The 57,671-nt window shown below is 50.8% G+C and carries 57 protein-coding genes, 1 other RNA gene and 1 other annotated feature (1 of these 59 running past the window's edge); of the genes, 33 read left to right on the top strand and 25 right to left on the bottom strand.

The features are described 5' to 3' along the window. Positions 1-401 precede the first annotated feature (401 nt). The 3 genes from clpB to rluD form a co-directional block, all read right to left on the bottom strand. Complete coding sequence (gene clpB / locus ACSIPU_RS17200) at positions 402-2,975, bottom strand: ATP-dependent chaperone ClpB (protein ID WP_004104610.1); 2,574 nt, start codon at positions 2,973-2,975, stop codon at positions 402-404. 127 nt (positions 2,976-3,102) lie between these two features. Further along, positions 3,103-3,834 (bottom strand): purine nucleoside phosphorylase YfiH, encoded by a 732-nt coding sequence (gene yfiH / locus ACSIPU_RS17205; RefSeq protein ID WP_004104612.1) that lies wholly within the window; start codon positions 3,832-3,834, stop codon positions 3,103-3,105. Next, complete coding sequence (gene rluD, locus ACSIPU_RS17210; protein ID WP_004104614.1) at positions 3,831-4,811, bottom strand: 23S rRNA pseudouridine(1911/1915/1917) synthase RluD; 981 nt, start codon at positions 4,809-4,811, stop codon at positions 3,831-3,833. Before rluD ends, yfiH begins: the two co-directional genes overlap by 4 nt. A 132-nt stretch (positions 4,812-4,943) precedes the next feature. Here rluD and bamD point away from each other — a divergent pair, with 132 nt between their 5' ends. The 4 genes from bamD (at position 4,944) to pheA (ending at position 7,710) form a co-directional block, all read left to right on the top strand. Beyond that, a complete protein-coding gene (gene bamD / locus ACSIPU_RS17215; protein ID WP_004104615.1) occupies positions 4,944-5,681 on the top strand; it encodes an outer membrane protein assembly factor BamD in 738 nt (245 codons plus the stop codon). A gap of 271 nt (positions 5,682-5,952) precedes the next feature. After that, positions 5,953-6,288, top strand: coding sequence for a ribosome-associated translation inhibitor RaiA (gene raiA, locus ACSIPU_RS17220; RefSeq protein WP_004104616.1), 336 nt, complete (start codon positions 5,953-5,955; stop codon positions 6,286-6,288). A gap of 106 nt (positions 6,289-6,394) precedes the next feature. Beyond that, positions 6,395-6,519, top strand: a sequence feature (Phe leader region). Further along, positions 6,396-6,443, top strand: coding sequence for a pheA operon leader peptide PheL (gene pheL / locus ACSIPU_RS17225; protein ID WP_101706155.1), 48 nt, complete (start codon positions 6,396-6,398; stop codon positions 6,441-6,443). Its footprint overlaps the feature before it by 48 nt. A 30-nt stretch (positions 6,520-6,549) precedes the next feature. Then, a complete protein-coding gene (gene pheA, locus ACSIPU_RS17230; RefSeq protein WP_004104617.1) occupies positions 6,550-7,710 on the top strand; it encodes a bifunctional chorismate mutase/prephenate dehydratase in 1,161 nt (386 codons plus the stop codon). Here the strand turns inward: pheA and ACSIPU_RS17235 are convergent. The 3 genes from ACSIPU_RS17235 to aroF all read right to left on the bottom strand — a co-directional run bounded on the left by ACSIPU_RS17235 (position 7,707) and on the right by aroF (position 10,849). Beyond that, entirely contained in the window at positions 7,707-8,579 is an 873-nt protein-coding gene (locus ACSIPU_RS17235; protein ID WP_196551315.1) for an SMP-30/gluconolactonase/LRE family protein, read from the bottom strand. The two genes, pheA and ACSIPU_RS17235, sit on opposite strands and share 4 nt — an antisense overlap. 68 nt (positions 8,580-8,647) lie before the next feature. Then, positions 8,648-9,769, bottom strand: coding sequence for a bifunctional chorismate mutase/prephenate dehydrogenase (gene tyrA, locus ACSIPU_RS17240; protein WP_004104619.1), 1,122 nt, complete (start codon positions 9,767-9,769; stop codon positions 8,648-8,650). 9 nt (positions 9,770-9,778) lie between these two features. Further along, positions 9,779-10,849, bottom strand: a complete 1,071-nt coding sequence (aroF, locus tag ACSIPU_RS17245; RefSeq protein WP_004104620.1) for a 3-deoxy-7-phosphoheptulonate synthase AroF — start codon at positions 10,847-10,849, stop codon at positions 9,779-9,781. Positions 10,850-11,193: 344 nt separating this feature from the next. Between aroF and ACSIPU_RS17250 the strand changes: the two genes are divergently transcribed. From ACSIPU_RS17250 to ACSIPU_RS17260, 3 genes are read left to right on the top strand one after another with little or no spacing between them, the layout of a single operon-like run. Next, a complete protein-coding gene (locus ACSIPU_RS17250) occupies positions 11,194-11,703 on the top strand; it encodes a YfiR family protein (RefSeq protein WP_004104622.1) in 510 nt (169 codons plus the stop codon). Continuing rightward, the gene (gene dgcN, locus ACSIPU_RS17255; RefSeq protein WP_004104624.1) at positions 11,696-12,919 is read left to right on the top strand and encodes a diguanylate cyclase DgcN; all 1,224 of its coding nucleotides are present in this window, start codon (positions 11,696-11,698) and stop codon (positions 12,917-12,919) included. Before ACSIPU_RS17250 ends, dgcN begins: the two co-directional genes overlap by 8 nt. Before the next feature lie 11 nt (positions 12,920-12,930). Next, the gene (locus tag ACSIPU_RS17260; RefSeq protein ID WP_004104626.1) at positions 12,931-13,413 is read left to right on the top strand and encodes an OmpA family protein; all 483 of its coding nucleotides are present in this window, start codon (positions 12,931-12,933) and stop codon (positions 13,411-13,413) included. A gap of 4 nt (positions 13,414-13,417) precedes the next feature. On the opposite strand, the gene ACSIPU_RS17265 is transcribed toward ACSIPU_RS17260, so the two are convergent. From ACSIPU_RS17265 to ffh, 7 genes are all read right to left on the bottom strand, one after another. After that, positions 13,418-14,788, bottom strand: a complete 1,371-nt coding sequence (locus tag ACSIPU_RS17265) for a PepSY-associated TM helix domain-containing protein (protein WP_196557985.1) — start codon at positions 14,786-14,788, stop codon at positions 13,418-13,420. Between the two features lie 53 nt (positions 14,789-14,841). Next, positions 14,842-15,279 carry a DUF2946 domain-containing protein gene (locus ACSIPU_RS17270; RefSeq protein ID WP_196557984.1) on the bottom strand — a complete coding sequence of 146 codons (438 nt, stop codon included), beginning with the start codon at positions 15,277-15,279 and terminating at the stop codon, positions 14,842-14,844. A 120-nt stretch (positions 15,280-15,399) separates the two neighbouring features. Then, positions 15,400-15,747 carry a 50S ribosomal protein L19 gene (gene rplS, locus ACSIPU_RS17275; RefSeq protein ID WP_004104634.1) on the bottom strand — a complete coding sequence of 116 codons (348 nt, stop codon included), beginning with the start codon at positions 15,745-15,747 and terminating at the stop codon, positions 15,400-15,402. Positions 15,748-15,786: 39 nt separating this feature from the next. Beyond that, a complete protein-coding gene (trmD, locus tag ACSIPU_RS17280; protein ID WP_004104636.1) occupies positions 15,787-16,554 on the bottom strand; it encodes a tRNA (guanosine(37)-N1)-methyltransferase TrmD in 768 nt (255 codons plus the stop codon). A 45-nt stretch (positions 16,555-16,599) separates the two neighbouring features. Next, positions 16,600-17,148: a ribosome maturation factor RimM gene (gene rimM, locus ACSIPU_RS17285; RefSeq protein WP_004104638.1), complete on the bottom strand. Its 549-nt coding sequence runs from the start codon at positions 17,146-17,148 to the stop codon at positions 16,600-16,602. A gap of 18 nt (positions 17,149-17,166) precedes the next feature. Next, the gene (gene rpsP / locus ACSIPU_RS17290) at positions 17,167-17,415 is read right to left on the bottom strand and encodes a 30S ribosomal protein S16 (protein ID WP_004104640.1); all 249 of its coding nucleotides are present in this window, start codon (positions 17,413-17,415) and stop codon (positions 17,167-17,169) included. A gap of 235 nt (positions 17,416-17,650) precedes the next feature. Continuing rightward, complete coding sequence (ffh, locus tag ACSIPU_RS17295; protein ID WP_004114506.1) at positions 17,651-19,018, bottom strand: signal recognition particle protein; 1,368 nt, start codon at positions 19,016-19,018, stop codon at positions 17,651-17,653. A 164-nt stretch (positions 19,019-19,182) separates the two neighbouring features. Between ffh and ACSIPU_RS17300 the strand changes: the two genes are divergently transcribed. Next, positions 19,183-19,974, top strand: a complete 792-nt coding sequence (locus ACSIPU_RS17300; RefSeq protein ID WP_004104642.1) for a cytochrome C assembly family protein — start codon at positions 19,183-19,185, stop codon at positions 19,972-19,974. 18 nt (positions 19,975-19,992) lie between these two features. Beyond that, complete coding sequence (locus tag ACSIPU_RS17305) at positions 19,993-21,282, top strand: HlyC/CorC family transporter (RefSeq protein WP_004104643.1); 1,290 nt, start codon at positions 19,993-19,995, stop codon at positions 21,280-21,282. Between the two features lie 64 nt (positions 21,283-21,346). Here ACSIPU_RS17305 and grpE read toward each other — a convergent pair whose 3' ends face one another. Next, a complete protein-coding gene (gene grpE / locus ACSIPU_RS17310) occupies positions 21,347-21,937 on the bottom strand; it encodes a nucleotide exchange factor GrpE (protein ID WP_004104644.1) in 591 nt (196 codons plus the stop codon). A 125-nt stretch (positions 21,938-22,062) separates the two neighbouring features. Here grpE and nadK point away from each other — a divergent pair, with 125 nt between their 5' ends. The 3 genes from nadK to bamE all read left to right on the top strand — a co-directional run bounded on the left by nadK (position 22,063) and on the right by bamE (position 25,178). Continuing rightward, entirely contained in the window at positions 22,063-22,941 is an 879-nt protein-coding gene (gene nadK / locus ACSIPU_RS17315) for an NAD(+) kinase (RefSeq protein ID WP_004104646.1), read from the top strand. An 86-nt stretch (positions 22,942-23,027) separates the two neighbouring features. After that, a complete protein-coding gene (gene recN, locus ACSIPU_RS17320; RefSeq protein WP_142447826.1) occupies positions 23,028-24,689 on the top strand; it encodes a DNA repair protein RecN in 1,662 nt (553 codons plus the stop codon). Between the two features lie 147 nt (positions 24,690-24,836). Continuing rightward, positions 24,837-25,178 carry an outer membrane protein assembly factor BamE gene (gene bamE, locus ACSIPU_RS17325; RefSeq protein WP_004104649.1) on the top strand — a complete coding sequence of 114 codons (342 nt, stop codon included), beginning with the start codon at positions 24,837-24,839 and terminating at the stop codon, positions 25,176-25,178. A gap of 71 nt (positions 25,179-25,249) precedes the next feature. Here the strand turns inward: bamE and ACSIPU_RS17330 are convergent, their stop codons facing one another. Both ACSIPU_RS17330 and ACSIPU_RS17335 read right to left on the bottom strand, forming a co-directional pair. Then, positions 25,250-25,540, bottom strand: a complete 291-nt coding sequence (locus tag ACSIPU_RS17330) for an RnfH family protein (RefSeq protein ID WP_004104651.1) — start codon at positions 25,538-25,540, stop codon at positions 25,250-25,252. Beyond that, positions 25,530-25,967, bottom strand: coding sequence for a type II toxin-antitoxin system RatA family toxin (locus tag ACSIPU_RS17335; protein WP_004104653.1), 438 nt, complete (start codon positions 25,965-25,967; stop codon positions 25,530-25,532). Before ACSIPU_RS17335 ends, ACSIPU_RS17330 begins: the two co-directional genes overlap by 11 nt. A gap of 149 nt (positions 25,968-26,116) precedes the next feature. On the opposite strand from ACSIPU_RS17335, the gene smpB reads away from it, so the two are divergent. The 4 genes from smpB (at position 26,117) to ACSIPU_RS17355 (ending at position 32,320) form a co-directional block, all read left to right on the top strand. Further along, on the top strand, positions 26,117-26,599 hold the full coding sequence (gene smpB / locus ACSIPU_RS17340; RefSeq protein ID WP_004104655.1) for an SsrA-binding protein SmpB: 483 nt from the start codon (positions 26,117-26,119) through the stop codon (positions 26,597-26,599). A gap of 143 nt (positions 26,600-26,742) precedes the next feature. Then, positions 26,743-27,106: a transfer-messenger RNA gene (ssrA, locus tag ACSIPU_RS17345) on the top strand. 204 nt (positions 27,107-27,310) lie between these two features. Continuing rightward, a complete protein-coding gene (locus ACSIPU_RS17350) occupies positions 27,311-28,552 on the top strand; it encodes an integrase domain-containing protein (protein WP_332942172.1) in 1,242 nt (413 codons plus the stop codon). Between the two features lie 138 nt (positions 28,553-28,690). Further along, positions 28,691-32,320 carry a DEAD/DEAH box helicase gene (locus tag ACSIPU_RS17355; protein WP_332942171.1) on the top strand — a complete coding sequence of 1,210 codons (3,630 nt, stop codon included), beginning with the start codon at positions 28,691-28,693 and terminating at the stop codon, positions 32,318-32,320. Positions 32,321-32,798: 478 nt separating this feature from the next. Here the strand turns inward: ACSIPU_RS17355 and ACSIPU_RS17360 are convergent, their stop codons facing one another. Next, positions 32,799-33,347: a TetR/AcrR family transcriptional regulator gene (locus tag ACSIPU_RS17360; protein ID WP_180264377.1), complete on the bottom strand. Its 549-nt coding sequence runs from the start codon at positions 33,345-33,347 to the stop codon at positions 32,799-32,801. 129 nt (positions 33,348-33,476) lie between these two features. Here ACSIPU_RS17360 and ACSIPU_RS17365 point away from each other — a divergent pair, with 129 nt between their 5' ends. From ACSIPU_RS17365 to ACSIPU_RS17385, 5 genes are all read left to right on the top strand, one after another. Beyond that, entirely contained in the window at positions 33,477-34,568 is a 1,092-nt protein-coding gene (locus ACSIPU_RS17365) for an alkene reductase (protein WP_252052510.1), read from the top strand. Positions 34,569-34,643: 75 nt separating this feature from the next. Beyond that, positions 34,644-35,426 carry an SDR family NAD(P)-dependent oxidoreductase gene (locus tag ACSIPU_RS17370; protein WP_252052509.1) on the top strand — a complete coding sequence of 261 codons (783 nt, stop codon included), beginning with the start codon at positions 34,644-34,646 and terminating at the stop codon, positions 35,424-35,426. Between the two features lie 132 nt (positions 35,427-35,558). After that, entirely contained in the window at positions 35,559-36,377 is an 819-nt protein-coding gene (locus ACSIPU_RS17375; RefSeq protein ID WP_332942170.1) for an oxidoreductase, read from the top strand. 2 nt (positions 36,378-36,379) lie between these two features. Beyond that, complete coding sequence (locus tag ACSIPU_RS17380) at positions 36,380-36,781, top strand: hypothetical protein (RefSeq protein WP_332942169.1); 402 nt, start codon at positions 36,380-36,382, stop codon at positions 36,779-36,781. Next, positions 36,778-37,797, top strand: a complete 1,020-nt coding sequence (locus tag ACSIPU_RS17385) for an NADP-dependent oxidoreductase (RefSeq protein WP_332942168.1) — start codon at positions 36,778-36,780, stop codon at positions 37,795-37,797. Before ACSIPU_RS17380 ends, ACSIPU_RS17385 begins: the two co-directional genes overlap by 4 nt. A 204-nt stretch (positions 37,798-38,001) precedes the next feature. Here the strand turns inward: ACSIPU_RS17385 and ACSIPU_RS17390 are convergent, their stop codons facing one another. The 4 genes from ACSIPU_RS17390 to ACSIPU_RS17405 all read right to left on the bottom strand — a co-directional run bounded on the left by ACSIPU_RS17390 (position 38,002) and on the right by ACSIPU_RS17405 (position 45,478). Beyond that, positions 38,002-40,200: a DEAD/DEAH box helicase gene (locus ACSIPU_RS17390; protein WP_159873020.1), complete on the bottom strand. Its 2,199-nt coding sequence runs from the start codon at positions 40,198-40,200 to the stop codon at positions 38,002-38,004. Next, positions 40,197-41,513, bottom strand: coding sequence for an ATP-binding protein (locus tag ACSIPU_RS17395; RefSeq protein ID WP_047058012.1), 1,317 nt, complete (start codon positions 41,511-41,513; stop codon positions 40,197-40,199). The genes ACSIPU_RS17390 and ACSIPU_RS17395 overlap by 4 nt, the downstream gene beginning before the upstream one ends. A 3-nt stretch (positions 41,514-41,516) precedes the next feature. Beyond that, complete coding sequence (locus ACSIPU_RS17400; RefSeq protein ID WP_332942167.1) at positions 41,517-43,826, bottom strand: TerB N-terminal domain-containing protein; 2,310 nt, start codon at positions 43,824-43,826, stop codon at positions 41,517-41,519. An 890-nt stretch (positions 43,827-44,716) separates the two neighbouring features. Beyond that, positions 44,717-45,478 (bottom strand): hypothetical protein, encoded by a 762-nt coding sequence (locus ACSIPU_RS17405; RefSeq protein ID WP_332942166.1) that lies wholly within the window; start codon positions 45,476-45,478, stop codon positions 44,717-44,719. 277 nt (positions 45,479-45,755) lie between these two features. On the opposite strand from ACSIPU_RS17405, the gene ACSIPU_RS17410 reads away from it, so the two are divergent. The 12 genes from ACSIPU_RS17410 to ACSIPU_RS17465 all read left to right on the top strand — a co-directional run bounded on the left by ACSIPU_RS17410 (position 45,756) and on the right by ACSIPU_RS17465 (position 54,019). Then, entirely contained in the window at positions 45,756-45,965 is a 210-nt protein-coding gene (locus ACSIPU_RS17410) for a helix-turn-helix transcriptional regulator (protein ID WP_032755279.1), read from the top strand. A gap of 227 nt (positions 45,966-46,192) precedes the next feature. Further along, a complete protein-coding gene (locus tag ACSIPU_RS17415; RefSeq protein ID WP_047058011.1) occupies positions 46,193-47,803 on the top strand; it encodes a YfjI family protein in 1,611 nt (536 codons plus the stop codon). 302 nt (positions 47,804-48,105) lie between these two features. Continuing rightward, positions 48,106-49,326: a hypothetical protein gene (locus ACSIPU_RS17420; RefSeq protein WP_224224984.1), complete on the top strand. Its 1,221-nt coding sequence runs from the start codon at positions 48,106-48,108 to the stop codon at positions 49,324-49,326. 277 nt (positions 49,327-49,603) lie between these two features. Beyond that, the gene (locus ACSIPU_RS17425; RefSeq protein WP_004114621.1) at positions 49,604-50,068 is read left to right on the top strand and encodes a hypothetical protein; all 465 of its coding nucleotides are present in this window, start codon (positions 49,604-49,606) and stop codon (positions 50,066-50,068) included. Positions 50,069-50,122: 54 nt separating this feature from the next. Then, positions 50,123-50,482, top strand: a complete 360-nt coding sequence (locus tag ACSIPU_RS17430) for a hypothetical protein (RefSeq protein WP_004136901.1) — start codon at positions 50,123-50,125, stop codon at positions 50,480-50,482. Positions 50,483-50,566: 84 nt separating this feature from the next. Then, a complete protein-coding gene (locus ACSIPU_RS17435) occupies positions 50,567-50,779 on the top strand; it encodes a hypothetical protein (protein ID WP_047058010.1) in 213 nt (70 codons plus the stop codon). Positions 50,780-50,885: 106 nt separating this feature from the next. Continuing rightward, the gene (locus tag ACSIPU_RS17440; protein WP_071067384.1) at positions 50,886-51,707 is read left to right on the top strand and encodes a DUF932 domain-containing protein; all 822 of its coding nucleotides are present in this window, start codon (positions 50,886-50,888) and stop codon (positions 51,705-51,707) included. Between the two features lie 79 nt (positions 51,708-51,786). Next, complete coding sequence (locus tag ACSIPU_RS17445; protein ID WP_075206252.1) at positions 51,787-52,266, top strand: antirestriction protein; 480 nt, start codon at positions 51,787-51,789, stop codon at positions 52,264-52,266. A gap of 240 nt (positions 52,267-52,506) precedes the next feature. Then, positions 52,507-52,989 carry a RadC family protein gene (gene radC, locus ACSIPU_RS17450; RefSeq protein ID WP_047058008.1) on the top strand — a complete coding sequence of 161 codons (483 nt, stop codon included), beginning with the start codon at positions 52,507-52,509 and terminating at the stop codon, positions 52,987-52,989. 13 nt (positions 52,990-53,002) lie between these two features. Next, positions 53,003-53,224, top strand: a complete 222-nt coding sequence (locus ACSIPU_RS17455) for a DUF987 domain-containing protein (protein ID WP_032938028.1) — start codon at positions 53,003-53,005, stop codon at positions 53,222-53,224. A gap of 22 nt (positions 53,225-53,246) precedes the next feature. After that, positions 53,247-53,606, top strand: coding sequence for a type IV toxin-antitoxin system YeeU family antitoxin (locus tag ACSIPU_RS17460; RefSeq protein WP_049101822.1), 360 nt, complete (start codon positions 53,247-53,249; stop codon positions 53,604-53,606). 38 nt (positions 53,607-53,644) lie between these two features. Next, positions 53,645-54,019 carry a TA system toxin CbtA family protein gene (locus ACSIPU_RS17465; protein ID WP_032938032.1) on the top strand — a complete coding sequence of 125 codons (375 nt, stop codon included), beginning with the start codon at positions 53,645-53,647 and terminating at the stop codon, positions 54,017-54,019. A 79-nt stretch (positions 54,020-54,098) separates the two neighbouring features. Here ACSIPU_RS17465 and ACSIPU_RS17470 read toward each other — a convergent pair whose 3' ends face one another. The 4 genes from ACSIPU_RS17470 to ACSIPU_RS17485 form a co-directional block, all read right to left on the bottom strand. Beyond that, the gene (locus ACSIPU_RS17470; RefSeq protein ID WP_223226960.1) at positions 54,099-54,554 is read right to left on the bottom strand and encodes a hypothetical protein; all 456 of its coding nucleotides are present in this window, start codon (positions 54,552-54,554) and stop codon (positions 54,099-54,101) included. A 3-nt stretch (positions 54,555-54,557) separates the two neighbouring features. Next, positions 54,558-55,547 carry a glycosyltransferase gene (locus ACSIPU_RS17475; protein WP_047058004.1) on the bottom strand — a complete coding sequence of 330 codons (990 nt, stop codon included), beginning with the start codon at positions 55,545-55,547 and terminating at the stop codon, positions 54,558-54,560. Between the two features lie 773 nt (positions 55,548-56,320). After that, positions 56,321-57,229, bottom strand: coding sequence for a kdo(2)-lipid IV(A) palmitoleoyltransferase (gene lpxP / locus ACSIPU_RS17480; protein WP_332942165.1), 909 nt, complete (start codon positions 57,227-57,229; stop codon positions 56,321-56,323). A gap of 202 nt (positions 57,230-57,431) precedes the next feature. Next, positions 57,432-57,671, bottom strand: partial view of a hypothetical protein gene (locus ACSIPU_RS17485; RefSeq protein ID WP_016247220.1) — the 3' portion only. The gene runs 33 nt beyond the window's last position; 240 of the gene's 273 nt are visible here — the last part of the coding sequence; its start codon lies off the right edge, out of view; the stop codon is at positions 57,432-57,434.

Consider the following 57,671-nt stretch of genomic DNA (forward strand, 5'->3'; position numbering starts at 1 on the left):
GAGACTTGGTATTCATTTTTCGTCCGAAGACGTTAAGAATCCATGTCACTTTGAGTGCCCACACAGATTGTCTGATAAATTGTTAAAGAGCAGTGCAACGCGGCTTTCGCTCACCGTTGCGAGGTCCCGTATAATACGTTTTCCTCATTCAGAGTCAAGCGTTTAATTTCGCTTTTCTCTGCCGGTATTCATCGCTGAATCCCGCTGACCCGGCGGGCTGTAAGCCGTTGTTCCGTGTCAGTGGGAGCGCATTATAGGGCGTAATTTCAAAGTGACAAGCGGTATTTTCAAAAAAAAACTCACCCGCTTAATTTTCAGCCAAATCGCCAGCAGGAAAGAGATTATTGCCTGGTTTTTAAACAAAAACGAGCCCCAGGGGCCCGTTTTTGCTGTTTTGTGATTTACTGCACTGCCACTATCCGGTCATCTTTCACAACCAGTTGCACTGCTTTACCCGGTATCAATTCACCGGAGAGGATCTGCTGCGCCAGCGGGTTTTCGATCTGTTGCTGGATAGCACGTTTCAGAGGACGTGCGCCATAAACAGGATCGTATCCATTTTCGCTCAGCAATTTCAGCGCTTCATCAGACATGTGGACTTCGTAGCCGCGTTCCTCAAGTCGTTTATACAACCGCTGCAGCTGAATCTGCGCGATAGAAGCAATATGTTTTTCACCCAGCGGATGGAAGACAACCACTTCGTCAATACGGTTGATAAACTCTGGACGGAAGCTTTGACTAACCACGCCCAGCACCATCTCCTTCATATGGCCATAATCCAGTGCCCCAAAGCGTTCCTGAATAAGGTCGGAGCCAAGGTTAGAAGTCATGATGACCACCGTATTACGGAAGTCGACCGTTCTCCCCTGCCCATCGGTCAAACGTCCATCATCCAGCACCTGCAGCAGAATGTTAAAGACATCCGGGTGCGCTTTTTCCACTTCATCCAGCAGGATGACAGAATAAGGACGACGACGGACCGCCTCGGTCAGATAGCCGCCTTCTTCATAGCCCACGTATCCCGGAGGCGCCCCAACCAGACGTGAAACGGAATGTTTCTCCATAAACTCTGACATGTCGATACGTACCATTGCATCGTCGCTATCGAACATAAAGTTGGCCAGAGCTTTACAGAGTTCTGTTTTACCCACCCCGGTAGGCCCAAGGAACAGGAACGAGCCAATCGGCCTGTTAGGATCGGATAAACCAGCACGGCTACGGCGAATCGCGTTAGATACTGCTTCCACCGCTTCGTTCTGACCAATAACGCGGCTATGCAAATCCTGCTCCATACGCAGCAGTTTCTCACGTTCACCTTCAAGCATTCTGGCCACCGGAATACCCGTCCAGCGAGCCAGCACTTCCGCGATTTCGGCATCCGTTACTTTGTTACGCAGCAGACGCATCGTTTTGCCTTCAGACTGCGTTGCCGCCGCCAGCTGTTTTTCCAGCTCAGGGATCTTGCCATACTGGAGCTCGGACATTCGCGCCAGATCGCCGACGCGACGCGCCTGCTCAATGGCGATTTTAGCCTGTTCCAGTTCAGCCTTAATGGTCTGAGTGCCGGAAAGCGAGGCTTTTTCAGCCTTCCACTCTTCCTCTAATTCTGAGTACTGACGTTCTTTATCCGCCAGTTCCTCATTTAGCATATCCAGTCGCTTAATGCTGGCGTCATCAGACTCTTTCTTCAGCGCCTGCTGCTCCAGCTTGAGCTGGATGATACGGCGGTCGAGCCGGTCCAGCTCTTCCGGTTTTGAGTCAATCTGCATCCGAATGCTGGAAGCGGCTTCATCGATCAGGTCGATGGCTTTATCCGGCAGCTGTCGATCGGCAATATAACGATGGGACAGCGTGGCTGCCGCCACAATCGCCGGGTCGGTGATCTGCACGTGATGGTGCAGTTCATACCGTTCTTTCAGACCACGCAAAATCGCAATGGTATCCTCAACAGTCGGCTCCGCCACGAATACTTTCTGGAAACGACGTTCCAGAGCGGCATCTTTCTCAATATACTGCCGGTATTCATCCAGCGTTGTGGCACCCACACAGTGCAGTTCACCGCGCGCCAGCGCCGGTTTCAGCATGTTGCCGGCATCCATTGCACCGTCTGCTTTACCTGCCCCCACCATCGTGTGCAGCTCATCGATAAACAGGATAACGTTACCTTCCTGCTTAGCGAGATCGTTCAGTACGCCTTTTAAGCGTTCTTCAAACTCACCGCGGTATTTGGCACCCGCCACCAGCGCGCCCATATCCAGCGCCAGAACTCGACGGCCCTTCAGCCCTTCCGGCACCTCGCCGTTAACGATCCGCTGCGCCAGCCCCTCAACAATGGCCGTTTTACCTACGCCAGGCTCACCGATGAGCACCGGGTTATTTTTGGTACGACGCTGCAGAACCTGAATCGTACGACGAATTTCTTCATCACGACCGATGACCGGGTCAAGCTTGCCCTGCTCGGCACGCTCGGTCAGATCGACGGTAAATTTTTTCAATGCCTGACGTTGATCTTCGGCACCCTGATCGTTCACGCTTTCACCTCCGCGCATTTGTTCAATCGCCTGACTCACGTTGGCGGTTGTTGCTCCGGCAGATTTTAAAAGGTCGGTCAGCGTACCGCGTGATTCAAGCGCAGCCAGAACGAACAGTTCTGACGAAATAAAGTTGTCCTTTCTCTTTTGCGCCAGCTTGTCGCAAAGGTTCAGAATACGCACTAAGTCCTGGGACGGTTGAACATCACCACCGGTACCTTCCACCTGCGGCAAACGGCTTAGCGCCTGTTCAATATTCGTGCGTAGCTCTCCGGCGTTGATGCCAGCCGAAGTTAATAAAGGACGTACCGATCCCCCTTCCTGATTCAGCAAGGCGCTCATAAGATGAAGAGGTTCGATGAATTGGTTGTCGTGCCCAAGCGCAAGGGACTGGGCATCGGCAAGAGCAAGCTGGAATTTATTGGTAAGACGATCCAGACGCATAACTCCTCCCATAACAGGTCAAATTTGCTACTGGAGATTAAATGAGGTCATCCCTCAATTATTCAAGGTTAAAGACCTGAACTATGCAAAAATAAGTTTGCCTTCTGGATCGTCTTAGTTCGGCAGGTTATATCAGCCAGATGAAACTTGCCATACGACCCGTCATCTTGTCGCGGCGATAAGAGAAAAAATCATCCTTTTCGCTGAGGGTACAGCGGTCACCGCCGTAAATCTGCTCAACGCCAACGCCCGCCAGACGCTGACGAGCCAGTTGATAAATATCAGCAAAATATTTTTCGCCCGCGGGACGAAATGCACGTTCCGCCAGGGCATCTTTTGCCATAAAAGCTTCCCGCACTTCCGGGCCGACCTCAAACGCATCCGGCCCAATGGCGGGCCCAAGCCAGGCCATGATATTTTCCGGTTTATCGGCGAAACAGGCGATGGTTTCTTCCAGTACGCCTTCGCACAGCCCTCGCCAACCGGCATGCGCAGCCGCAACTTCAGTACCCGCGCGGTTACAAAAAAGCACCGGCAGGCAGTCAGCGGTCATCACCGCGCAGACCGTCCCCGGCACATTGCAGTACGAAGCATCCGCTCGCTTTGACTCGTACGGCCCGCCATCGAGTCGCAAAACTGCCGTACCGTGAACCTGCTCCAGCCATACCGGATATGACGGCAGGCCGCCAGCGGCGAACATACGCCGACGGTTCTCTTCTACGTACTGTAGATTGTCTCCACAATGGGCGCCGAGATTAAGTGAATCGTATGGCGATAAACTTACCCCGCCAGCGCGCGTAGAACTACAGGCAGCCACGCCTTCCGGCATCGGCCATTGCGGTACAATCAGTTTAGTCATAGCCAGTCGATATCGTCTTTATGGGCTTCAAAATCCGCGCGCATGGCATCAATCAAATCCACCATGTCCTGTGGAATTGGCGCATGCCATTCCATCTCAATTCCGCTGATCGGATGGTATAAGCGTAGCATGGTGGCATGCAGCGCCTGACGATCGAACTTCCGCAGGGCAGCGATGAACTCTTCGGATGCCCCTTTGGGCGGACGCGGGCGACCGCCGTAGACCTGATCGCCCACCAGCGGGTGAGTAATGTGCGCCATATGTACGCGAATCTGGTGCGTACGGCCGGTTTCCAGGCGCAGGCGCAGCCGAGTATGGATGCGAAAATGCTCCATAATCCGGTAGTGTGTTACCGCCGGTTTTCCCATGGGATGTACCGCCATATGCGTACGCTTGGTCGGGTGGCGGCTAATCGGTTCTTCAACCGTTCCGCCAGCCGTCATATGACCAATCGCCACCGCCTCATACTCGCGGGTGATTTCGCGCAGCTGCAGGGACTCCACCAGTCGGGTTTGCGCCGGAATAGTCTTCGCGACCACCATCAAACCGGTGGTGTCTTTATCAAGACGGTGCACAATCCCCGCACGCGGCACGTCAGCAATGGCCGGATAGTAGTGCAACAGCGCATTCAGCACAGTACCGTCAGGGTTGCCCGCGCCAGGATGCACAACTAAATCGCGCGGTTTATTAATTACGAGGATGTCATCATCTTCATAAACGATATTGAGCGGAATATCCTGTGCCTGGAAACGAACTTCTTCTTCGATTTCAACATCGATAGCAATCGTCTCCCCTCCCAGAACTTTCTCTTTCGGCTTGTCGCTGACGCTGCCGTTTACCAGCACTCTCTGGTCAAGGATCCATTCTTTTATGCGCGAACGCGAATAATCCGGGAACAATTCGGCCAAAGCCTGATCTAAGCGTTGTCCGAGTTGATTTTCGGACACCGTTGCGTTGAGTTGTACTCGTTGTGCCATATACAGCTTCTTCGTTTTAACGTTGGGTTTTACGGCTTTGCCGTTTAATATAGTGTGCTATTGTAGCTGGTCTTAATCGGGAGCAGGAACAGAGATTCTCCCGCATAAACATTTTGAGGAAGTCAAAACGTCATGACGCGCATGAAATACCTGGTGGCAGCAGCCACACTGAGCCTGGCTTTGGTGGGTTGCTCTGGCTCAAAGGAGGAGGTGCCCGATAATCCGCCGAATGAGATCTACGCGACCGCTCAGCAAAAGCTGCAGGACGGTAACTGGAAACAGGCAATAACGCAACTGGAAGCGTTGGATAACCGTTATCCCTTTGGACCTTATTCCCAACAGGTGCAGTTGGACCTGATTTATGCGTACTACAAAAACGCAGACCTGCCGCTGGCTCAGGCAGCCATCGATCGCTTTGTACGCCTGAACCCTACGCATCCTAACATTGATTACGTCATTTATATGCGTGGTCTGACAAATATGGCGTTGGATGACAGTGCGCTGCAGGGCTTCTTTGGCGTCGATCGCTCCGATCGCGACCCACAACACGCGCGTGATGCCTTTAACGACTTCTCCAGGCTGGTCCGTGGCTATCCTAACAGTCAGTACTCTACCGATGCTTACAAGCGTATGGTGTTCCTGAAGGATCGCCTGGCGAAGTACGAGCTGTCAGTGGTCGATTACTATACCGATCGTGGCGCATGGGTTGCAGTGGTTAACCGCGTCGATGGCATGCTGCGTAATTACCCGGATACGCAGGCCACCCGTGATGCGCTACCGAAGATGGAAAATGCCTACCGTCAGATGCAAATGAACGCTCAGGCTGACAAGGTTGCGAAGATCATTGCGGCTAACAGCAAGAACACCTGATAGTCGGTCGCTAAACAAAACGGCAGCCCAAGGGCTGCCGTTTTTTTATTCGTTAAATAGTTTAGCTGAAGCGGTTTAGCCCCGAGTTAACTCATCAAATATGGCTCTCTTTCTGCCATTCGACAAGTAAAATCTCGCCTGTTCCTGTCCTTTCTCACAAAACAGATTCGTTGACAAAAAGTGACAATAAAATGTGATTTAAATCACGCTTTTTGACATTAGGCGAGGTATGCTGAATTCACCAAGACGGGAAAGACAAGAGGTAAAATTTATGACAATGAACATTACCAGTAAACAAATGGAAATTACTCCGGCAATTCGCCAGCACGTCGCAGACCGTCTCGCCAAACTGGATAAATGGCAAACTCACTTAATCAACCCGCATATCATCCTCTCTAAGGAGCCGCAGGGTTTTGTCGCTGACGCAACCATCAATACGCCGAACGGTCACCTGGTTGCCAGCGCACGGCACGAAGACATGTATGCCGCAATCAACGAATTGATCAACAAGCTGGAACGGCAGCTAAATAAAGTGCAACACAAAGGGGAAGCCCGCCGCGCCGCCACATCGGTGAAAGAGGCAGGCTTTGTGGAAGAAGAAGAGTAATCCTTAACTTAAGCTTGTGTCATGCCACGCGCCTTCGGGCGCGTTTTTTATTGACAGAGTGAAAACAGTACAGGTACTGTAATCCCCACTAACTCAAGGAATTCATCGTGAAACTCATCCCGTTCTTCTTCGCATTCTTTTTTACCTTCCCCTGAATGGGAGGCAATTCGTCGTGTGATAAAGAATGCGAAGACGAACAATAAGGCCTCCCAAAAGGGAGGCCTTTTTTATTGATAATCAATAACAAGAAAGGCAACACATATGACCGAGGAAAACCCATTACTGGCCCTACGCGATAAGATCAGCGCTCTGGATGAAAAACTGCTGGCGCTGCTGGCGGAACGCCGCGGCCTGGCCGTAGAGGTTGGAAAAGCCAAGCTGGCATCGCACCGGCCGGTGCGGGATATCGACCGCGAGCGCGATCTGCTTGAACGCCTGATGACGCTGGGAAAAAAACACCATCTTGATGCCCACTACATCACACGCCTGTTTCAACTCATTATTGAAGACTCGGTCCTTACCCAGCAAACGCTGCTCCAGCAGCATCTGAATAAAATTAATCCGCACTCTGCACGAGTCGCGTTTCTCGGGCCCAAAGGTTCATACTCGCATCTTGCGGCTCGTCAGTATGCCGCCCGCCACTTTGAACAGTTTATCGAAAGCGGCTGCGCTAAATTCGCGGATATCTTTGAGCAAGTGGAAACCGGTCAGGCTGATTACGCCGTCGTCCCTATTGAAAATACCAGTTCTGGCGGCATCAATGATGTTTATGACCTTCTGCAGCACACCAGCCTATCTATCGTTGGCGAGCTGACGCTGCCTATCGATCACTGCGTGCTGGTTTCAACATCCACCGATGCGCAACAGATTACGACGGTCTACAGCCATCCGCAGCCGTTCCAGCAGTGCAGCCAGTATCTAAGCCGCTATCCGCACTGGAACATTGAATATACCGATAGCACGTCTTCGGCGATGGAAAAGGTCGCTCAGGCAAAATCGCCAACCGTTGCCGCTCTGGGCAGCGAAGCAGGCGGAGCGCTGCACGGTTTGCAGGTACTGGAACATTGCCAGGCTAACCAGACGCAAAACATCACCCGCTTCCTCGTTCTGGCGCGTAAAGCGGTGGAGGTCTCCGATCAGGTGCCGGCGAAAACCACTCTGTTGATGGCTACCGGCCAGCAAGCCGGGGCCCTGGTAGAAGCGCTACTGGTGCTGAGAAACCATAACCTGATTATGACCAAGCTGGAATCGCGTCCTATTCATGGCAATCCGTGGGAAGAGATGTTTTATCTGGATATCCAGGCCAACCTGGAGTCAATGCCAATGCGTAAGGCATTAAAAGAGCTGGCCGAGATAACCCGTTCAATGAAAGTACTGGGATGTTATGCCAGCGAAAACGTGGTGCCGGTCGATCCGGTTTAACGTTCTGTAAACGGCAACTTCTTCATCCCTGCCACGGTCACCGGCAGGGTGAAGATCGCGCCGGAAAGCGGATATTTCGCCCGCTCTTCAGCATCCATATTCTCCCGCGTGGTCGTGATATAGAGCGTTTTCATATCCGCTCCGCCAAAGCACACCATCGTCGGGCAACGCACCGGTAGACGGTACTCCTCCAGTTGCTCGCCCGTCGGAGAAAAGCGCGCAATACGCCAACCGTCAAACATCGCGCTCCAGTAGCAACCTTCAGTATCGATGGCCGCGCCATCAGGAATGCCCTCACCGGGCTGAAAGCGACGAAAGACCTCGCGTTTACCCACCTCGCCCTGCTCATCCAGCGGTGTACGATAGATAACGGCATTGGGCGTATCCGAGGTATACATCCACCGCTTGTCTTCACTAAATGCCAGACCGTTGGCGCCATGAATGTCGCACTGGATAACCTGCGGAGAGAGATCGTTATCAACGCGCATCAAGAGCGCGCCGTTAAAATCTCCCGGTCCCCAGAAAGTCCCGACATAAAAGCGGCCATCGCGATCGGTTCCGCCATCGTTAAAACGGGCTAATTGCGGATTACTGGGGTTATCGCAGACTTTTCGCTGCAGTAATCCATGAACATCGGTGAGCCAGATACCGCTACGTAAAGCGACGATAAAACCGCCCTTTTCGCGTAGTGCAAAACAGCCGGGCTCTTCGGGAAACTGCAGTACCTGATGATCGCCCGTCTGCACGTCGTAGCGATGAATTTCGCACTCCATAATATCGGCCCAGTACAATGCCTGTTCGGCTTCGCTCCAGGTCGGACATTCCGGTAAATGCCCGGTGTAATCAAACAGCGGTTGTGGTTCAGCCATCGTTTTCATCCCTATAAAAAAAGCCAGCGGGTCACCCCTCTGGCTTTATTGTATACGTCTTTTAACACTTACTGCCGATTATCATTTGCCTGACGCAGCAACGTCCGGCTTTCGCTCTGGAAGCGCTGGGCATAATCACCGAACCAGTGCTCGACCTTACGGAAGCTGTCAATGAATGCCTGTTTATCCCCTTGTTCCAGCAGGCCGATAGCTTCACCGAAGCGCTGGTAGTAGCGCTTAATCAGCGCCAGGTTGTTTTCTGAGGACATAATAATATCTGCGTAGAGCTGCGGATCCTGGGCGAACAGCCGGCCAACCATCGCCAGTTCAAGGCGATAAATCGGTGACGACAGCGCCAGAAGTTGCTCAAGTCGCACGTTCTCTTCGGCCAGGTGCAGGCCATAAGCGAAGGTGGCAAAGTGGCGCAACGCCTGAATAAAGGCCATGTTCTGATCGTGTTCGACGGCGCTAATACGATGGAGCCGCGCGCCCCAGACCTGGATTTGTTCCAGGAACCACTGGTACGCCTCAGGCTGGCGGCCATCGCAATACACCACGACCTGCTTCGCCAGGCTGCCGCTGTCAGGCCCAAACATGGGGTGTAATCCCAATACCGGTCCGTTATGCGCGGCCAGCATCGCCTGTAGCGGTTCCGCTTTCACCGAGGCCAGGTCGACCAGAATGCAGTCCGCCGGCAGCGGCGGCAGTTGAGCAATCGTTGCCGCTGTTGTGTGAATCGGTACGCTGACGATGACCATTCCGGCATCGGCGACGATCTCCTCGGCCCGAGACCAGTCGTCTTTCTCGAGGATACGCACCTGATATCCGGAAAGCGTCAGCATTTTTTCAAACAGTCGCCCCATTTGCCCGCCGCCGCCGACGATCACCACCGGACGCAGATTCGGATAAAGCGTTTTAAAACCTTTATCGTTCTCGCTGGAGTAAGACTCACGCATGACGCGACGCAAAACATCTTCGATAAGATCCGGCGGAACCCCTAGCGCCTCAGCCTCCTCACGGCGGGAGGCCAGCATCGCCGATTCACGTTCAGGGACGTAAATCGGCAGACCGTATTGGCTTTTAACTTCTCCGACTTCCGCAACCAGCTCCAGGCGCTTAGCCAGCAGTTCCAGCAGCGCTTTATCGACTTCATCAATTTGATCGCGTAACGCGGTCAGTTCAGCAACCATATAATCCTCTTACGCCAGACGAGCCGCCAGATGGCCTCGCAGATCCTTATCAAGTTCGCGGAGCAACGCATCGGTGGTTTCCCAACTAATGCAGGCATCGGTCACGGAGACACCGTATTTCATATCGCAACGCGGCTGCTCAGAGGACTGGTTTCCTTCGTGGATATTGCTCTCAATCATCAGACCAATAATGGAACGATTACCATCTTTAATCTGCGCGACGACGGATTCAGCAACCGCAGGCTGGCGGCGGTAGTCTTTATTAGAATTCCCATGGCTGCAATCTACCATCAGAGAGGGTTTCAGTCCCGCCTGAGTCATCTCTTTTTCGCACTTCGCGACATCTTCCGGGCCGTAGTTGGGCGCTTTACCGCCACGCAGAATGACGTGTCCGTTTGGATTGCCCTGCGTTTGCAGCAGACACACCTGACCGGCCTGGTTAATACCGACGAAGCGGTGCGGCATTGCGGCAGCGCGCATGGCGTTAATTGCCGTTGCAAGGCTGCCATCGGTGCCGTTTTTAAAGCCGACCGGCATCGACAACCCGGAGGCCATCTCGCGGTGAGTCTGAGATTCTGTCGTACGCGCGCCGATGGCGGACCAGCTAAACAGATCGCCGAGGTATTGAGGACTGTTAGGATCCAACGCTTCCGTCGCTAACGGCAGCCCCATATTGACCAGCTCAACCAGCAGACGACGCGCAATTTTCAAGCCGCCTTCTACATCAAACGAACCATCCATATGCGGATCGTTAATCAGCCCTTTCCAGCCAACGGTGGTGCGGGGTTTCTCAAAATAGACGCGCATGACCAGATAGAGGCTATCGCTGACCTCTTCGGCAAGGGCTTTAAAACGACGAGCGTACTCAATGGCGGTTTCAGGATCGTGAATCGAACAAGGACCACATACCACCAACAGGCGCGGATCGCGACCGGCGATGATGTCAGAGATGGTCTGACGAGACTGCGCGATCTGCGCTTCCTGCTCAACGCTCAGAGGGAATTCAGCTTTCAACTGATCCGGCGTGATCAAAACCTGTTCGTCAGTAATATGTACGTTATTCAGCGCGTCTTTTTGCATGATTGCGATCCTGTATAGCTCGTTTGCGATAGTTATTGCCTCAGCGAGGATGACGTAACGATACCATATGAAGTAAAGATTTCAATCCATATTCCGTAAATTTTACTTTACAGTTATAAATTAAATCGCGCCAGATTCACTTCATGCTGTACAGTTATATTTACAACAAGCATGCAGGTTCAGCACTTCCCCTCTTTTCACTCCATTCTTTTACGAAAAATCCTGGTGAGAATTATCTTAAAGCGGCGGGGCTGGCTAATGACGGTTTTCAGCAATAATGCTATTCTTCGCCCGGGTTTCAGCAATCTGCATCCCCCGCGCTATGACAACCTGACGGATCCGTAATGACAGTTCTTCACCGTCTCTTTTTGACTTTAGTACTATCGCTCGTGGGTATCTCTGCTGTTGCCTCCGAACCGTCTGAAAATGTTCGGACGATCGTTTCGGGAATCGTGACCTATACACGCTGGCCGCAGTTATCCGGCCCGCCAAAGCTTTGTATTTTTTCGACATCACGTTATATCCATAGCCTGGCCGAAGAAGCACCGGAATTATTGCCTTATAAACCCGTGATTGTTCGTAATACGGAAGAAGCCTTACAGACGACCTGCGATGGTTTTTATTTTGGCAGTGAATCTCCGACTCAGCAGTCTGAATTTACAGCTAAATATGGAAACCGGCCCCTATTGCTTATTGCGGAACAAAACACCGATTGCTCTATTGGCAGCGCATTTTGCCTGCTTATAAACAATGAGAGAGTCAGATTTTCCGTAAATCTGGATGTACTGACGCACAGCGGCGTTCGGGTTAATCCCGATGTGCTGATGCTTGCCCGGAAAACATCACATGAATAAGGATTTTTCTCAGGCCCCGCGCCCCACATTTAAAAGAGCGCTACGCCGTATCAGCATGATAAGCGTTGTTATCTCTATGACACTGGTCTGGCTATTGCTCTGCGCCGCTTCCATATTCACACTCAAGCAATACGCACAAAAAAATCTGGAGCTCACCGCCGCCACGATGGGCCGTAGTCTGGAAGCCGCGCTGGTCTTTGGCGATAGCGCGGCGGCTGAAGATACCCTGGCCACGCTGGGCAAGCAGGGACAGTTTTCGCAGGCAATCCTGGTCGACGGTCGGCAGAAGCCCTTTGCCTCATGGCATAACGATGGCCTGGCCAGGCAGGATAAAGTCAGCGACGTTATCAGCAAATGGCTATTCCCGGAACCCACGGTACAACCTATCCTGCACCAGGGGAAAGTTATCGGTGAACTTCGTCTGACCGCGCTGGACAGGCTGATAAGCTATTTCCTCGGTATCTCAATTATTGTGCTAACCGGCAGCATTTTTCTCGCCTCATGCATTGCATTGCTGCTTACCCACTCGCTGCATCGCGGCATCGTGGCTGCGCTGCAGAGTATTACCGAGGTAGTCCATGATATCCGCGAAAATCGCCATTTCTCTCGTCGGGTCCCCGAAGAGCGTATTGAAGAGTTTCACCTCTTTGCCCTGGACTTTAATAGTCTGCTGGGCGAGATGGAGGACTGGCAGCGGCAGCTTCAGGCTAAAAATGCCCAGCTTCTGCGTAGCTCCTTGCACGATCCGTTGACCGGCCTGGCTAACAGAGCCGCTTTCCGCAACGTTATTAATGCGTTGATGAAAGACGAAACCGTCCATGGTAGTTCTGCGCTGCTTTTTCTTGACGGCGATAATTTCAAGCTCATTAACGATAACTGGGGCCATGCTGCCGGCGACAAGGTGTTAATTGAGGTCGCCAGCCGCCTGATGGCCTTTGTCGGCAAACAGCACCAGGCGTGGCGTCTCGGCGGCGATGAATTTGCCATTCTGCTGCGCAATGTTCATACAGAGGCTGAAGTTCAGGCACTCTGCAGCGCATTGTCGGAGCAGTTTATCCCGCCGTTTAATCTCCACAACGGCCACACCGTCAGGCTGTCGCTGAGTATTGGTTACGCGTTAACCTGGGAACATGCCTCCGCGGAAAATCTGCAAGAACTTGCCGACCAAAATATGTATCGGATGAAACACCAGCGCTTACAGCGAACGCAAAAATAAAAGGAATCACCATGATCGGGAAATATTTTGCTCCTGCTTTACTGGCCGCACTTTTTCTAAGCGGCTGTCAGGCTCCGCAAGGAAAATTCTCTGCAGAACAAATTGCAGCAATGAAGTCATATGGCTTTACTGAAGCCAATGGCGACTGGTCATTAGGAATATCTGACTCCATATTATTCGACAAAAACGACTATCACCTGCGTGCCGATAGCAAACAGCAAATTCGCACTATGGCTTCGCGTCTGGCCACCACCGGAATTACCCATAGTCGTCTCGAAGGACATACTGATAATTACGGCGAAGACGCTTACAACGAAATGTTATCGCTTAAACGCGCGAACAGCGTTGCGGATGCCTGGGCCGAAGGGGCAAATATTCCGCGCACCAATTTGACCACTCGCGGGCTCGGGAAAAAGTATCCGATAGCCAGCAACGCTACCGCACAAGGACGCGCTGAAAACCGCCGCGTCACGGTGGTTATCAGCACGCCTTAAGCACCTATTCGACTGACTTAGCCTCTGTCATCGCCGTTGCTGCGCGCCAGCGCAGATAATCAACGGCGAGACACATCGCGAGGCTAATCCCCATTAGCGGCAGCGCCAGCCCCAACATCACTGTGATAACGCCGATCGACAGACGAGCAGGCCATGCTAAGCCCAGCCACGCGTGGAGCAGCGTATTAGCCGGGTTAAAGGCCGAACTCGCGGGACGGCGTATCCACCACAAACGGTACCCCACCACGATCATCACGCAGAGTGCAATCCCGAATACGATAAGCAGTAGCTGATTGGCAAGCCCGAACAAAATTCCCATATGGAAATCCACGCCCCAGCGGGTTAGTTTAGCCATCAGCGGAAAGTCGGAAAAATGAGTGCGGTCCACGACCTGCATATTTGAACCATCGATCGCTACCGCATCAACCTGTGTCGGCCAGCTTCTGTCAATTTCATTTACCGTCCACGCCCGTCCGGAGGCCGACGGAGGACGAATCTCCAGCTTGCCTGCTTCCAGCCCGGACTTGCGAGCAGCCTGCAGGACCTCGTCAAAATCCTCTACGCGAAGTGGGACGTTCGTCTTCTCCATCGCCCCGTGTCTCATATGATGTTCCGCATGTGGATCCTGTATTGCCGGAGTGGTTCTTTCCAGCTGCGCGTTCACCTGCGGCGTCAACCAGCCAAAGGCGGCGCGCATCTTGTCGACGTTACTGCCCGCCCATTGTGACCAGGTCAAACCGGTCGCAGAGAATAACAGCATACCGATTAACAGCGCCCAGCCGAGAGAAACATGCAGGCGACGGTTATTCTGCACTCTATTATTTATACGACGACGCGGTCGGGTCATCGACCACAGCGCGATCCCGCCAAGAGCGGCAACCCACATCCAGGAGGCTGCCAGCTCGCTGTACAGTCGGCCTAAGTTACCCAGCAGCAAAGAGCGATGGGCATAATCAATCCACTGCCGCAGCGGCAAAATACCGCTGGTGCCGTAAACCGGCATATCACCTGTCACGCGTAACGTCACCGGATCGACAAAAATTGCCCGAGTTTCAGACTCGCCAAGATTTGGATCAATAAACATCACTCGGGTAGTATCGCCAGCCATAATCCCCGGTCGAACCGCGTGCAAACGGAGGTTTCCCTGGACCGCCTCCATTGCTACGGTAATTTGCGCGCTCAGCGGCTGCTTTTCGCCGCTGAGCGTCCCCTCCAGAGTCTCTTTATAGAGCCAGCTTTCCAGCTGCGGGGTGGCGACATAGAGCGTACCGGTTAGAGCCGCCACGAAGATAAACGGTCCGATAAACAGTCCGATATAGAAATGAAGACGACGCAGCAGGTTCAGCCATGCCGCGCGCGAGGTGCAGGTAGTCATACTTTTCCTTTTTGAGAGCAAAAGAGAACGTTGCGCAGTGCGCACATGATTTTTTAGTTAAGGAAGCAAGCAGACTGTTGCGGCGGAGCGCGGGTATGAGGGTAAAGCCAGGGAAAGTAGTGCCAGTGTTTCCGTTCCGGACGGAAAACCGGTGCGCTATAGCGTCGAAGCACCAGGCTGATCAGCAGTACCAGCGCAAAAATCATCCCTGGCACGTGGGCTAATAGTACGCAGTAGCCGCAGGCTTCAGCATGATCGACCGGCATGCTGTGCGCGTGTTCCGCAATCGAGGCGTCAGTATGCATCATGGGCATCTGATGTGATGGCATCTCTTGCGTCATTTCCATCGTTAAATGGTGCATACCGCTCATCGGATCTTTTTGCAGCGCGACAGAGATCAGCGGCGCCACCACGATCAGCAGGATCGCAAACAGCACCAGCCACGCGGCGTGCCGTTGTGATGCCGGGTGATGAAAAATAGTGCTGACCACGGTCCCTCCGAATGAGGGCCATATTGTAAATGATTCTCAATGAAATAGTTAAAATGAAGATAAAAAAAGGGCTGGCCCATCAGGCCAGCCCTCTCATTCAGGATGTCGCGAAAGCGAATCTTAGTTAAGACGCTCTTTGATACGAGCAGACTTACCGGTACGCTCACGCAGGTAGTACAGTTTAGCTTTACGTACAGCACCACGACGTTTGACAGAAATGCTGTCAACTACCGGAGAGTGAGTCTGGAAGACACGCTCAACGCCTTCGCCGTTGGAAATTTTGCGAACAGTGAATGCAGAGTGCAGACCGCGGTTACGAATAGCGATAACCACGCCCTCGAATGCCTGCAGACGTTTTTTGGAACCTTCAACAACCCATACTTTCACTTCCACGGTATCACCCGGACGGAAGGAAGGTACGTCCTGCTTCATCTGTTCTTGTTCAAGTTGCTTAATAATGTTGCTCATAATTTAATCTCTTATCCTGGGTAAACTGATATTGGGGGCTTACGCCATCCCATCATGTTTATGTTGCTGTTGCGCGAGTTCCTTTTTGAACTCCGCCAGCAACCTTGCTTGCTCTTCAGTCAGAGCCAGGTTTTCCAAAAGTTCAGGTCTTCTAAGCCAGGTTCGGCCCAGCGACTGCTTCAGACGCCAGCGACGTATCTCCGCATGGTTTCCCGACAGCAATACCGGCGGTACTTCCATACCTTCTAACACTTCAGGGCGCGTATAGTGCGGGCAATCCAGCAATCCTTCAGCAAACGAATCTTCGATTGCCGAAGCTTCATGACCCAGAACCCCCGGAATAAACCGGGAAACGGAATCAATCAGCGTCATTGCCGGTAGCTCACCACCGCTGAGAACGTAATCGCCGATTGACCATTCTTCATCAATTTCGGTCTGAATTACGCGCTCATCTACGCCTTCGTAGCGACCGCACACCAAAATCAGCTTCTGATTTGTTGCCAGTTCGCTGACGCCAGCTTGATCAAGCTTGCGCCCCTGAGGTGAAAGATAAATCACCTTTGCGCCTTCACCTGCCGCGGCTTTTGCTGCATGAATCGCATCCCGCAAAGGTTGCACCATCATTAGCATCCCCGGTCCGCCGCCGTAAGGACGATCGTCCACGGTACGGTGCCGGTCATGAGCGAAATCTCGAGGACTCCAGCTCTGGATGCTCAGCAGGCCATTTTTTACTGCCCGGCCAGTTACCCCGTAATCGGTAATTGCGCGGAACATTTCTGGAAACAGGCTAACGATACCTATAAACACAAGCCAATCCCCATAGTGCCGTTTTTTACCGTTTATTCGGAGAATTTAAAAACCAGGATCCCAATCTACTTCGATAGTACGAGTAGCGAGATCGACTTTCTTGATAACCTGCCCATCGAGGAACGGAACCAGCCGCTCCTTGATACCAAATGCATCTTTCAGGTTTGCCTTGATGACGAGAACGTCATTAGACCCGGTTTCCATCATGTCGATGACTTTACCGAGGCTATAGCCTTCAGTGGTCACTACCTGGCAGCCCATCAGGTCTTTCCAGTAATAGTCACCCTCTTCAAGCGCAGGCAGCTGCGATGAATCCACAACAATTTCGCAATTAGTCAATAGATTCGCTGCATCGCGATCGTCAATGCCTTTCAGCTTAATGACGATATCCTGATTGTGGTGGCGCCAGCTTTCCAGCTCAACAACCTGCCACTGACCCGCCTTCTGGATAAACCAGGGCTGATAGTCAAAAATGCTTTCGGCGTCTTCGGTGGAGGAAAACACTCTGAGCCAACCACGGATACCGTAGGAAGAACCCATTTTGCCCAATACAATCGGATCAACAGGTGCTTGTGCGGTGTGTTGCTTGCTCATCATGACCACCGTGACAGATTAAGCTGCTTTGTTAGCGGCTTTGATCAGCGCAGCTACGCGATCGGAAACAGTCGCGCCCTGGCCAACCCAGTGAGCGATACGATCCAGATCCAGACGAGTTCCTTCTTCGGTCGCAGAAGCGATCGGGTTGAAGAAACCAACGCGCTCGATGAAGCGACCGTTGCGTGCATTACGGCTGTCGGTAACAACAACCTGGTAGAACGGACGCTTTTTCGCGCCGTGACGTGCTAAACGAATAGTAACCATAACATCCTCTTGTGTGAATAAAACACCGGGCCCCATCGAGGAACGGAGCCCGGTGTCATATTAAAAGCCCGAAAATTTTACTGATTTCTGGGGAAATTGCAATCAGCAGTTATAAACTCTGCTGTGGAAGGGCACCGCAGATACCCTAAATTGGGTACCTGCGAGTAATTCATAGCCAGAGCGCGCCAACAATGGGACAGGAAAGAAGGGCGCGCCGGCAGCAATAGCCACAATACTATCGGCCTCCGGGGAAACCTGGCGGCATCATACCTTTCATTCCACGCATCATCTTCATCATGCCGCCTTTCGACTTCATCTTCTTCATCATGCGCTGCATATCGTCAAACTGCTTGAGCAGACGGTTCACATCCTGCACCTGCATTCCGCAGCCTGCGGCGATACGGCGCTTACGCGAACCTTTAATAATTTCCGGTTTAGCGCGCTCTTTCAGCGTCATCGAGTTGATGATGGCTTCCATACGCACCAGCACTTTGTCGTCCATTTGCGATTTAACGTTGTCCGGTATCTGCCCCATGCCCGGCAGCTTGCCCATCAGGCTGGCCATACCGCCCATGTTTTTCATCTGACGCAGCTGTTCAAGGAAATCGGTCAAGTCAAAACCATCGCCTTTTTTCAGCTTAGAGGCCAGCTTTTCAGCCTGCGCGCGGTCGACCTTACTTTCGATATCTTCGATCAGGGACAGGACATCGCCCATGCCGAGAATACGGGAAGCGATACGATCCGGATGGAACGGCTCCAGCGCTTCGGTTTTTTCGCCCACCCCGAGGAATTTAATCGGCTTGCCGGTGATATGACGAATCGACAGCGCCGCGCCGCCGCGGGCGTCGCCGTCCACTTTGGTCAATACAACACCGGTTAACGGTAGCGCTTCGTTAAACGCTTTCGCGGTATTCGCCGCATCCTGGCCGGTCATCGCATCGACAACGAACAGGGTTTCTACCGGGTTAAGCGTTGCATGGACCTGCTTAATCTCGTCCATCATCGCTTCATCAACGTGCAGACGACCAGCGGTATCCACCAGCAGCACGTCGTAGAATTTGAGCTTCGCTTCTTTCAGCGCGGCATTAACGATATCAACCGGTTTCTGGCCAACGTCAGACGGAAAGAAATCGACGCTAACCTGCTCTGCCAGCGTTTCCAGCTGTTTGATCGCCGCGGGACGATAAACGTCAGCGGAAACCACCAGGACTTTCTTCTTGTGCTTTTCACGCAAGAATTTACCCAGCTTAGCGACGCTGGTCGTTTTACCCGCCCCCTGCAAACCGGCCATCAGAACTACGGCAGGCGGCTGCGCGGCTAAATCGAGCGCCTGGTTCTCTTCGCCCATCGCGGCAACCAGTTCGTTGCGCACGATTTTGACGAACTCCTGCCCCGGGGTCAGGCTTTTATTAACTTCATGACCAACTGCGCTCTCTTTTACACGGTTGATGAAGTCGCGAACCACAGGCAGAGCAACGTCCGCCTCCAGCAGCGCCATGCGCACTTCGCGCAGAGTATCTTTAATATTGTCTTCAGTAAGGCGTCCGCGGCCGCTAATGTTGCGCAGCGTACGCGACAAACGATCGGTTAAATTATCAAACATTGTCTCTCGCCTGAGGTGGAAACGGTCGGTCGCCGCAGCGACACAAAAACGGAATGGGCGCAGTATAACACGACATAAACGCGAATGTGCTGCAACGGTTGGAGCCAGACTCGCGTGACGTTATACTGCTTCTCTCTACTATTTAGTCAACAGTCGACGCGCATATGCCTGTTTTTGCTCTACTCGCCCTTGTCGCCTACTCCATCAGCCTCGCGCTGATCGTCCCTGGTCTGTTACAAAAAAACAGCAGCTGGCGGCGGATGGCGATTCTTTCCGCAACTATTGCGTTGATTTGTCACGCCTTTGCGCTGGAGTCACGCATTTTTCCCGGCGGCGAAAGCGGGCAAAACCTCAGCTTATTAAACGTGGGATCGCTGGTTAGCCTGATGATCTGTACGGTGATGACCATCGTCGCATCGCGCAATCGCGGCTGGCTGCTGCTGCCCATTGTCTACACCTTCGCCCTGATCAACCTCGCGTTCGCCACCTTTATGCCGAACGAGTACATCACGCATCTGGAAACCACGCCGGGGATGTTGGTCCACATCGGCCTGTCGCTCTTTTCTTATGCTACGCTGATTATCGCCGCGCTCTACGCTCTGCAGCTGGCGTGGATTGACTATCAGTTAAAGAACAAACGATTGACCTTCAGTAGCGAAATGCCGCCGCTGATGAGCATCGAACGTAAAATGTTTCATATCACCCAGATAGGCGTGGTGCTGTTAACCCTGACGCTGTGTACCGGGCTGTTTTACATGCATAACCTGTTTAGTGCGGAAAACATTGATAAAGCCGTACTCTCTATCGTGGCGTGGTTCGTTTATATCGTCCTGCTTTGGGGCCACTATCATGAAGGGTGGCGCGGACGCCGGGTCGTCTGGTTTAACGTGACTGGCGCAGGCCTGCTGACGCTGGCCTACTTTGGTAGCCGCGTATTGCAACAGTTCATGAGCTAAGTCTTTAAGGAATCCCTAGTGGAACATATCTCCACCACCACGCTGATCGTAACGCTGATCATCATGGTGGTTATCTCCGCCTATTTCTCCGGTTCTGAAACCGGCATGATGACGCTAAATCGCTATCGCCTGCGTCATATGGCCAAACAGGGTAATCGTCAGGCAAAACGCGTTGAAAAGCTGCTGCGCAAACCTGACCGTCTGATTAGCCTGGTCCTCATTGGCAATAATCTGGTTAATATTCTCGCTTCGGCGCTCGGCACCATCGTGGGTATGCGCCTGTACGGCGATGCAGGCGTTGCCATTGCCACCGGGGTTCTGACGTTCGTGGTGCTGGTATTTGCGGAAGTGCTGCCCAAAACCATTGCGGCGCTCTACCCGGAAAAGGTCGCCTATCCCAGCAGCCTTCTGCTCGCGCCGCTGCAAATACTGATGATGCCGCTGGTGTGGTTGCTCAACACCATCACCCGCATTCTGATGCGCATCATGGGCATTAAAACCGATATCGTCATTAGCGGGGCGCTCAGCAAAGATGAACTGCGTACTATCGTTAATGAATCACGCTCGCAAATCTCCCGCCGCAATCAGGACATGCTGCTGTCGGTTCTGGATCTCGAGAAAGTTAGCGTGGACGACATCATGGTCCCGCGCAATGATATCGTCGGTATTAATATTAACGACGACTGGAAGTCCATTGTCCGCCAACTGACCCACTCTCCCCACGGCCGCATCGTGCTGTACCGCGACACCCTTGACGATGCCATCAGCATGCTGCGGGTACGCGAAGCTTATCGCCTGATGACGGAGAAAAAAGAGTTCACAAAAGAGGTAATGCTGCGCGCCGCCGACGAAATTTACTTCGTGCCGGAAGGGACGCCGCTCAGCACCCAACTGGTAAAATTCCAGCGCAACAAAAAGAAAGTGGGCCTGGTGGTGGATGAATATGGGGATATTCAGGGCCTGGTCACGGTTGAGGATATCCTCGAAGAGATCGTCGGCGATTTTACGACCTCCATGTCGCCTACGCTTGCAGAAGAGGTAACGCCGCTTAACGATGGTTCAGTGATTATCGACGGTACCGCCAACGTACGTGAAATCAATAAAGCATTTAACTGGCATCTGCCGGAAGATGAAGCGCGAACCATTAACGGTATCATTCTGGAAGCTCTCGAAGAGATCCCTGCCCCCGGCACCCGCGTGCGCATTGAACAGTATGATATCGATATTCTTGATGTTCAGGAGAATATGATTAAACAGGTGAAGGTTATGCCCGTAAAACCCATTCGTGAAAGCGTGGCGGAGTCATAGCATACCTGGCACGGTGCAGGTCTGAATAGAAAAACGGCTACCTCATGGTAGCCGTTTCGCTTATTTACTTCGCTTTCGCTACGGTTACCATCGCCGCGCGAATAGTACGGCCATTCAAGGTGTAGCCCTTTTGCATAATGCCCAGAACGTTACCTGCCGGTACGTCCTCGGACTCAACCATCGCAATGGCCTGATGCACGTTCGGATCCAGCGGCACGTTAGTATCGCCAATGACTTCCACGCCAAACTTACGAACCACGTCCAGCATCGACTTCAGCGTCAGTTCGATACCTTCAACCATCGGCGCCATATCCGGGTTGGCTTTATCAGCCACTTCCAGGGCGCGGTCCAGGCTGTCGATGACCGGCAACAGTTCGTTGACGAACTTCTCAAGCGCAAACTTATGCGCTTTTTCGATATCCTGCTCGGTACGACGGCGCAGGTTATCTTCATCGGCTTTCGCACGCAGCAATACTTCACGTTCGCGCTTCTGGGCTTCAACGAGCTGAGCTTCCAGATTCGCAATTTTTTCATCGCGCGGATCCACCTGCTCAGCCGAAACCTCAGGCTCTACCGCCTCAACGTCATCGTGCTGCTCCGTGATAATTTCTTCCGGGGCTTGCCCCTCAGGCGTTTTCTGTTCTTTACTACTCATGAATTTCTCCGCGTTTTTTTTCGCATTCATCTCGCTAACTTCGCTTATTATGGGGATCAGTTTCCGGGTTTCAAGGGAACGCAGCCAGATTGTCACTATTCATTTAACTCAAGGACATCCAGATCATGAAGAATCACTTCAAGTGTATAGGCATTGTGGGACACCCTCGTCACCCAACCGCGCTGACCACACATGAAATGCTCTGGCGCTGGCTGTCCAGCAAAGGTTATGAAGTTCTGGTTGAGCAGCAAATCGCTCATGAATTACAGCTCAGCAATGTGAAGACCGGGACGCTGGCGGAAATTGGCCAGCAGGCAGACCTGGCCGTCGTGGTTGGCGGCGATGGTAATATGCTCGGCGCGGCGCGGACGCTGGCGCGCTACGATATTAACGTTATTGGCATTAACCGCGGAAATCTCGGCTTTCTGACCGACCTCGATCCGGACAACGCGCTACAGCAGCTCGCTGATGTGCTCGAAGGCCACTATATCGCCGAAAAACGCTTCCTTCTGGAAGCTCAGGTCTGTCAGCAGGATTGCCAGAAGCGTATCAGCACGGCGATTAACGAAGTCGTCCTGCACCCCGGTAAAGTAGCGCATATGATTGAGTTTGAAGTCTATATTGACGAGGTGTTTGCTTTCTCTCAGCGCTCAGATGGGCTCATCATCTCCACGCCTACCGGCTCCACGGCCTATTCCCTCTCCGCCGGCGGGCCGATCCTTACCCCTTCGCTGGATGCTATCACCCTGGTGCCTATGTTCCCGCATACGCTTTCGGCCCGGCCGCTGGTGATCAACGGTGACAGTACTATTCGCCTGCGTTTTTCGCAGCGCTGCAGCGACCTCGAAATTAGCTGCGATAGCCAGATAGCGCTGCCCATTCAGGATGGAGAAGATGTGCTGATCCGCCGGTGTGATTATCACCTTAATCTCATCCATCCTAAAGATTACAGCTATTTCAATACATTAAGCACTAAGCTTGGCTGGTCGAAAAAATTGTTCTGATTTTATAGCCAGCCCCTTTACTGGATAAAAAACCCGATTATACTGTACGAAAACACAGTAATGGTTTTTCATACAGGAAGGCAGCTATGTTGGCACAACTCACTATCAGTAATTTTGCTATCGTTCGTGAGCTGGAAATCGATTTTCACAGCGGTATGACCGCCATTACCGGCGAGACCGGCGCCGGTAAATCGATCGCTATCGACGCGCTGGGGCTGTGCCTGGGCGGTCGGGCGGAAGCCGATATGGTGCGCAGAGGCGCCAGCCGGGCTGATTTATGCGCGCGCTTCTCCCTGAAAGACACGCCGGCCGCACAACGCTGGCTGGAACAAAACCAGCTGGAAAGCGGGCGTGAGTGTTTACTTCGCCGCGTTATCAGCGCAGACGGCCGCTCTCGCGGCTTTATTAACGGTACGGCGGTGCCTTTATCCCAGCTCCGCGAACTGGGACAGCTTCTTATCCAGATCCATGGCCAGCATGCGCACCAACTGCTGACTAAGCCCGAACATCAGAAGACCTTACTTGATGGCTATACCGGTGAGTATGCGCTTACTCAGCTAATGGCTGAACGCTATCGTCAGTGGCACAAAAGCTGCCGCGATCTGGCGCAGCATCAGCAGCAAAGCCAGGAGCGCGCCGCGCGTGCGGATCTGGTGCAGTATCAACTAAAAGAGCTCAACGAGTTTAATCCGCAGCCGGGCGAATTCGAGCAAATTGATGAAGAGTACAAACGTCTGGCCAACAGCGGTCAATTGCTGTCGACCTGTCAGCATGCGCTGTCGGTGATGGCAGACGGCGAAGAATCCAATCTGCAAAGCCAGCTCTATGCCGCAAAGCAGCTGGTGAGCGAGCTGGTTGGTATGGACAGTAAACTCTCCGGAGTGCTGGATATGCTTGAAGAAGCATCTATTCAGCTTAGCGAAGCCACGGACGAGCTGCGTCATTATCACGATCGCCTCGATCTCGATCCGAATCGTCTGTTCGAACTGGAACAACGTATCTCCCGACAGATTGCCCTGGCGCGCAAGCATCAAATTACGCCCGAGGAGCTTCCAGAATTTTACCAGTCACTGCTGGAAGAGCAGCGTCTGCTGGATGATAGCGCCGGTTCCCTGGAATCCCTCAGTCAGATGGTCGTGGAGCATCATCAGTTAGCCCTTGAGACGGCGAAGCAGCTACATGCCCTGCGTCAGAATAGCGCTGATGAGCTGACTCGGTTAATTACGGAGAGTATGCACTCACTTTCAATGCCACACGGTGTATTCTCCATTGATGTCGCGTTTGATGAGCGTCATCTCACCGCTGAAGGCGCAGACCATATTGAATTCCGGGTAACCACCAACCCGGGTCAGCCGCTGCAGCCAATCGCTAAAGTTGCTTCCGGAGGCGAACTCTCGCGTATTGCGCTGGCGATTCAGGTGATCACTGCGCGGAAAATGGAAACTCCGGCATTGATTTTTGATGAAGTAGATGTCGGTATCAGTGGCCCTACGGCAGCGGTGGTGGGCAAACTGCTGCGCCAGCTAGGTGAGTCAACCCAGGTGATGTGCGTTACCCACTTACCGCAGGTGGCCGGTTGCGGACATCATCATTTCTTCGTCTGCAAGGAAACAGACGGTGAAATGACCGAGACGCATATGCACCCTCTGGATAAACGCGCTCGCTTGCAGGAACTGGCCCGTCTGCTGGGCGGCAGTGAAGTCACTCGTAACACTCTGGCAAACGCGAAAGAGTTGCTTGCCGCGTAAACTTTTTGATTTTCACAGAGTCATAGTGAACAGCAAATTGCCGATAGACCTGCAGCCGAAGGTTCTCAACCGGGCAAAGGTCTATTATCATCGGCATATTACAGATGAGCCACGTACTGCTCGGGCCCAAAAAGGAATCAAATCACTATGCGCTGTAAAACGCTGACTGCTGCCGCAGCGGTTCTTCTTATGTTGACCGCAGGCTGTTCCACTCTGGAACGAGTGGTTTACCGTCCTGACATCAACCAGGGTAACTATCTGGCACCAACCGATGTAGCAAAAGTTCGTGTCGGCATGACGCAACAACAGGTTGCCTATGCCTTGGGTACGCCGATGATGTCGGATCCGTTTGGCACTAATACCTGGTTCTACGTTTTCCGTCAGCAGCCTGGGCATGAAAAAGTTACCCAGCAGACGCTTACCCTGACCTTTAACAGCAGCGGTGTGCTGACCAACATTGATAACAAACCTGCCCTGACGGCGGAGTAATAAAGCTATCAATACACAAAAAGCGCTCATTGAGCGCTTTTTTTTATATCTGCATCTTTGGTGCGAAACGGTTACTTTCCGGCGTTTTTCTCCGCCCGCTGACGACGTAGCTCTTTCGGGTCAGCAATCAACGGACGATAGATTTCCACCCGATCGCCATCATGGACGCGATCCTGAAGCTTAGCCGGGCGGCTATAAATTCCCACTTTGTTTTTCGTCAGATCGATATCGTCACGTAGCGCCAGAAGACCGCTGGCAACAATCGCCTGCTCGACCGTCGCCCCCTCCTCAAGCTTGACGCTTTGCAGATACTGTTTTTCCGGCAACGCGTAGGCCACTTCAACCACGATTTTAGCCGGCACTGTAGACCTCTTTAGCGCGCGTCGTAAATGCCTGCACCATATTCATAGCCAGTTCTTTGAAGATACGACCAAACGCCATTTCAATCAGTTTATTGGTGAATTCAAAATCGAGATGAAACTCAATTTTGCACGCTTCCGGGCTTAAGGGGATAAATTTCCAGCCGCCAATCAGCTTTTTAAACGGACCATCGACCAGACTCATTAGGATACTCTGGTTACTGGTGAGCGTATTTCGCGTTGTGAAGGTCTTACTGATACCCGCTTTGGATACGTCAACCGCCGCAGTCATTTGCGTCGGCCCAAGCTCCAGAACCCGGCTACCGGTACAGCCCGGCAGAAAATCAGGGTAGGACTTTACATCATTTACCAGTTGATACATCTGTTCAGCACTGAACGGCACCAGCGCGGTACGGCTAATCTGAGGCATAGCAGGTTCCACATATAAACACAGGGCAAATAATATCATTTATCTGCTGCTAAAAAAAACGCTGTACCGCAACTCGTGCTAAGATAGCCCATTACGCCTCGCAGGAAGATTGAGGTACGACTGTTTTAAGACGATGACTTCAGGATACTATGACTAAGAAAAAAGCCCACAAACCTGGATCAGCCACCATTGCGCTGAATAAACGCGCTCGTCATGAATACTTTATCGAAGATGAATACGAGGCGGGTCTTGCCCTGCAGGGATGGGAAGTAAAATCTCTCCGCGCAGGTAAAGCCAATATTGGCGACAGCTATGTCATTTTGAAAGATGGCGAAGCCTATCTGTTTGGCGCCAACTTCACGCCGATGGCGGTAGCGTCCACCCACTACGTATGCGACCCAACGCGTACCCGTAAGCTTCTGCTCAATCAGCGTGAACTGGATACCCTATACGGACGTATCAACCGTGAAGGTTACACCGTGGTCGCTCTTTCCCTGTACTGGAAGAATGCCTGGTGCAAAGTCAAAATCGGCGTAGCGAAAGGTAAGAAACAGCACGACAAGCGCACCGATATAAAAGATCGCGAGTGGGCAGTTGATAAAGCCCGCATTATGAAACACGCAGGTCGTTAATTGCCCTTCTCTTGAGGGTCAGCCAGCTGGCCCTCACGCTATATTGTTGTTGATGCTGATTTTTCATCCACTCTGGCGCCATAATCCTCAAAACGAGGGCTGGTCAGCGCATTCATAAATCTGTTATACTCAACGTACACATTGGGGCTGATTCTGGATTCGACGGGATTTGCGAAACCCAAGGTGCATGCCGAGGGGCGGTTGGCCTCGTAAAAAGCCGCAAAAAAATAGTCGCAAACGACGAAAACTACGCTTTAGCAGCTTAATAACCTGCTCTGAGCCCTCTCTCCCTAGCTTCCGCTCTTAAGACGGGGATCAAAGAGAGGTCAAACCCAAAAGAGATCGCGTGGAGGCCCTGCCTGGGGTTGAAGCGTTAAATCTAATCAGGCTAGTCTGGTAGTGGCGTGTCCGTCCGCAGGTGCCAGGCGAATGTAAAGACAGACTAAGCATGTAGTACCGAGGATGTAGGAATTTCGGACGCGGGTTCAACTCCCGCCAGCTCCACCAAAATTCTCCATCGGTGATTACCAGAGTCATCCGATGAAGTCCTAAGAGCCCGCACGGCGCAAGCCCTGCGGGCTTTTTTGTGCCCTCAATTTGTCCCGCGAAGTCCGAAGAGAACTAATTAAATCCGAACCTTTTAGGCACCTTGCTAGGCACCTCATAAAGCTATATTGTTTTTGAGGTGCCTAAAACTATGGAAATCTGGCAATGGCAAGACAAACCAAACCTCTCTCCGTTAAGGAAATCGAATCTGCCAAACCCAAGGAAGCGGACTATGTGCTCTATGATGGCGATGGCCTTGAGCTACTGATCAAATCCAGCGGGAGTAAAATCTGGCAATTTCGCTACATTCGCCCCGTGACCAAGAAGCGAGCGAAAAAGAGCATTGGCCACTACCCGTCAGTTACGCTTGCCGATGCTCGAAGCTATCGGGCAGAATCCCGTTCTCTCCTTGTGAAACAAATCGATCCCCAGGAACATCAGCAAGAACAACTGCGTAGTTTGCTTGAAGCCAAAACTAATACTTTCCAGCTAGTGGCAGAACGTTGGTGGAATGTGAAGAAAGCCAGTGTTACCGAGGACTATGCAGAGGACATATGGCGCTCTCTTGAAAGAGATGTATTTCCAGCGATTGGTGACGTCAGCGTTACAGATATCAAAGCTCATATGCTGGTTCAGGCCGTGCAACCGGTACAGGCCAGAGGTGCACTGGAAACTGTTCGTCGCCTTTGCCAACGCATCAATGAGGTCATGATCTATGCCCAAAACACGGGCCTGATTGATGCTGTTCCCAGTGTCAATATTGGCAAGGCATTCGAGAAGCCGCAGAAGAAAAACATGCCCAGTATTCGTCCGGATCAGCTGCCTCAGTTAATGCAGACGATGCGAACGGCCAGCATTAGCCTTTCCACACGCTGCCTGTTCATGTGGCAACTTCTTACCATAACCCGCCCTGCCGAAGCGGCTGAGGCTCGTTGGGAAGAGATAGACACGGAGGCACGAGAATGGAAGATTCCTGCATCACGCATGAAAATGAACCGCGACCACACTGTTCCATTGTCAGATGAAGCAATCGCGATACTGGAGATGATGAAGCCGTTAAGTGGTAATCGAGAATTTATCTTTCCCAGTCGCATTAAGCCTACCCAGCCGATGAACAGCCAGACAGTGAATGCTGCACTCAAGCGTGCTGGCTTAGGAGGCATACTCGTATCACATGGTTTACGTTCTATCGCTAGTACGGCACTCAATGAGGAAGGATTTCTGCCTGATGTCATTGAAGCAGCACTGGCTCATGTTGACAAAAATGAGGTACGTCGCGCTTATAACCGCAGTGATTACCTTGAGCAACGGCGACCGATGATGCAATGGTGGGCTGATTTTGTTATGGCTGCTGATCGCGGAAGTATGATTGTGGGAGGTATGAGGGGAGAGCGTTTAACGGGATGACGGATAATTAATGACAGTTCCCACTTTAGTAGTGGGCCAGATGAGAATTTATATTTCAAGCGAAAGCTAATAGTTTTAGAAATCAAGCTAATTAGCATAATATCTCTTAATTGAAGGGATATGGAGCCGCAGAAATAAATGAAGACACGGCAGTATGCGCAAAAATCAATCTTCGATCTGGAAGCAATCTTCGAGCAGTCCAGCAACAATGCTAGCGAACTTGAACAGTTGTTGAGCGAGCTGACCTTTCGCAACACTGCCAGGGCGCGGACGCTGACGGCTAAAATCGAGCAATCTCTATTTGCTCTTAGCGGCCACAGCGTGGTCGCCATATCGGCTTCCAGCCCATCAACACACCATCCCGATTCGGTGTCCATTCAATCTTCTCGAGTTGTGCCCCACAATTCGCCTGCTGCGGAAGAGCAACTTCAACTGAAGGCCATCCCAGACTCTGCCATACGAGAGCAATTCGACAAAGACCAAATCGACCTTGGTCCGATCCCGTCTTTTTCTCCATCAGGTAAGGCGAATGATGCGCGAGCAATACTGGCAGCATGGACAGCCCTCGAAGCACTGTCGCCTCAAGCTTATAAACGCCCAGAGGATATGGCAACCGGCGACCGCTCTAGGGTTGCTCTATTGGAGCGAGGTGTTCCATGGGGACCAAATGCCCGCAGCAAGCCCAGTTATAAGCTTTATTTCGAGGTCGTCCTCGGCTCCATCGCTCTCGACAAGGCGACGGACGAGCTGGTCAAGGTTTTTGGCGAGGATGAGGAGCGTTCACGCCCGGACGGTAAGAAAGCGGCCATCGGCTCGATCCTGATCGACAAAGAAGGCTTTGTGCTTGAGGACAAAGGCGTTGCCGTGTCCAGTTTTGCCTGGGCACTCAAGCCGGCTCTCGATCTGAAGCTTGGGAGTTTAGGGAATTGGCCGAATGTTGAGCCGCGCATTATCGATCATCTGGTTCGAATGGTTCGCCACCACAACAAAGATGGAGAACCCATACCGATCGATCTGAATGTTGTTCATAACGCTTATAAATGGCTTGTATCGCAGTTCAGTGTACCCGAGCATTTGGTTGAGCCACCCACATTCGCGATTAAGGTGTTTCATCATTTCAAGGCTAAGGCGCCGCCTGAACCTTCGTTACTGAATTCCTTCTATCTTGAAGATCTCGGTGAAGCAACCAAATTGCTCGAGACGGGCAAAGCCGGAACCGGTTTGCGCCGCTACATGGGAATTGGAAGACCTGACCAGAAAATCGACGTGCTATCGCCCATTTCCGCAGTTGAGCCGTTCGTCGCACCGTCGCTCATGCCGCAGGCTCGTTGGCCTTCGAAAGGTGGCCATCCACTGGTGCTGCTTCAACAGGCTGCCGTGAATGCGGCGCGTGCTGAGCTGAATGATGCTCCAGGTATCATCGGCGTCAATGGGCCTCCGGGAACCGGAAAGACCACTCTTCTCCGGGATATCGTCGTTGGATGCATTCTCGATCGGGCCACGGCGATGTCCGGCTTCAACAAACCGCAGGATGCCTTTTCCACAACTGGCGAGAAGCTGGCATTCGGTTCCAATGCATTCCTGCACTTCTACAAGTTACATGCATCCTTGAAGGGCCATGAGATCGTCGTAGCCTCCTCCAATAACAAAGCAGTCGAAAACGTCAGTAAAGAGCTTCCTCTCAAGGTAGCCAATGGTCGCCATGAACAGATCGCCTACTTCCGGTCCATCAGCGACCTGATTGCGAATCCCAAACGCGCCGGCTATTTCGAAGCCGAGGCCGAGGGGGACATCCCCTCCGACACTGTCGAAACCTGGGGTTTGATCGCCGCAGCTCTCGGCAAGAGCAGCAACCGAGGCGCGTTTCAGCAAGGTTTCTGGTGGAATGAAGACGGTGGTTTCCTTACCTACCTGAAAGCAGCTCGCGGCATAAATGTCATGCGTGAGATCAAGGACGAGCGAACTGGCGAAACCATCGATCGCGTGATGCCCAGCGTGGTTGTCAATGAGCGGCCCAGCACCAACGAAGCGGATGCTGCTGCGGCCTGGCAGAAAGCGCGAACCGCCTTTCTTAAACTTAAGGAGACGGTAGACGCCGAAATCGCCAGCATCGAAGAGATGCGACGGGATATCCAGGCGCTCAAGGGAGCGATCACCGAACTTCAAAGAGCTGAACAGCGTCGACCGAGTCTGAATGAAGCCGTCGAAGAGGCACACAAGACTGCTGAATCCTGCCAACGAGAGCATGAGAAGGCAAAATCGCAGATCGAGCAGGACAAGATCATGCTCGACAGCCATCTTGCTTGCCGTCCAGGTTTCTTCTCCCGTTTGTTTGCGACTGCGGCCTGGAAGTCGTGGAGATCGACACTGCAGAAGCTCTCGGCGACCTTGCAGCAATCAGTCATACGGGCGCAGGGGACGGACGGTGCCCTAGAGCTTGCAAGGGCTGAGTGGAGCAATACTGAGTCCCAGTTACAGCAACTCGACCAGGAAATTTCCAGCAAATGTCAGGCTGTCTCGAAATTGAAGGCAACCGAGGCACAGGCACGAAACCGTATGGGAGACAGGGTCGTTGATGAGAGGTTCTTCGAGCGCGAGCACGAGGCTATCCACCTCACTGCACCCTGGCTTCCCGATGAGGTTCATCGCCTGCGGGAGGATCTTTTCGCCGCTGCCCTGACTGTGCATAAAACGTTCATTGATGCTTCGGCCAGCCGCTTGCAACACAATCTTGGGTTATTGATGTCAGGCATGGTAGCTGGTGCCTTCCAGTCTTCCGCTCACCGTGAACTTCTCCCCGACCTTTGGTCAAGCCTTTTCGTGGTTGTGCCGACCGTGTCCACGACATTCGCCTCTGTTCGGACGATGTTCGGGGATCTGCCACCAGAGAGCATTGGTTGGCTTCTGGTAGATGAAGCGGGCCAAGCCGTTCCTCAGGCAGCAGTTGGAGCTATCATGCGGGCAAAGCGCTCCATCGTGGTAGGTGACCCGTTGCAAATCCCACCTGTAGTTTCACTTCCTGAAAAGCTGAACGCCGAAATCTGCAAGTTCTTTGACATTGACCAAGTCGAATGGTCTGCCCCCGCAGCATCTACGCAGACCCTTGCTGATCAGGCATCGCGCTTCAAATCCACCTTCGTCATGGACGTAGGTGATCGAGAAGTCGGGCTGCCATTGCTCGTTCACAGGCGTTGCCAGAACCCAATGTTTGATGTTTCTAACTCCATCGCCTATGCCGGGCAGATGGTCCATGCTGTCGGGCCTAAAAAACCCGGATCTATCGGCTCGGCTTTGGGGAGATCTCACTGGGTGGATATCAATGGCGATGCTGAGACGAAGTGGTGTCCCGACGAGGGCGAAGCGGTTGTGCGAATGCTCAAAGAGCTGGCAGCATCGGGCATTACAAATCCGGACGTATTTATCATCACACCATTCAAGATCGTAGAGCAGAACATGCGTCGGCGTCTCGACAGTGAAACTGATCTGCTGCGAACGTTCGGCGTAAAGCTGGATGAATGGTGCCGTGATCGTGTAGGCACAATCCACACGTTCCAGGGCCGAGAGGCGGACACGGTAATCCTGTTGCTGGGTGCGCCGAAAGCGAGTCAGCAAAGGGCACGTCAGTGGGCGGCAAGCCCACCAAACATAATCAATGTAGCCGTCTCACGCGCCAAGCAAAACCTGTATGTGGTCGGCTCGGCTGCTGCATGGGCAGGGGCGGGAACTAGCCTTCAGGTCCTGCATCGGCAATTGGCGAAATCAGCCTAACAATCTCCGAGGTGGCCCTCATTATTGAGGGCTCATCGCGACTCATTTTTGGCTAACTTCAGTAATGGGCTGGCCGCTATGTGTTAAAATCTGACATTGCTCACATAATAGTCAAGCAGTCACTTTTCACCGCCCATCCAAGCTTGATTATTCTTACCGCTCCCCTTATATCCACACTGAGGAATAACCTCTGACATGGCTAAGGAGTATGATTATGGGGCTTAAACCTGGTCCAAAACCAATCGCAAAATCAACAGGAAAACCCGATCAACGCAGACGTGATAATAAGGATACACCCGGCAATACCCCAGGACTGAAACCAAGCAAATCAACTGGGAAGTAATCGTTTAAGGGTATGGAGAATTCATCTATACCCTTATCTCATCAAATCAGTCTGCTTTAGCCCGTTTAGTGCCAGGAACGGACATTCGCAATTTATTTAAATGAACCGCACAGCAAAATTCTTTTACCAGAAAATTCATCCCTTACAAGAGTCATGACTGATAAGACGCTCGCGACAAACATCCAGAATTTCGTCAGCAAGAGCGGAATTATCTGGACAGGCACGAGACAACACCAGGGCGCCAACAAGATGCGCGATGGTATTTATCAAGTCAGCGCGCGTGCCATTTTCGGTTCCTAAAACTTCCAGTTGCCGCTCAATTCCGGCCGCAAACGTCTCTTTTATTGATTCAGATTGACGAGCTGCATCAGTACCCAGAGCCGACATCACGCAGCCTTTTCCCATGTCATCACGATGTTGTCGGGAGAGATAATATTCAATAAATTTTTCCCGATTAACACCCTCAGTTTTTTCTGCGGATCGCGTAAAGCCGCAGTTCATGGCCTCAGACAGTAAATCTGCCTTGGAACCAAAATGCTTGTAAAAGCCACCGTGAGTTAACCCTGCCTCAGACATCAGTTCCGATATCCCGATACCATCGTAACCACGCTCACGAAAAAGTTCTGAGGCCGTTTCAACAACTCGCATCCTGTTCTCGCGAACCTGCTCTTTTGACACTTTCACGTTTCTACCCTCTTCAAATAGAGCCTGATTATACATTGATGATGATCATAATCAAACTGGTTGACTTTTTAGATTATGATCACCATCATTAAATCAGTACCTCAACCAATCATTTACAGGCGGATAAACATGACGAACCAGGCATTATTTCAACCTTATGATCTTGGCCTCATAACACTTGCCAACCACATCGTGATGGCCCCTCTAACGCGTAACCGGGCTGGTGCTGGGCTGGTACCGGGCGAACTGGCAGCGACTTACTACGCCCAGCGAGCTTCAGCAGGATTATTGATTACCGAAGCCACGCAGATTTCGCCACAAGCGCAGGGATATCAGGATACACCGGGGATCTATACGCAAGCTCAAATAGAGGGTTGGCGCAAAGTGACTGACGCAGTCCATGCCAAAGGTGGGCGTATATTTGTACAGCTCTGGCACGTAGGGCGAATTTCGCATGTCGATTTACAGCCTGGTGGCGCTGCACCAGTCGCACCGTCCGCTATCCGCGCTGAGACGAAAACCTTTGTGAACAACGGTTTTGCTGATGTTTCTGAACCACGTGCGCTGGAAGTGGAGGAAATAAAGGGGATCATCGATGATTTCAGAAAGGCAGCTGCAAATGCCATTGTCGCCGGGTTTGACGGAGTCGAAATCCATGGTGCGAATGGTTATCTGCTGGAACAGTTCCTTAAAGATGGTGCTAATCAGCGTACCGATGAATACGGCGGCTCTGTCGAGAATCGTGCTCGCCTGCTGTTAGAAGTCACTGCTGCCGTAAAAGATGAGATTGGCGCGGAACGCACCGGCGTGCGCATTTCGCCGGTATCTCCTGCTAATGCAATTTCTTGCAGTGATCCGCAACCTCAATATGACTACCTCGCTGAGCAACTCAATGCATTAGGCATCGTGTATCTCCACGTGGTTGAAGGTGCTACGGGCGGCCCGCGCGATGTATCACCGTTCGACTACGACTCACTACGTCGACGCTTTAACAACACCTGGATCGGTAACAATGGCTATGACCTGGCGCTGGCGACCACTCAGCTTGAGCAAGGCAAGGCCGATCTGTTTGCCTTCGGTCGTCCGTTCATCTCCAACCCGGATTTGGTTGAAAGACTGAAGACGGGTGCGCCGCTGGCCTCACTTAATCCTGAAACGCTTTATGGCGGTGGTGCACAAGGGTACACCGATTATCCGTCGCTTACCGGAACCAGCAAGTAGATCTGTGAATATCACGGTTCGACCTGAATCGCACATTGCGGAATCAGTTTACACATTAATAAAGAAGAGCAACTTATGACTAACGCTTCAGTTCTCATTACGGGTGCATCCACAGGTATTGGTGCTGTTTACGCTGAACGATTTGCCCGTCGGGGACATGACCTGGTACTGGTCGCCCGCGACAAAGCAAAGTTAGAGATACTGGCCGATCGTCTGCGACGGGAAAATGGCATTTCTGTTGATGTTCTTCCAGCCGACCTCACGCAAGCGGTCGATTTAGCGACTATCGAAGCGCGTCTGCGTGAAGACGAGCAGATCGGTATTCTTATCAATAACGCAGGTATCGCGCAGTACAGGAGTTTTACAGAGCAGACGCCTGAATCGATAGAACGCCTAATCGCGCTTAATGTCACGGCACTGACGAGACTGGCAAATGCAGTAGCACCACGCTTTGTAAAAGCGGGCGAAGGTTCTATCGTCAATATCAGTTCCATAGTTGGGCTCGCTCCGGAATTTGCAATGACGGTTTACGGTGCAACCAAAGCCTTTGTGCTTTTCCTGTCTCAGGGAATGAGTCTGGAGCTGTCATCTAAGGGTATTTATATCCAGGCGGTACTGCCTGCCGGGACGTACACGGAAATTTGGGATCGCGCGGGTATCGACATCAGTAACTTTGCCAAAATGATGGAAGTAGGTGAGTTAGTCGATGCAGCCCTGGTGGGTTTTGATCGTCGCGAACTCGTCACCATCCCGCCTTTACAGAATGCTGCGCACTGGGAGACCCTCGATGCTTCCCGCCAGGCTCTGCTTTCAGACATCAAACAAGATGAAGCCGCAGAGCGATATAAAACACGTTAAGTAAAGAGTTGCCCTCTGCAGAACAATCTTTTAGGTGTTTTTCAGACGGGCAAATAAAGCATAACGCCCTGATAGCAGGTTTTCTCATTCCCTATGAGAAACCTCAAACAAATCATAAAGGTCTCGTTCAGTATGACAACAAAACGTGTAGCGCTGGTTACAGGCGCTTCGTCAGGTATCGGCAAAGCGTCAGCGACTAAACTTTTAGCTGCGGGTTTTACGGTATACGGCACAAGTCGGCGTGGCGCGCTGGCGGGAACACATCCTTTTCCACTATTGACGCTGGATGTGACGGACGACGCCTCTGTTGAGGCAGCCATTGATGAGTTGCTGCGCCTGGAGGGGCGGATCGATCTTCTTGTAAATAATGCGGGTTTCGGGGTCGCGCCAGCAGCTGCAGAAGAAAGCTCTCTCGATCAGGCCAGGCTTATTTTCGACACCAATTTTCTGGGCATCGTTAGGTTAACACGTGCTGTTGTCCCTCATATGCGCCGTCGGGGCAGCGGGCGTATCATTAACATTGGTTCGATACTCGGTATCGTTCCGTTGCCGTATGTGGCTCTTTACGCTGCCAGTAAGCATGCGGTCGAAGGATACACGGGAGCACTTGATCACGAGCTGCGCACGCAGGGTATCCGGGTTTCTGTCATTGAACCTGCTTACATAAAGACCGAGTTTGAAGCCAATAATATCGAACCGGATGCCAGGCTTGAAGAGTATGACCTTATCCGGGCTAAGCTGACGAAAGTGGTGAGCAAAGCAATGGCCGAAGCGGAAAGTCCGGAAGTTGTGGCGGACGTAGTGGTTAAAGCTGCTGAGGATTTACGACCAAAAGTGCGTTATACCGCGGGAACGCTGGCGGCTAAACTGAATTTTCTTCTCAAATTCGCGCCCTCAAAAATCCTGGATGAGGTAGTGAGAAATAGTCTTCAGCTTGATGCTAGAGAATAAAAATGAAATTTTCGCGACTGGCTATCCTGGCATCAGTGTTGTTTTTCATCCTCGCTACGGTATGGATGATTTTCCCGGAACAGCTCCTCGCCTTGTGGGGGATTGAAAGCACACCAGGTACCAATGTGCTCGGCCGACGTTCTGCTGCATTCTTCGCTGGAACAGGAGCAATGTATGTTTTAGCGAGGAATGCTGAGCCTTCTCCAACCCGATATGCTCTGGCCACCGGCATTAGTACGATATCTTTCATGTTAGCCGTGTCTGGCCTGTTCGAATGGTACAAAGGACATGTTAACGGGCAAATTCTTTTTGCAGTATTTATCGAGCTGCTACTGGGAACCGCTTTTTTACTAAGCAATATTGGCATTGGCACCCGGAAAATCAACAGGATAAACAACAAATGAATACGAAGACGATGAAAGCGTTTACGTTTAAACGCTATGGTAAATCTCCGGAGTTGGGATTTGATAACATAGATTATCCTTCCATCGGTCCTGACGAAATTCTGGTTAAGGTTTACGCTGTAGGCCTCAATCCCATTGACAACATGATCCCCACCGGAATTTTCAAACCAGTTTTGCATTTTAAGCTGCCAGCAACACTAGGTAGCGACCTCTCCGGGATTGTGATTGCAACAGGAAGCCGGGTGACGCGTTTCAAGCCAGGCGACGAAATCTTCGCGAGTATTTTCGACAGAGGTACAGGCTCTCTTGCCGAATTTGCCGTTGTTCCTGAAAGTCTCGCGGCCATTAAACCTGCAAATATCGATTTTGTGCAGGCAGCTTCACTCCCGATGGTAAGCCTCACCGCCTGGCAGGCGCTCACAGAAAGAGCCTGTTTGCAGTCTGGACAGAAGGTTTTCATCCCGGCTGGTTCAGGAGGAATTGGTAGTTTTGCCATCCAGTTGGCGAAGCACCTTGGCGCAAAAGTGGGAACGACAACAAGTTTAGTCAATGTCGAATGGGTTAGTCGTCTTGGCGCAGATGAAGTGGTTGATTATAAAAAGCAGGAGTTTGAAAATGTTCTGAGTGGCTACGATATTGTTCTGGGCACTGTGAGAGGAGATACGATAGAAAAGTCCACTCACATTCTTAAGCCTGGCGGAAAGATTATTTCACTCATTGGGCCATTAGATGCTGCTTTTGCACGTGAGCGACATTTAAATATTTTTCTGCGTACTGTATTCGGCCTGATGAGCCGTAAAATCATACGTCTTGCAAAGAAGAGGAGCCAAACCTATTCATTTCTGTTCGTTCGACCTGATGGCGCACAACTCACTCAAATAAGTATGCTCGTGGAAGCGGAACACGTCCTTCCAGTGATCGATAAGGTTTTCCCCTTTGCAGAATCAAAGCATGCTCTTGACTATCTTGCTGGAGGACATGCGAAGGGCAAAGTTGTCGTTAAGATACAAGATTGAAAAGAACGGTGATTTGTATCAGCCTACTTTTGAGTAAATCGCAAGAGGCTTTTGCCTCAGGGAAGAGGTGCACAACGTCCGCTCCTCGCTCAAAGCAGACCTTATGACCTCGATTTCTGGCAGATCCGAGCCAAGAGCGAAAATTGATATCATCAATCGGCCTCAAGCTTAAGGGGAACATCTCCCCCTTTTTATGTAACCAGTTTACTGAAGATGTTCTTTCAGCCAGGTACACGCGCCTTCAATGTCATACGCTTTTTCCCCAAATCCTTTCGCAAGCAGAAACTCTGGTAAATATTCATCATATTTATCTAAGTACTTTTCTGGAACATTTACAGCAAGATCAAACGCTGAGGGCAAGCCTGACAGCAGCAGGCCTTTAAGGGCCTGTTGAACAGAAGTGATACTTGAGCCGTCAATTTCTATAACTCCAGCCAATGAATTAGCTTTAAAGCCACAACGTATGAGCAAGGCTGTAATCGTATTGACAACCTTATCTCCCATCCATGGGAGGATGTAACAGTATTGGCCGCTCGTAAGAAAATACTCATTTTGCAGGTTATAACTCTGGAAGTTACGACTGCCTTCCGCAAATAGGCTTCTGGCGGCAGAATCGGCATAATCTACTCTCTTGCTACCTATTGCTATGCGGTAATCACCTTCCCTATAGATAGCGAGCATTTCCTGACGAACGGCATCATGAACAGACATTCCCCCCCCACTAAATTGTGGTGGCTGACCGCCTTTGGTCGCCTCTACATAGATAACTTTTTTCTCTGTCTCGATCTCTGTCACTCTCCAGCGCCGCCCACCGAAGATGATGTGTTGATCTGGTAGCAGTGGGGAGTCCACAGGCACTGTTCCAAGGGTTCTGTTTCCGGTGACAATGCGGAACTCTTCTGGTGTGTTGAACACGGCATAAAACGTATAATGGTTAGTCAGTTTCTCTCCCTCTGCCCCAACAACCATTTCTCCACTAGCGAGTTGAGTGAGCAGGCCACATGCCCCCATATGTTTAAGCAGGCTTTTGAAATCGCCTATATCCACATTACGGAACGGGCCTGTTTGACATAGCTGTGACCAGAGTTGATCGGCACGAACTCCGCCCCATTGCGCGGTAATAGCAAGAATCTGGTGTAGCAGCGTGGAGTAATGCATCTGCTGGGAATCGGCAGGCTCAAACCATTGTTTAGAGATCATCAGTCTGATCATTGCCATCGACTGGACCAAATGCAGCCGTAGGTGGTCAACGATACTGCTAGTCACAGTGAGCTCATTTTCTGTAATTAGCATTCTTAGAACTGATGGGGAGTCGCGTCGCCCAGAACGTCCCATACGCTGACGCAGACTGGAAACAGTATGCGGAGGCGTAACTTGGATAACCGACTTAACCTTACCGATATCAATTCCCAACTCAAGCGTCATTGTACAAACAGCTGTTGTGGGCAAATTTCCTTTCTGAAGACGAGTTTCAAGCGCTTCCCGCAATTCCTTGGCAAGGGAACCATGGTGGGGAAAGAATTCATTGGGAACAATATGTTCCTCACACATGTCGCTCAGCGTGGCAGCAATGCTTTCAGTCCGCTTTCGACTGTTTGCAAAGACCAAATGAGAATCGCCACGGCAAAGTCTAAAAATGTCAGCGCAAACGTCATGTTCAGCTGAACTCTGAAGTTCTTCTTCTTTTTGGAGCACTCGCTCCAGATAACCTTTGACCTGTACCTGAAGAGTGGCCTCGCTCTTACTATCTGTAACAGTTACGCAGGGTAGTCGTTTGTCCGGGCGCAAAAGTTCGGGTACTTTTTCCAGTTCCCCCAGCGTGGCACTCAACGCAACGCGGGGAATTGGATTTACCAGGCGTCCTAACACATGGTCAATTCTATTGAGCAGAGAAAGCAGCTGTACACCACGCTCTGAGCCAATGAAAGCATGAAACTCATCAATAACGATGTATGCGACTGACGAAAACGCCTGTTTGAGCCAGCCCATTGAATTTATGAGCAAAGACTCAAGTGACTCAGGTGTAATCAGTAAAATGCCAGCAGGGTTTGTCCGAGCCTTCTTCTTTTTGCTTTGTGGTACATCCCCGTGCCAAGGAGTCACTGGCATTTCTAATGCATCTCCAAGGCTCTCAAGACGACGGTACTGATCGTTAATCAATGCCTTCAACGGACTGATATAGACGATGCCAAATCCATTAGTGAGATCTGCAACTGCCGAACAGGCAGGAAGAAAGAAAGCCTCTGTTTTACCCGCTGCTGTGCCTGCACTGATTAGCACGTCTCGATCACGGGCTAAAATTGCCGGGATAGAACTCTCCTGCAAGGGCCTTAATGTAGACCACCCCTGCTTGTAAACCCACTTGCGGACGCGGGGATCGAGACTATCATAGGCACTGCTCATAATTTGAAGTTAGCCAGTCCGTCGTCGTCATCGCTTTCCTCTATAATGGCGTCATCCATTTCGCTGGGCCTGTCCTCTTCAATCGCCACACCCTCGATTAGTGTTTGCCAGTTCATCGTTCTGTTTTGTTCCAGCACGGCCAGCATGTCCAGGAAACCTTTTATGGTATTACGGGGGGTACGGAAGTAAGCGTCTCCAATGGTTTTACTACAGTGATGCAGAAATCCAGTCAGTGCCTCATCTGGAACCAGATAATTCTCTGGATCTCCGCCTGCATAAACATGAAGAAGATTTCTCAGTAAAATATACAGTTCCTCAGGGGTGAGGCTGGCAAGATGCAAAGTGGGAGACGAGTAGTCAATCACTCCTGCTTTTTGCGCGAACCGATTTTCCGCCAGACGTGATTGGAGCGCCTCATAGCTGTAAAGACCTTTGCGAGGATCGAAAAGGAACTCTGGCGTCCCCCCGAGGATAAAACCAATATTCTCGGCTGAGCCTTGCAGGCAGTCATTCAGGATCCGCAAAATCTGTTCGTAGTTCGCTGTTCTTGCTTGCGTATTATTCAGTTTAAAGAGGTTCACCATTTCGTCGAGGCTGACCAAAAGACCGGCATAGCCTGCCTGGCGGACAAAAAGGCTCATCAGCTTCAAAGAGTCATAGAATGAAGCGTCTGAGATAATAGTCCGAACGTCGAGATCGTTACGGGCATCAGTTTTAGTGGTGTACTCTCCCCGCAACCAGCGAATAGCATTGGATTTTAGTGTTTCGTTATCCTGCTCATGCCCGCGCCAGAATGCATCAATGACCTTCGCAAAGTCATATCCGCCGACCATATCTGATAGTGCTGCCAGGCGTTTATGAATAACTGATGAAACCTCGGAGCCGTTCGTGTCAGCTTCCTTCCTTGCCTCCGTAACGAATCTTTCAACAACGCTAAGTAACGCATTACCATCCGGCTTGTTTCTGGTGGACATGTTTTTCATAAGCTCAGAATAGAGATTACGAGCCTGACCTCCCGATGAGTGAATGCGTCTGTCAGGAGAAAGGTCTGCACTGATTGACACCAGCTTCTTCTCTAGCGCAATAGAGCGCACAACACTCAGAAAGAACGTTTTACCAGAACCATATTCACCGATGATAAGTCTGAAGCTTGCACCACCGTCAGCAATCCTCTCAATATCCTGGTGGAGAGCGGTGATCTCATTCACGCGGCCAACCTGGATATGCTGAATGCCTATCCTTGGCGTTACACCTGACTTAAGTGACTGAATAATAGCGTCGCGTTCTTTCACTCTTATACGTGTTACAGACATTCACTATCCCTCTAATTCTTTGGCAATTTCCAGGTCAACCCAGATATCATCATCGGCATCGTCCAGTACCGGAGCATCAACCTCCGCATAGGACCAGTCATTAATCACCTCAAGCGCACCGCCGAGCATCAAATTCAAATTTCCGCACAATTCTGTCGCCTCTTTCCGGGACCACTGTTCTTTCTCCAGCAAACTGCGATAAAGCTGGCTATGTGCGGAGTCTAGCCCCCCCGCCTCCGTTAATGAGGCTGGAGCGCTTTCTGGCTCTTCCGGTTCTTCTTCGGTGAAAATTGTGTTCAGCAATTTACGAACATCATCCGTGGCAGATTCGTGGCGGGCAAGTACATTAGCATCCAGTGTGAACCCTACTGCTGGCTGATCAGTTGGTATAGACGAGACGAGATCATGTTCAGTTGCGGAATGCTGATGGATATTGCTCGAGACAGATGAGGGATCCAGCCCCAAACTTGAATAAATCTTCTCAAGCTGTTTGATTTCGGCAGGCGCTATTGTCCTATCCGAACAGGCAACACTAACGATAACTTTACCCACAGCAGCTTTTTCCGCGGCCCCCATCAACTCAATCCTGCTTTTCATTCCTGTCATATTGGCTGGGGTATGAAGTTGCCACGTTAAATACGCATGTAGAGAGCGTTTTTCATCATCGGTGAAGCCAGTATTGTTGTTGATGGCATTCTCAAGCACTTTCTGTTCAGCTTGATCAAGAGAATCGTCAATCAAGGCGACCATCGCCCCTAATCTGAGCGTCATTACTGCTGAGATAAATTCAGAAGAAGGTGAGAAGCGTCCACCTTCGGCGGCAGGGAATAGAACAAGTGTCCCATCAACATCCGCCTTCACATGGTGATAATACGGGTCAGGTGCCAGACCGTAACCCATCTTCAGAGCAAAGGCCTGCATCAAATCGGCCTCTTTTTTATTGATCTTATTGGGGCAACTGGCATTCATATGTGCCCAAAAGTCAGCAACTGAGACTAACCCCTCCTTGACGAGGATCGCCTCATCAGCCCAGCGTTTGAATGAGCTTAATATTTTTTCTGCGCTTTCATTAACGATCTCTGAAGGGAGCAACATAATTGCAGCCGTATCATTGACTGACTTACCTTTCCTACCAAGGTAGCGACTATAAGCATCAAGTTCATCCGTACATATGTCGGCAAGAGCCATAATTTTCTGGACAGGGCTCTTCAACGCACTTGGATCAGGCAGGTCGGGAACAGGGAGTCGAACACCTCGCAAACTAGGACTTGCTGGTGTGTAATCTAACCTTAGGCGCGTTTTATTCGCCTTAACGACCATCCCTTCACCATATTTGAGGGTGTAACGCCGTTTGAAAAGCGCAGCAAACTCTTTAGCACAGCGGCGAGCCGGGGTACGCAGCGAATACTCGGTGTGGTTTATTACCCAGTTCAACGCCAGTTCAGCTGATACAGGAACTCCTTCATGTACAGTTTTTGCCAGAGCCAGCTTAAATTGCATGCTGTTGCTGAAACCTGAATTGCTATCGAGCTCAGTGGCTAAGCCCATGTTCGGGCGCAGAATAGACATGGCTTCGAGTAACTGGGCCGAATATCCACGGAATGAGCGGTTCTCAATGAATACGGCTCTTAACCGAGCGACTTCTTTGAACAGATTACGGAACTCAGCATCAGGGAATTTTGGGTCAATGGAATCTATGAGCGCTTTTCTTTCCAGGCCGTAGAGGTAGATAAAAACATAGCCGATAGGACACGATTGATCAGACCTATCGCTGGCGAGCCAACTGACATACGCACCGCGTGCTTCTGGGGAAAGAGAGGAAAACCTGGGCCAGTATCCTAATGAACTGTCCTCGTAAAGATAAGAAGTAGGTTTTATCTTACATGTGTCATCAATTAATGATGCCTCATTTCCATCGTCATAATAGCCGCCTGATTCCTGACCGGAGGGCTTCATACGTTGCCCCAAGTATATGTGGCCACCGCTAATTGCTACACCAGCTACAGTTATCATCTCACCCGGAAGTACCCATCGAGCTAGTGCACCTGCTGACTTTGAGGTGTTCCGGTAATGATTGGTTGTCACCCGAAGTTCAACACCCCGGCCACCGCTCAATGTAAAAGTTGCAAGGTTATCGTCTTCACTATCATCGTTTCGCACAACCGCCTCTTTTTTCTTGATGTCAGCGAGCCATTCTTTTGGTGGTGCCTTCACGGGGCTTGAAGCATAAGACTTTGGAGATTTACGTTTTTTCTTTCTAAAAAACAACAAGTAAATTACTAAAATCGCCGCCAAAAACCTCAATAACTCCATGATATATAACCTTAAAATCATTCTCTATTCACATTTGAAATGTGGTAGGGAATTCATGGCAAGTGGATTAATCTCAAAATAATACGTCTAAATCGCTAGGGTTAAAAGCAAATCGCAATTAAAATTAACCAATTGATTTAAATGACAAAAATCATTAAATGATTTACTTAACCAGAAGTGAATTTTTAAGGAGTAAAAAGCCTGCTGGGCCATTCGCCTAAAAATGATGTTGTACTAATGCTAGGTTAACATACGAGCAAATATACTTCGGATGCAGAACTGACCGCTGTATGATGACATTTACCTAGTCGTTGAGAATTTCGGTAACTATTGGAAAGCCGTTAGAGACTGTACATTCTCGGATTTTAAGAGTAGCTGGTTTAGTTTTGTGTAATAGCTGCGTCAAGTCAAACCTGATCTATGAGCAGATATAGCGAGGGGCCCCACGCTGATTTTTATCAACTAATTAAGCTATGAGCTGAGTTGTGCCGAAGTTAAGATATCCTCATCACCTACGTTGATGAGCTGAAGAGCACCTCTGACGCCATTAATGCAGTTTATCCGGAGAGCGGATTAAGTTCTGTATCATTCACATGGTGCGCAATAGCCTACGGCTTGTATCTTAGAAGGACTACAAAGCATTAACCCATGACCTGGGGTACCAGCGGCAGAGGCGGTTTTACACGACGAATACCATTGCCAGATTGGACAGTGTGATCCGGCATACCATTAAAAAGTTGTATCGCTATCAACCCTGTCAGTATCGCTAAAAAGATGATGATGTTCAGGGGAGCTCGTATCGTCTTATTATCAGCTCTATGCTCTTCTGCACAGCCACATCTGAGAAAAGGCAGTCACATTGAATCACGTAGCGCTCTCAAGGTACCGGACTATCGATTTTGCGACACCCCGATACGTTTTTGTACTGCCTTCGCGAACGCCGCCTTCACTCTTTTGTCTTTGACTGACCATTCAGCCAACAACTTGCTCTGGCTTGCCTCCACCATTGCCGCGTCCCGTGAGTCGTTTTTATCCTGTGCGGAAGGCCATCCATGCTCCTCAAGATAGGGCCTTAACGCTTTAATAATTGCGTTGATGGCATCGGTTTTAGTTTCCCAGCCCTCAGGTTGCGCTTCCAGGTGTTTTATCACTTCGTCTTTAACGCCATCAAAACGTGTCGCTTTGACCTTTCCGCCATAAGCAGAATTGAGTTTATGCCGTTCCTTGATTCTTTTACCTGCTGCGGATTCACTGCGTTTCAGACCGCGATCCAACAACGCGATAGCCCTCAGCATTAATTGCACCGCATGATCTGGATCAGATTCGAGAGCCGATGTTCCCTGCTCCCAGTATTGTTCAGCCTTAGACATATCGTTCCTGATCCCCTTTATCATCCATTCTGAAAGACTGAAAATTTTCAGATAACGCCGCCATTTTTTCTCTCCGTGCTCATCAGCAAGTCGCCGCGCTAAATCTTCATCCTTCGTTTGTCTCCCTGTTTGTAGCACGATAACAATTTCAGTATCTTTATTCAGCCATTGCCTGGCGATATGTTTCTGTCTGACCCCGAGATGAAAACGTAACGCTTTCCTCTTTTTACGAAATACGATGAGTAACTCATCAGGGGTAAAATCCCTGTCTAAATCAGCCATGAAGTCCCTCTTTTTGAATGACAATTTCTATACTCCAGTAAATTTCCTTGCCTGACACCTGGAACGACTCATTCTTGCCCTTAGCCAGACGCTTCCGACACCATTTTCGAAAAAAAAACATTCTGTCACCAACAAAAAATGGAAAAAAACCCTAAAAAAAACCCTATCTCGTTGTTATAAAATGCCTTTTTTGCTACAGCCACCAGGCGGGTGCCATTACCTGTTCCGGCACCATACAATTGCGTCCATATCGAAAGAACAGGGGGAATTAACAGATATGTCTGTACAAGGTATCAGGATACTGCGCATACGCGCCGTTGTTAACAAAACTGGCATCGCCCGCTCAACCATCTATGACTGGATTAACCCGAAGTCACCGCGTTACGACCCGACCTTCCCGAAACAGCGCAGGCTGGGTATGCAGTCCGTCGGCTGGCTTGAGTCAGAGCTAGATGCATGGCTGCTGGAACGCCAGCAGCCATCATAAGCGATGAGATAGTATTGGTAAAAATTAAAGGAGGATACGCAGGTTATATAACAACGTCTCTGATTTAAATATGCGCTCGCTGCGACATATTTTTGCCAGTTGCAAGGAAACAGAATGCGATTATTTATTGGGTAAGATTATTACTTTAAATAAATTTTAACGCTTGGCTATTTTATTATATTCACAACTAACCCGTTACTGAAAACAGTAACCAAGGAGAATATTACATGCAGAATTTACTGCCATACACTGTCATTCCGAAAATGCCGGAGCCTTATATTCCCGTACAAAACAGAACCCCGGAGGGTTACCCTGTCTTCGCGTTCCCGCCGGTGATGCGGGATGTCATTGATGCTCTTTATAACGAGACGGGTATCCCGGCGGAACTGATAGCGGGGGCCGTACTGGCAGCCGCTTCCCTCGCCTGTCAGGCTCATATTGAGGTGGTACCACCACACTCATCGGATCCGATGCACTGTGCACTGTATCTACTGACGCTGGCGGTCTCAGGAGAAGGTAAGACCAGTATCAGCAAAAAAGTGATGAAACCTTTTTACCGGTTCTCTGAGCAAATGAAGCAGCAGCACGACAGTCTGATGAAGACGCACCTGCGTGCTGACAATATCTGGAAAATACACCAGAAAGCACTGACCAGTAATCTGTACACTGCCATCAAAAACGGTTATGAGGGGATGGAAGAAGAACGGCTGTTAGATGAGCATGCAGAAACCCGGCAGCAGCCTCCAGCCCGTCTGGCGATGCTTTATGATGACACCACCGCAAAGGCGCTCCTGGAAGGTCTGAGCCGGTACTCTGAAGCCGGGGTGGTCTCAGATGAGGCAATTACCTTTTTTAAAGGGTATCTGAAAAACAACCTCGGTTTACTGAATAAAGCCTGGGACGGGGAGACCTATGAATACCACCGCCCGGGCGGCGAAGAGTACGATATCAATGCCTGTCTGACCCTGGCATTAATGGTTCAGCCTCCGGTCTTTGAAAATTACTGCCGCAACCACGGTGAACTCAGCAAGGGAAGTGGTTTTCTGTCACGGTTTCTTTACATCAATACCATCAGCACACTGGGTCGTCGCCGCACCAATACAGGTCACGCTCAGTCTGATGAAGCATTAAATGTATTCCACCAGAAAATTAACCAGTTGCTTGATAAGCAGAAGGTGCGTTTTTATAGTAACGACTCGCAGAAACAAACGCTCAGGTTATCTGATGATGCGACCGCTTACTGGGCAGAAAAACAGTCAGAGCTCAGCCGTAAAGCAGCCCCCGGACAACAGATGGAACATATCAGTGAAATTGCAGCCAAAGCGGGGGCGAATGCCCTCAGGGTTGCGGCCATCCTGACATATATGTATTCACCTGAGAGTTTATGTATTTCGCGGGGGGTAATCCAGGCCGCCTTCAACATTGTGGAATGGCATCTTGAAGAAGCGGAAAGGCTTTTTTTCCCTTCTTCTGAACGGAATGCATTTATGGAAGACGTTTACGAGATGTTCAGGTGGCTTAAGGAGAAATTTCTCGATGATAAGGGATATCCATTCAGGAAAAATGAGGTAAACCGGAACGGCCCGAATCGGTTGCGTGACGCCAGTAAATCACAATCTGTTCTGGAGCAGTTAATCGCACTGGGTCTGATTTGTTTTATTCGTCCGGGCCGTCATTCTGCGGTGTATATTGCCATGCCTTCCCTGGAAGATCGCCACTCATGGTGTATTCCACCGGCATTCCTGGAGAACGGACATAATCCGATTATTGCATCGCCAGAGAATGTTACTGGTAGGTATGGTTTTGAATACTTTGACTTTAACAGGCTGGAATATTAATCGGGACACCTCACTACAGAGACCCGAATGGCCAGAGCGTAAACCGGTTAAATGTCTTCGAAAAACAGCCACAGAGGCAAAAACCCCGCGCCAGTCGCGACTGGTCGCAATCCGCGCGGGGTTTTCTCAGAATACAGTGCTAAAAAACAGATAATGACGACTGGTGGAAAGCTCTGTGGATATGAACCATTAACAGCCATCAAAACATGTAATTTAACACAATGTGTTTTGCTAGTGTATTTCTTACTCATTTGAGACAAATACATTAACATTTAATTAATGTTGATCAATAAATATATTTAATGACATATAAAAATAGCATCATTATTATTAACAATAAAAGCAAAGATATTACCACATTAAATAAGAGTTTAATTATGGCCGTATGTAAAAGAAATAACTGCATGGCACAGATCGGCCATTCACCCGCCGAACGGATATTACGGCTATGCCCGGCACATTATCAGGGCAGACAGTTAAATGCAGCCAGACGAACGGAAAGAGCAGCATTAATATGCCAGTATCCTGCCTGTGGTATCAGTATATCTGAAACCCGCAATCAGTTTTATTGTTGTAAGGAACATCGGGATAAAGCCCGGAGGTTAATCGATGACGATGCTATTATAAGACTGGTTAAGCACTCTTACTGGCTCAATGTGGAAGCTATGCTAAAAAATAATTCCCTTGGACTGGGGAGTATCACCGGTCCGACGGATATTGCAGACCTCATTCGGTTATATCAGCGCAAAGCTGACCACCAGAAAACGTATAATACGCTGAACGGGCACAGAGTTGCTGATACGCCAAAAAGGTTAATCCCCTGGCTGGATCTTGAGCTATGCCACATTTACCCTAACTCTAAGGGCGGTGCAAATATCGCCAGAAACATTATCATCGCACCTGCTGCTATAAACCGGATGATGAAGGATTTTATCCCCTGCTGTCAGTCAGGAGTGCTGAGTGGCATAAAAGCAATGGAAACACCTCAACCGGTTAAATCGACCTTACTGAAAGCGTTAACGGATAAATACGGTTCAGATGCTGTACAGGAAGCATTGTACGGAGTTAAGCATCTTGCCTTTGCTGATTTAAGTCTGTCACGCAGGCTATTTGACACTGATATTTACGCATTTCCTCCACTAACCCGTCTGTTAAAAGAGGAAGCCTTACGCCTGAATTTGATGTCACTATGGGAAACGCTGGTTTGTACCGAAGTCAGCGTCTGGCTTAATGCCGGGCCTGCGAATGAATTATTTGCCGTTGCCGCGTTTCATGCGTTGCTGAACGGCGACGGCGACCGCCTGCTGGAGCAATGTTATCGTTTAGTCGATGAAATCAGGGTGAAGCACAAGCGGGGGTCTCAACAAATCTACGACGAATTTCAGCATATACTCAGCCAGTACATGGCAAAATATTTTCACATTGACACTAGCGACCACAGAGCCTGTAATCTCTTCTATAACCGCTTTTTTAGTGTTCCTCCTGTCACAGAGGACGGTGTCTGCGCCATACCGCCTCAGTGATGCATTTCCTCAGCCTGTGTTCAATAAAATCTCAGATATATATCACCCTTCTGAAGTGAAACCGGACCATCGATAAACTCGGGCGAGGTTTACGGTAAATATATTTACTGAACCACGATCAATTTTGTCGATCGGTTCGATCGAATTTCATCGTTATCCCCTTCTTTTTTGCAGCTATAAAATCCCAACGGGATGCTTATGACTGTCTGTCTTCTACTAAAAATCATGCAGATACCCTTTCCGGGTAGCGTTTTACGAAAACCAGAGGTGCACAAAAATGAACAGAAAAATGATTCACCCTTTACTACTGACCTGTGCGCTGGTACCGGCAGTGGCAATGGCCTTCGGTAATCAAACCACCTGGACCCGGGGCTGGGGCCAGGGAGTATCAGAGTTTGTTATCAATGGGGAAAGTCAATCGCAACTGTCTCTGACCTGTGAGGATTACGGCTCGCAACCGGCCACGGTCATATTCACTGACGCCAGCGGGCATCAGGTCAGTATGGATGAAGATAAAAGCCTTCAGGTCAGTATCGACGGTGGAGCCCCCATCGACATCAGCGAATCTGGCAGTCGAGTGGGCGGTAATAACCTGGCGCTGGCCTGGGCTCAGCTACGTAATGGCAAACAGGTCTCAGTAACCGGAGACGGTGTTAAGGATGCCACATTCACGCTGGCTGGGGCAGCAAAGGTATTGCCAGTATTCGGGACCCACGGCTGCGTGGGTAAAGATGCACTCTAGCCTGCATCTGAATTTAATACCTGTTGATTACGTTATTTTTAAAAGGAACAGTTTATGAAATTTAAACACATGCTGGTGCCCGCACTGTTTGCACTGTCAGCCCTGGCGCTGGCAGAGCCAACGCCATCCATCAAAGTGGAGACCAGTAATCAGGTTCACCCTGCCGGAACACGCTACGTCACGGTCGTGGTCACTGCACTGGATAACACCGTGAAAGTCGAAAATATTGACGTGAACCGGGGAAACTGTCGCATTGCCAACCAGAAATATCTGTACTCCAGTAATAAAGAAACTATTTTGCCTGCCACCCTGCGTTACGGGCAGTCCGTCAGCGTGAGTTTTTATAATAACTGCGTGGCTTCAGAAGTCGTCGTCACTACTGATAAGGGGGGATGGCGTTACACTTACCACTGAGTCCCCGCCCCTGATTAACGTTTCCCAACCTAAAAAATGCCACAAGACCAACGGGCTGCCGCTGCGCAGTCCAGAGTAAATCCTATGACCTTTCTGAAAATGCTGGTGACCGCCCTGAGCCAGGCGCTGACCTGGTGCGGCGGACATCATGCCCGGCAGTATATTGAAATCCGCTTTCGTCAGGCCGGTTACGATGACGACTGCATTGATACAGCCCGGGAAGCGGTCACGTTGCTGGTCACTGCACTTATCTCCGCCCTGATGGCGCAGATACTGAAGATTCTGGATACGCTGTAATCCCGCCCTATCCGTTCATTGAGAACAACACATCCAGCCCCTGCCTCCTCACGGAGCAGGGGCTTTTGCTTTTATGCCTTCAGATTAACCAGATGAGGAATCAACTATGCGATTAGCCAGCCGTTTTGGTCGGGTGAACCAGATTCGCCGTGACCGTCCCTTAACCCACGAAGAACTGATGCAGCATGTCCCCAGCGTCTTCGGGGAAGACAAGCACGACTCCAGAAGCGAAAAGTACACCTACATACCCACGATCACCCTGCTGGAGAACCTTAAACGCGAAGGGTTCCGGCCATTCTTTGCCTGTCAGTCACGAGTGCGCGACCAGAGCCGACGGGAACATACAAAGCATATGCTGCGCCTGCGTCGTGCCGGTCAGATAAACGGTCAGCAGGTGCCGGAAATCATCATTCTGAATTCGCACGATGGCGCGTCGAGTTTTCAGTTACTGCCGGGGATATTCCGAAGTGTCTGCACTAATTCGCTCGTCTGCGGACAGTCGTTTGGCGAGATCCGCGTGCCACACAGGGGGGATGTCGTCGGGAAGGTGATTGAGGGTGCCTATGAGGTGCTCAGCGTCTTTGACCGGGTGGAAGAGAAACGTGACGCTATGCAGTCCCTGCAACTCCCGTCACCAGCACAGCATGCACTTGCTAAAGCGGCGCTGGCCTACCGTTTTGGGGAAGAGTACCAGCCAGTGACTGAATCGCAAATCCTTGCACCTCGCCGCTGGCAGGACGAGAGCGATGACCTGTGGACTACCTACCAGCGCATTCAGGAAAACCTGCTGAAAGGCGGGCTAAGTGGCCGTACCGCGCAGGGTAAACGTACCCATACCCGCGCAGTAAACGGGATTGATGGCGACGTTAAGTTAAACCGTGCGCTCTGGGTGATGGCCGAAAACATGATGGGCCTGTTGGGCGGGTAATAACCCGCGCCCCGCCACCGAAATCAATCCCCGGCCCGAGTCTTCCATTCAACATCTCCATGCATAAGGAAAAATTAACATGACCGACATGATTAATATTAACGATAAAAATCAGCTACCTCTGCAGGCTGACGATAACGGTTCTGCACATGCTCTGACAGCCGCGCCCGTACCAGACGAACAGCGTGTGGAGTTCTGGCCGCAGCACTTTGGCAACATCCCGCAGTGGATAACCCTTGAACCGCAGGTCTTTGCTTGGATGGATCGGTTCTGCGCTGACTACAGCGGCGGTGTCTGGAATTTTTATACTCTCAGCAACGGCGGGGCCTTCATGGTTCCGGAAACGGACAACGATGTCTTCTGGTCGCTGTTCAACGCCATGAACGGCAACGCCTCAGACATGAGCGCCGAAGCTGCAGGGATTGCAGTCTGTCTTATCGCTTACAGTCATCACGCTTGCCGCACGGAATGCGACTCCATGACGGAACATTACTGGCGTCTGCGTGACTATGCGCTGAACCACGCAGAATGCAGCGCCATCATGCGCATTATCGACTGAGCATCCCGCCATGCCGTATGAACTGTCTCACCTTAATGCCCTGTGGGATACGCTGAGGAATACAACGGTCAGGGATGAGGACGGTGACCTTGTGACCGACGAACCCTTCCTGCATTTCCTGACGGGTACCCCTCTCTTCCATATCTGGTGATGGTTTGAATCCCTGCACGACGAGTTCGTCGTTGCCGAAAAACTGTACAACACATCTCCTCCCAACGCGTCAACAGACAGGAAAAGCAAATGAATATCACCACGTGTCCCCCTGACAGCGGGGGAATATCTCCCACCGCGCAGCGCACCATCAGACGCGCTCTGACCCTGCTGGAACGCCAGTTACGCGAGCCCGGCGAGGCATTTACCTCCAGCCATGCAGTTCGCGACTGGCTTCGCCTGCAGCTCGCCACACTGGAGCGTGAAGTATTCATGGTGCTCTTCCTCGATAACCAGCATCGTCTTATTGCCCATGAAACGCTCTTCACCGGCACCATCAACCATACGCAGGTACATCCCCGTGAAGTGATAAAGGCAGCACTGAAATACAACGCGGCTGCCATCGTGCTTTCACACAATCATCCGTCAGGTTATGCCGAACCCAGCCATGCCGACAGATTGCTTACTGACCATCTGAAGCAGGCACTTAAACTCGTGGATATCTGTCTGCTGGACCACCTGGTAGTGGGAGGCATGGACATCGTCTCGTTTGCCGAGCGTGGCTGGCTTTAGGGAGAGAATAACGATGAAAATCATCAGCAAACGTCAGGCAATGGCGATATACCGCCAGCATTCTGAGTCCCGGCTGTTTCGCTTCTGTACCGGGAAATATAAGTGGTCCGGCAGTATCTGCCATTACTACGGCAGGGAAGTGCAGGATATCCGGGGTGTACTGGCCGTGTTTGCTGAACGTCGACAGGACCGCAACGGTCCGTATGTGATCCTGCGCAGCGTCACCCTGAATTAACTCACCGTTAAGGAGTACTTACATGCAGAAAGCAACCCGTGTAATCAACCATAACATCGCGGAACCCTGGTGGGGCCTCAGACGCAACGTCACGCCATGTTTTGGTGCCCGGCTGGTACAGGAGGGTAACCGCCTGCATTACCTTGCTGACCGCGCCAGCACCACCGGGACATTTAATGACGCAGATTTACGCCATCTGGACCAGGCATTTCCGTTACTGATGAAGCAGATGGAGCTCATGCTGACCAGCAGCGAACTCATGCCCCGCATTCAGCGCTGCATCACGCTCCATGCAAAAGGGCTGATATGTAAGGCCGATACGCTCGGTTCCTGTGGCTATTTGTATATCGTAATTTATCCGGCGTCTGCAACAACCGCATAAACCCCGGACGCTTTTCCTTCGTCAAAAGAGTGCAAACCATGCAAATACAATCCCTGCCCCCTCAAAGGGCGGCATCGTCACGTCTGTCATCAGTCAAAATCTGGCAAAAATTACTGGAGTATCTGCTGGAGCAACACTACGGCCTTACCCTCAACGACACACCGTTTGGCAACGACAGTGTGATCCAGAAACACATTGATGCGGGAATCTCACTGTGTGACGCTGTGAATTTTATCGTGGAAAAGTACGACCTGGTGCGTACTGACCGTCACGGCTTCAGCGTGAAAGAGCAGTCTCCGTTTATCGGCAGCCTTGATATGCTCCGAGACCGGAAGGCTACCGGGCTGATGACCCGCAAGGGATATAAAACCGTTACTGACATCACAGGTGGCAGATTCAGCGGAGGGAAATAATGACGTTAGCCCTGATCGTTGACGCCAACACCGTCAGCGATCAGCCCCTCAGGTACCAGTACAAAGACTGGCGCTTTTATCAGATCTCCATTAGTTGAAAAAGATGTTCGCTCAGACAGCGCGTATGGTGGTAACACCTTAACGGAGATATCCGTCTGAGGTAGAAGAGGGTGTGGCAGGACGCCGCCAGAACATCAGGGGCCGTATCGTCTGTCAGGATGGGGCTTAATTCCGGGGCGTTCAGTAAAATGAAACATTTCTCCGGGAGCATACCGTCGACATTTCCTTTCGGAAAATAACCGCCCAGATACAGTAACACGGCCAGCAGGCGAAACTGTCGGGTGAGTACCGTTTCAGTGTCCCGGTAATGTGCGGCTATCCACAGGCATTCCCGCAGCATAAACCGTCGGGTCCGTCGGGTGAGGTCACCGCCTTTATCATACCAGTGTTCGACGATATCCCTGGCGGAGCGAATGGAGTCATCACCCGTTGTCGCAGTTTGCCACGACCGCGCCAGAAGCGTTGCGATATCCATGGATTAACGCCGCACCTGCGAAACGGCTGCGGGAGTATTGCGGACACCAGGCAGATAAATATTGCGGACCAGCTTCAGGAGGAAAAAGACATCGCTCAGGTTGCTCACGCCGGATACCAGATGGCGAAAGGCTATCCGCGCACGAAAACGCGCCCGGACCGCCAGCCGGTCATTCACCCTGCGCCGGTACAGGCCCAGAAAATGGCGGCTTTCCACCAGCGCATGCCTGACCAGCGCTCGTCTGACAGATCGGTACTGCGTCTGTGTACTGAGTGCCAGAATATCTGCAATCACGTCGCAATAGCTGAACGCGCGGATATCGTAATAATCCGGGCGGTGGGTAATTGACGCCGGGTTATTCACCCACAGGTAATCCTGTCTGTCAGAGAAATAAAATCGGCCATCTGCGGCGGCAAGCTGTATCGTCCAGAGAATGTCCTTGTGGCTTTTCCCTTCCTGGAATCGCAGGTCATGCTCGCGAATATACGCTGAACGGATTATCTGCAGCCACAGATAATGCGGCCATTCCCTCTGACTGACGCAATGGCGTATCCACTGCTGACCCGTCAGCGTCTGACCGTAAGGCTGTCTGCGGTGAACGGTATGCCGCAGATGTCCGGCGCTGTCTGTATGCCGGGCATTGAAAAGGACGACATCGGCCTGTGCTTCGCGGGCTGTGCGCAGCCGCTCCTGCAGAAAATCTGCCGCAACCCGGTCATCCGCATCCAGGAACACCACCCATTCACCACGGTGAATCGCCAGTGCAGCATTACGGGCAGCATACACGCCCTGATTTTCCTGACGAATGAGAATAAGCCGTTCATCTGTAATGGCGCTGAGTAGCGTCCATGTTTCGTCGGTTGAACCGTCATCCACAACAATGATTTCAGTACTGAGCGTTGTTTCGCCAAGCAGTGTATGGACCAGAGCCCCGATGCTGTCAACTGCATTGAAGGCAGGAATGATGACGCTGATATCGATGTTGATTTTCATTGATCAAAGGGAATGTAAACAGAGGGAAGCTTCAGAGTTGTTACCCCATCAGAGGCAATAACCTGCCGGGTACGAAACATTGTCAGGAAGAGCGTCCCGGTGATTTTCGTGCTGGTGTGGACACCACTCGTTTTTCTCTGATTTCCTGGTTAACCACCATCAGACAGCCATCGCAAAATTCTTTATCCAGCCCGAAAATCCGGTCCAGAATGCTTCTTTTCTTGTTACATCGGGCACATCTTTTCATTCCATCACCTGCTGTCGCATTCCCATGCCGTGCCCGCAGGACAAAAGAAGGGCGCCCACCAGAAGACAGGAAATAAACTAATAAACAATACGTTAAATGAATTGCTGGGAATTTAGCACAGGCACTAGCGTGCCGGATAATTCATTTTGCAGATCAATTTTATAAAATCGATCGGTTTAATCGATCATCTTTTTCACTCTGCTTTACACGCCATCCGTGTGCCTGCATACCCTATCGGAGCGTTCGGTTTGTCGAGCTGTAAAGGATGCTATGCCTGCTGGATAGTCAAACCATTCCCGATAACTGACATCATGTGGAAGAGAAAATATACAAAAATTATTATCGCTTTGAATGGCAGCTATAAGCGAGAAGCGGACCTTCAAATCCGAACAGGTTCAATTGATTAACCTTGGTTGTCAGTTACGCCATCGTTAACATGAAGCCGATCGAATAATCCCCTGTCCCATTTTTTACAAATACGCAGTGGCAAGAAAGATGGATTCTGGCTCGTGACAAGTAGAGTTGTTCATTTGTATAAAGAGACTTCGCCTTCAGGACGCGTTTTGAACCTGCGATGCATCCACAGGTATTGCTCAGGGGCACGGAGAATTTCACGCTCGATGATCTTGTTCATATAAGCCGCTGCGGCGACCTTGTCTTCCCCTGGATAGCCTGATAACGGATTGCTGATATACATGTGATAACCTTTTTTATCGCTACGTCGAATCATGCTAAGTGTGATCAAGAGTGCACCAGCGAGTTTTGAAAGGGCATACGTTCCGTTCGTCGTTGCTGCTTTTTTTACCGAGAAAAAAGGTGCAAAAACGCTTCCTTTAGACCCATAATCCTGGTCTGGTGCAAACCAAACGGCTTCACCAGCTTTTAGCGCATGAACAAAACCAGATAAATTACGTCGATTAATCATAGCTTTATTTGAACGCATACGCCCTTTTGTCTGTACCCATTCCATTAATGGATCATTGTGTGGGCGATACGTTGCCATCATAGGATGGCATAACCCCATTACTCTTCCACACAACTCAAGGGACATAAAATGAATCCCGACAACCATTACTCCTCTTGTCGCACCGGTCAGGTTTTCAAGCCCTTCGACATCAAACCATTTTTTGACTCTCGCATCGCTCCAGAACCAGGCCATTCCTGTTTCCATCAGTCCCAGCCCGAGAGAAACAAAGTTTTTATTGACCATCTGGCTCCGGGCAAACGGTGTCATCTCGGGAAAGCACAGTTCGATATTTCTAATCGCAATCCGTTCCCGGCGTTTCAGAAAGGGTCTGGATATTTTTCCAAGGCCAGAGCCCAGAATATGTAAAACCGGGTAAGGAAGTTGAACGAGAAGCCACAGCAGACCCAAACCAGACCAGGTAAGCCAGTGGCGAGGATGAAGTAAATTATGAGTAAAAGTCTGTGCCATAAATTTCCTTAATGCTAATGAAGGTTATAACGCAAAAGGAAAACAATGAGGCAATTCGTCTTTAGCGATACATTTTGTTTTAGATAATTTAAATTCATCTAAATTTAGGAAAAAATATTTTCCAATGACTGGTGAATAATTTAAAGAGCCAAGGGTGAATTGTAAGCCAGCAAATTTATTCTGTTATAAATCCATGGTTTTATCATTGATACTCAAGGAATTGTCTTCTTGATTCATCATCATCAAGGTACTCAAAAGAAAGAAGCCGAATTTTGGTAAGTTTATAAAACCACTCACAATCGTTTCGTTGAATAATTTCGCCTGGTTTGAAACATATCCCGGATGCCACCCGAATAATCGCATATTTACCATTACTAAACCTGACCCGGTGAATACAGAAAGGTTGGCCAGGCTGTCCGTGACAGCTGTTCGACATGATATG

Source organism: Klebsiella sp. HN106 (assembly GCF_051209435.1).
GTDB lineage: Bacteria > Pseudomonadota > Gammaproteobacteria > Enterobacterales > Enterobacteriaceae > Klebsiella > Klebsiella oxytoca.

Coding starts and splice junctions, on each gene's coding strand:
- clpB (WP_004104610.1), bottom strand. CDS start 2,975: ATGCGTCTGGATCGTCTTACCAATAAATTCCAGCTTGCTCTTGCCGAT.
- yfiH (WP_004104612.1), bottom strand. CDS start 3,834: ATGACTAAACTGATTGTACCGCAATGGCCGATGCCGGAAGGCGTGGCT.
- rluD (WP_004104614.1), bottom strand. CDS start 4,811: ATGGCACAACGAGTACAACTCAACGCAACGGTGTCCGAAAATCAACTC.
- bamD (WP_004104615.1), top strand. CDS start 4,944: ATGACGCGCATGAAATACCTGGTGGCAGCAGCCACACTGAGCCTGGCT.
- raiA (WP_004104616.1), top strand. CDS start 5,953: ATGACAATGAACATTACCAGTAAACAAATGGAAATTACTCCGGCAATT.
- pheA (WP_004104617.1), top strand. CDS start 6,550: ATGACCGAGGAAAACCCATTACTGGCCCTACGCGATAAGATCAGCGCT.
- ACSIPU_RS17235 (WP_196551315.1), bottom strand. CDS start 8,579: ATGGCTGAACCACAACCGCTGTTTGATTACACCGGGCATTTACCGGAA.
- tyrA (WP_004104619.1), bottom strand. CDS start 9,769: ATGGTTGCTGAACTGACCGCGTTACGCGATCAAATTGATGAAGTCGAT.
- aroF (WP_004104620.1), bottom strand. CDS start 10,849: ATGCAAAAAGACGCGCTGAATAACGTACATATTACTGACGAACAGGTT.
- ACSIPU_RS17250 (WP_004104622.1), top strand. CDS start 11,194: ATGACAGTTCTTCACCGTCTCTTTTTGACTTTAGTACTATCGCTCGTG.
- dgcN (WP_004104624.1), top strand. CDS start 11,696: ATGAATAAGGATTTTTCTCAGGCCCCGCGCCCCACATTTAAAAGAGCG.
- ACSIPU_RS17260 (WP_004104626.1), top strand. CDS start 12,931: ATGATCGGGAAATATTTTGCTCCTGCTTTACTGGCCGCACTTTTTCTA.
- ACSIPU_RS17265 (WP_196557985.1), bottom strand. CDS start 14,788: ATGACTACCTGCACCTCGCGCGCGGCATGGCTGAACCTGCTGCGTCGT.
- rplS (WP_004104634.1), bottom strand. CDS start 15,747: ATGAGCAACATTATTAAGCAACTTGAACAAGAACAGATGAAGCAGGAC.
- rimM (WP_004104638.1), bottom strand. CDS start 17,148: ATGAGCAAGCAACACACCGCACAAGCACCTGTTGATCCGATTGTATTG.
- rpsP (WP_004104640.1), bottom strand. CDS start 17,415: ATGGTTACTATTCGTTTAGCACGTCACGGCGCGAAAAAGCGTCCGTTC.
- ffh (WP_004114506.1), bottom strand. CDS start 19,018: ATGTTTGATAATTTAACCGATCGTTTGTCGCGTACGCTGCGCAACATT.
- ACSIPU_RS17300 (WP_004104642.1), top strand. CDS start 19,183: ATGCCTGTTTTTGCTCTACTCGCCCTTGTCGCCTACTCCATCAGCCTC.
- grpE (WP_004104644.1), bottom strand. CDS start 21,937: ATGAGTAGTAAAGAACAGAAAACGCCTGAGGGGCAAGCCCCGGAAGAA.
- nadK (WP_004104646.1), top strand. CDS start 22,063: ATGAAGAATCACTTCAAGTGTATAGGCATTGTGGGACACCCTCGTCAC.
- recN (WP_142447826.1), top strand. CDS start 23,028: ATGTTGGCACAACTCACTATCAGTAATTTTGCTATCGTTCGTGAGCTG.
- bamE (WP_004104649.1), top strand. CDS start 24,837: ATGCGCTGTAAAACGCTGACTGCTGCCGCAGCGGTTCTTCTTATGTTG.
- ACSIPU_RS17335 (WP_004104653.1), bottom strand. CDS start 25,967: ATGCCTCAGATTAGCCGTACCGCGCTGGTGCCGTTCAGTGCTGAACAG.
- smpB (WP_004104655.1), top strand. CDS start 26,117: ATGACTAAGAAAAAAGCCCACAAACCTGGATCAGCCACCATTGCGCTG.
- ACSIPU_RS17350 (WP_332942172.1), top strand. CDS start 27,311: ATGGCAAGACAAACCAAACCTCTCTCCGTTAAGGAAATCGAATCTGCC.
- ACSIPU_RS17355 (WP_332942171.1), top strand. CDS start 28,691: ATGAAGACACGGCAGTATGCGCAAAAATCAATCTTCGATCTGGAAGCA.
- ACSIPU_RS17365 (WP_252052510.1), top strand. CDS start 33,477: ATGACGAACCAGGCATTATTTCAACCTTATGATCTTGGCCTCATAACA.
- ACSIPU_RS17370 (WP_252052509.1), top strand. CDS start 34,644: ATGACTAACGCTTCAGTTCTCATTACGGGTGCATCCACAGGTATTGGT.
- ACSIPU_RS17375 (WP_332942170.1), top strand. CDS start 35,559: ATGACAACAAAACGTGTAGCGCTGGTTACAGGCGCTTCGTCAGGTATC.
- ACSIPU_RS17380 (WP_332942169.1), top strand. CDS start 36,380: ATGAAATTTTCGCGACTGGCTATCCTGGCATCAGTGTTGTTTTTCATC.
- ACSIPU_RS17385 (WP_332942168.1), top strand. CDS start 36,778: ATGAATACGAAGACGATGAAAGCGTTTACGTTTAAACGCTATGGTAAA.
- ACSIPU_RS17390 (WP_159873020.1), bottom strand. CDS start 40,200: ATGAGCAGTGCCTATGATAGTCTCGATCCCCGCGTCCGCAAGTGGGTT.
- ACSIPU_RS17395 (WP_047058012.1), bottom strand. CDS start 41,513: ATGTCTGTAACACGTATAAGAGTGAAAGAACGCGACGCTATTATTCAG.
- ACSIPU_RS17400 (WP_332942167.1), bottom strand. CDS start 43,826: ATGGAGTTATTGAGGTTTTTGGCGGCGATTTTAGTAATTTACTTGTTG.
- ACSIPU_RS17405 (WP_332942166.1), bottom strand. CDS start 45,478: ATGGCTGATTTAGACAGGGATTTTACCCCTGATGAGTTACTCATCGTA.
- ACSIPU_RS17410 (WP_032755279.1), top strand. CDS start 45,756: ATGTCTGTACAAGGTATCAGGATACTGCGCATACGCGCCGTTGTTAAC.
- ACSIPU_RS17415 (WP_047058011.1), top strand. CDS start 46,193: ATGCAGAATTTACTGCCATACACTGTCATTCCGAAAATGCCGGAGCCT.
- ACSIPU_RS17420 (WP_224224984.1), top strand. CDS start 48,106: ATGACATATAAAAATAGCATCATTATTATTAACAATAAAAGCAAAGAT.
- ACSIPU_RS17425 (WP_004114621.1), top strand. CDS start 49,604: ATGAACAGAAAAATGATTCACCCTTTACTACTGACCTGTGCGCTGGTA.
- ACSIPU_RS17430 (WP_004136901.1), top strand. CDS start 50,123: ATGAAATTTAAACACATGCTGGTGCCCGCACTGTTTGCACTGTCAGCC.
- ACSIPU_RS17435 (WP_047058010.1), top strand. CDS start 50,567: ATGACCTTTCTGAAAATGCTGGTGACCGCCCTGAGCCAGGCGCTGACC.
- ACSIPU_RS17440 (WP_071067384.1), top strand. CDS start 50,886: ATGCGATTAGCCAGCCGTTTTGGTCGGGTGAACCAGATTCGCCGTGAC.
- ACSIPU_RS17445 (WP_075206252.1), top strand. CDS start 51,787: ATGACCGACATGATTAATATTAACGATAAAAATCAGCTACCTCTGCAG.
- radC (WP_047058008.1), top strand. CDS start 52,507: ATGAATATCACCACGTGTCCCCCTGACAGCGGGGGAATATCTCCCACC.
- ACSIPU_RS17455 (WP_032938028.1), top strand. CDS start 53,003: ATGAAAATCATCAGCAAACGTCAGGCAATGGCGATATACCGCCAGCAT.
- ACSIPU_RS17460 (WP_049101822.1), top strand. CDS start 53,247: ATGCAGAAAGCAACCCGTGTAATCAACCATAACATCGCGGAACCCTGG.
- ACSIPU_RS17465 (WP_032938032.1), top strand. CDS start 53,645: ATGCAAATACAATCCCTGCCCCCTCAAAGGGCGGCATCGTCACGTCTG.
- ACSIPU_RS17470 (WP_223226960.1), bottom strand. CDS start 54,554: ATGGATATCGCAACGCTTCTGGCGCGGTCGTGGCAAACTGCGACAACG.
- ACSIPU_RS17475 (WP_047058004.1), bottom strand. CDS start 55,547: ATGAAAATCAACATCGATATCAGCGTCATCATTCCTGCCTTCAATGCA.
- lpxP (WP_332942165.1), bottom strand. CDS start 57,229: ATGGCACAGACTTTTACTCATAATTTACTTCATCCTCGCCACTGGCTT.